The organism is Escherichia sp. E14V7, assembly GCF_004212225.1.
Lineage (GTDB): Bacteria > Pseudomonadota > Gammaproteobacteria > Enterobacterales > Enterobacteriaceae > Escherichia.
In genome coordinates this window covers 1-57,671 of record NZ_RHJJ01000005.1, presented here as the reverse complement: position 1 = coordinate 57,671, position 57,671 = coordinate 1, and the positions used below count along the sequence as shown (strand labels likewise).

Genomic DNA, 57,671 nt, shown 5'->3' with positions numbered 1-57,671 from the left:
AGCGCCACGGCTTGTCGTGTAGTCAAATCGGCACCAGCAATTCGTTCGCGTAGTTCATCATCATCGCTATTTATCAGTTCATCCACCACGGATGCTGGCGCCAGCCACGCGTAATCGTACTGGCTGACTAACGTCTTACGCACAATCGGAAACGGACTCTGACTTAATAGGGCAATGATTTCCGGAGAAAGATTATCCTGTCTGGCCTGCTCAAGTTGGACGCTCTCGACAGGAGTCGACATTAATTTTTCATTCACTTCTGGTGAAATATCGCTGTTTTTAATCAGTCCTTTCGCCACTGCCTGGTCTTTAATAAAAGGTGCGGTGAGTAAATGCATTTGCCTGGCGGGCCAACTCTGCGCCATATATTCTCGTGTCTGGTCATCAGGATGCTGTAGCAATTGCAGCATAACATCGGTTGGTAGACTCTCCATGCGAGTCAGAAAACGCGCCACCAGCGGATCTTCATGCTTAACGTTGCCAGCCGCAAATTTTTCGACCTTGCCCTGTTCAATCCACTGCAATTTTTCACTTAACCCCGATACAGGTTTATCGCGAAACAACGGCAATCCCTGGACAATACTGGCCGCTACGCTGTCATAATCAGGATAGGCATTTAAAACATTGTCGGTTTCAATTTCAGTAATCCCATAGAGATCGGGCTCAAACAGCGAATACGCTTTTCGAATATTCGCATCCCAGTCATAATTTTCATTGCTGGTATCTTCGTTGATATAAAACTCAGCGTTATTAACCTCAAATTGCGTCGCCTTGTCTGAAACAATAATTCCGCGAGCCGTAATACCTTTCATTACTTCAAAGTTATGATCATTATAATCAGCATAGACTAAACCTTTCGCTTGCATCTCACCTTTGACGTATGCGAAATCATGATTAATAAAGTTATCGACAATCACATTGCCCAACACAATGAGTTGACCATCACCTGCCGAATAATCATCATAATCACCATTAATGGTTAAATTCCCCTTGATTACCAGGGTATGCTTATTACTAAAATTGCTGGGTATTGATAAATCTCCATTATGATAATACCAACGAATGTTATTTTTAAGCATATAAGAGGCTTCCATACTATCACCGGTTTCCTCTTTCACTCCATTACGTTCTTCTGCAGTCATGATATGGAAATCTGACTTAATAAGATCATCGCTAGTGATCCACTCAGCAGCGTAAACATTTTCGGTGGCAATAAATACAACCATACAGATGATCAATATTTTTATTTTATTCATAATCTTCACTGATATTAATATCAACCTTGATAGATTATGAATATATCGAAAATAGAAAAATTAGCAGCAACGGAGATTTTATTATTCGTGAAATAAGGAATATTTCAGAAAAATGCCCTCCCATTCAGACGGGAAGGCGCGATATTACAGATAGCGGCACAAATAGGAGGTCGGTTCGGCAACTTGCAGATGGAACTCGCTGTGGCCGGGAACATTAAATACTTCACCAGCTTCATACACGCGCCAGTCGGTAGCGCCAGGCAGCAAAACATTCAGCGCCCCGCTGACCACCGTCATCTCTTCGGGTTCCGCAGTACTGAACGTGTATTCACCTTCAACCATCACACCGACGCTGGCGCGGCCAGTATCGCTGCTGGTAAAGCCGATCGATTTCACTTTTCCGGAAAAGTATTCGTTACTTTGAAGCATAAACTGGCCCTGTCAGGTGGTTTAACATCTTCTTCACTATAGGGGCCAAAGGTGCTAACTGTCACGTAAAATTACACCAGCAATTCCGCCGCCAGCCTTGCAATCAATACGTTAGAGAGCAAAACAGGTACATCGAGCTTTTTTTGCAGTAAATCGCGATGACGCTGATTAAATCCTAAACAATCCAGCATGATGACATCCGCCCCATTCGCCAGCAATTCTTTCCCGGCATCAACGATTTTCTGCTCAGAATCGTGAATGGGATTTCCCAGCGAAAATAGTGGTGTTCTCTGCAAAATTTGCCATTTTTGCGCCTGAACGGCCAAAAGCTCTTCTACTGGAACAATAACACCGACCTGGTGACCTTCAACAATGGAGGAAACCAGCGGTGGGAGAATGCGCAAAGGCTCGAGGAAGATCGTATTTCGCGCTGTCATATTGCTAATGTTGGCCGTACTCATTAGCAAAATAACGTCATAATCCTGATTATCGAGTACCTCAATCACGCTTTGTAGATCACGCTCCACTTTACGGCGTGAAACGTGGGCCAGCTGGTTGTCATTTAATAATGTAAGAATAGTTTCTTCGCCTGCTTCTGGCGCATACTCCGCCATCACCTCTTCGCGGCTTAATTTCCCCAGCAGGCTATGATGGGAAATATTGTTTTCGTCAATGTACTCCGTCAGAAGCGGCAAAACTTCATGCATTGGTACAATGCCGATGGTCAGAATCGCCAACGACGCGCTCATTGTCTTCCACCTTTCTTTTTCGTCGTTAATTACCGGGCAAATACTCAGCACCACTGCGGGCGCTTGCCGATGCTACAAATGCAAAAAAGCGTAGCAGCAGACGCGCACGGCATAATGTAAAGATTCCCAATAGTTCCAGTAATGGATTGTTATTGTTTAATATTCTAATTATTTGAAAAACATGAATTGTGAAAAGTGTGATGCAGGTCCGTTGCAATAGCACTCAGAGTCCCTTCCGAGCAGTCTGATGCGGTCACTCTTTATCAGGATCCTCATAGCGTTTTTTAGCATCCATCGCCTCCTGGGCCGTAGGATGTTCGCTGATCAAAGAGTCTGGTTTGGGATGATCGGCTCGCAGCTGATACCAGGTCACAGTCTGTCCTTGCTGGCCTTTTTCTACCGTAACAATTCTGGCTTCTCGGGGATAAGGCGGTTTCGTTGGCATTGTTCTTCCTTATTTCACGGGATGAACATTAAGTATAGGTGCCAGGATAATGACAGTTTGCCGTTTGTGCCAAAGCGGTTCGAATTTCAGAGATCACCTGACTGGGTTCGTTGTTAGCATCGACGATAATATGCGCAACTTCACGATATAATGCATCGCGTTCTTCCAGCACTTCCTGAACTTCTTCACTTAACGGTTTTCCTGTGAGTGTTGGCCGTAAATCCTCTTCTGGCGCTGCTTGCAGACGATTTACCAGCACTGACACCGGCGCGCACAAGTAAACCACAATCCCGTTATTACGCATGTAGTGGCGATTAAATTCCGTCAGAATAATACCGCCGCCCGTCGCGATAACGGTGGATGGTGCAGTTACTGCTTCCAGAGCGGCGCTCTCCCTGGCGCGAAATCCTGCCCACTCTTCCCTTTCGACGATCTCTGCTACCGTCATATTGAGTTGTGATTGCAACCATTGGTCGGTATCAACAAACCGACAGTTGAGCGAATCGGCAAGGGCCATTCCGACCGTTGTTTTACCACAGCCCCGAGGCCCGATCAGAAAAAGAGGTTGTGTCATCGTGGGTTTTCCCCAAAAGGTCGCAATGCGGCGAAAGCCGGTTTCGTAAGAATAACGATCATACCATCAAACTAGTACAATTTCGATTGTAAAGAAATAATTCCACTTAAGGAGCGAACTTCAATACATTCCTTACTATATCAAGAAATGAGCGAGAAAGAAGTGTAAATAATATATTACATTTACGAACAGTTACGTTGAACTTCCAGCCACCATTTTTCAAGTTCAGCCGCAAATGCCTGGCGGTCACGTTGCGAAAGACTATCTGGCCCTCCGGTCTGGATCCCGCTGGCTCTAAGGGTATCCATAAAATCGCGCATCGTCAGACGTTCACGAATAGTCGCAGGTGTGTACCGTTCGCCACGCGGATTAAGCGCTGCCGCACCTTTCTCGATGGCTTCAGCTGCCAAAGGGATATCTGCGGTTATCACCAAATCGCCCGCCTCACACTGACGTACAATTTCATTATCGGCCACGTCAAAACCTGCCGCGACGCGCAGCGTGCGAATAAACCGCGATGGCGGCACGCGTAAACTCTGGTTTGCCACCAACACCAGCGGCATCTGCATACGTTCTGCCGCGCGATACAGAATCTCTTTAATTACATTGGGACACGCATCGGCGTCCACCCATATTGTCATAAGGCTATCCTCTGTTGGGTAATCTTCTATTGTGTCGCGCTTTTGCCTTCCGGCATAGTTCTGTTTATGCTTCTGACCAGGCGCTTTTCAAAATAATGAATTCACGGCAGGAGTGTGCAATGGAAAAGAAAATCGGTTTTATTGGCTGCGGCAATATGGGAAAAGCCATTCTCGGCGGTCTGATTGCCAGCGGTCAGGTCCTTCCAGGGCAAATCTGGGTGTATACCCCCTCCCCGGATAAAGTTGCCGCCTTACATGAACAGTTTGGTATCAACGCCGCAGAATCGGCACAGGAAGTGGCGCAAATCACCGATATCGTCTTTGCTGCCGTCAAACCGGGCATCATGATTAAAGTCCTTAGCGAAATCACTTCCAGCCTGAATAAAGACTCTCTGGTGGTTTCTATCGCCGCGGGCGTTACGCTCGACCAACTTGCCCGGGCGCTGGGTCACGACCGGAAAATTATCCGCGCCATGCCGAATACCCCCGCGTTGGTCAACGCCGGGATGACATCCGTAACGCCAAACGCGTTGGTCACTCCTGAAGATACTGCCGATGTGCTGAATATTTTCCGCTGCTTTGGCGAGGCGGAAGTCATTGCTGAGCCGATGATCCACCCAGTGGTTGGCGTGAGTGGTTCTTCACCAGCCTATGTCTTTATGTTTATCGAAGCGATGGCCGACGCCGCCGTGCTGGGCGGGATGCCACGCGCGCAAGCTTATAAGTTTGCCGCCCAGGCGGTAATGGGCTCCGCGAAAATGGTGCTGGAAACCGGCGAACATCCGGGCGCCTTGAAAGATATGGTCTGCTCACCAGGAGGCACAACCATTGAAGCGGTACGCGTTCTGGAAGAGAAAGGATTCCGTGCCGCGGTGATCGAAGCGATGACGAAGTGTATGGAAAAATCAGAAAAACTCAGCAAGTCCTGATGACTCTCGCCGGACGTCAGGCCGCCACTTCGGTGCGGTTACGTCCGGCTTTCTTTGCTTTATAGAGCGCCATATCGGCCGATTTCAGCCACTCACGGTAGTGACTCATTTGCGGATTCAGCGGCGCGATACCGACACTTATCCGTAATATCACCTGCGGCGTATTTGGCAGGCGTAATGCATTTAATCCTTCATGCACACGTAACATGGCGGTAATGGCGTTTTCGGCTGGCGTACCTGACATAATTACCGCAAATTCATCACCACCAAAACGACCAATCACATCGCTGCCACGCAGGGTAATTTGTAACTGTCGGGTAAGGGCAACGATGGCTTCATCACCCACATCGTGACCCCATGTATCGTTGATACTCTTAAAATGGTCGATATCAATAATCAATAGCGTCGCATCGCGATTGTGTCGGCGACAGTTATCAAACTCATTACGTAGCATGATTTCCCAGTGACGCCGGTTGTAAACGCCCGTCATGCCGTCGCGGGTACTCATGACCTGCAATCTTCGTTTATGTTCAGCCAGTTTGGTCGCTGTCTGGTAGCTAACCCAGCCAAACAGCAGAGGATAAATGACGATAATGGGAAGGGAGAGCCACCATTCCAGCGGCGCACTCTTGAGCGACACAGTGATCCCCGTGAGTTCGAGTGTGACAAGGCAGGAAACGACCATCAACACCAAACCGGCGACAAACAGACGGGGGCCGCCTGCCCCCATCAAATTCAGGCACATAATCATCAGCATTGCGATCGAAGGCAGCACGTTTACGCCCATCACGCCTACCCACATACCGGCTAACACTGCATCAGTTTTTAAGTTGTATATTTCCCGGCCAAGCGGATCAACGGCCCTGCTCGCCAACTGCCAGGCTAAATGTGGCCAGACAAATGCCCAGCCAACCAACACCAGCCACCACCAGCCTGACAGCGGGTGCGAAACCAACGTCGAGGCGATTGGTAAGAACATCCCAGCCAGTCCTACCGCCCGCGGTAGTCTGACGCGACGGGCGAAGCGCAGCCCGGATCGCTGATGTTCGTTTTGAGGAGTTATTGGTGGTATCTCCCCGTGTGCCGCCGCTTTTTTGTAAAAATTTTCATCATTCATTATTTTTGGGAACATTCAGAAACAATTTTCCCAAATTATAGAGATGGGGCGAAAGGCGGGAGTATGATATTTCGGGTGAGCCATTTTCTTAACTCACCCGTTAGCACTATAGGTATTACGCGGCTTTCTTGAGGCAGGTACTCATAAACTTATTACGATCATCACCTTTCAGAGATTGCTGCGTCGCCTGACTATTACATTCGCGCATCTTCTGCTGCTGCGGTGTCAAACTCTTTTCACCGGGCGCAGATTTGCTGTTCTTCAGGCAATCACTCATGTATGTCTTACGGGCATCCCCTTTCAACGCCTGCGCTGTCGCCTGTTGATTACAGGAGGTCATACGCTGTTGTTGTGGGGTTAACGTTCTCTCGGCAGCGCCGACAGTGGTTAAAAAAACCAGGCCGAATAGCAGGGTAACCAGTAATGTTATTTTCATAGCACCATCCCTCTTCACATTTTAACCAGGAGCGTTTGCGCCCTTGATCTGCTTTTAAGTCTGGTTGCTAACAGCAAAAAAACCACCCGACAGCCAAAATTAGCCGCCGGGTTCGGTGTTATTTCAGCCCCAGTGCAGCTTTCATGGTGTAGAAGAGATCGGTCTGATCGGTCAAACCAACCACATTCGCAGCCTGCGGACCATATGCAGCAATACGCAACTGGCTACCGGTATGCTCTTGTGAATCCTCTTCGGAATTCCCGTAACTCATCACCATCACTGCGCCATCTTTGGTGTTTAACGCCTGAGTCAGACCCGGCGCTTTGGTATCTGGCGCGACAATCTGGCTGGCGTGGGCGTGGTCAGCGGTGACCACCACCAGTGTGTTGCCATCCTTTTTGGCAAATTCCAGCGCCCGCTGTACGGCTTCATCGAGATCGACCGTCTCGCCAATTTGGCCACAAGGATTCGCGGCGTGATCCTGTTTATCGATCGACGCACCTTCAACTTGCAGGAAGAATCCTTTCTCATTTTTGCTCAGTAGTTCAATGGCTTTATCGGTCATCTGCGCCAGCGTAGGCACACTGTCATTGCGTTGCGGATTCGGGGTACAGGTGACTGCGGGCTTATCGATATTACCGTGGTACGTTGCTTTCGGTCCTTGCCAGCGCACTGGCATATTGCCGTCAGCAAACAGTCCAAGCAGGGGTTTTTGCTGGTTCGCTTCCGTCACCGCATTCAGCGATGCGGTATCGCTGACTAACTGATAACCACGCGCCTGCGCCTGTTCACGCAGCGTTTTTCCCTGCCATTCACCGGCGGTAGCCGTTTCAGCAAAGGTTTTTGCGCCGCCGCCAAGCGTAACATCTGCACGGGCGTTAAGCAGTTGTTCAGTAATCGATCCTTTTCCACCTTTTTCCAGCGCGTTGCTCGGGCATTTTTCGCTGGTAACGCTCGGACCATAGCATTTGCGCGAGGTCACATGCGCCACAAGCGCAGCGGGAGTGGCATCCTGTATTTCAGCCGTTGAAACGTTGCCGGTCGCCAGCCCTGCGGCTTTTGCCAATTCCAGAATCGTTGGATGATCTTTTTCATGAATATCGACACCCAGCGCGCCGTTATACGTTTTGACGCCAGTTGACCAGGCCGTTGCTGACGCTGCGGAGTCGGTCACGTAGTCTGGTTTTCCGGTTTTTTTATCCAGCGCATAATGGGTGTATTGTCCGGTAAGCGGCAAGGCATCGATCCCTTTAAAAAAACCGCCCGCGCCTTCAGCATAATTGCGTGCGGCAGTGATTTCCGAATCCCCCATCCCATCACCAATCAATAAAATAATATTTTTCGCGGGTTTATCGCTAAGAGAATCGCGTAAGGCAGCGGTCTGATCGCTCGTTAATCGGCGAGCGCCGCCAGGCGCGGTAATATCCCCCTGTGCCGCCCGGTTTTCCAGAATTGGCATCTCTGGGGTCCGGGCTTTAGTAACAGGGGTAAACAGTAACGGCAAGAGAGCCAGCGCAATAGTGCTTTGTTTCACTTTATTTTCTCCATGTACAAATACATTAAAAAATAAAAACAAAGCGACTATAAGTCTCTGGCATGACAGCATTATGACAACTGTTGGAGGGCTTAACTTTTTACTGACGAGGATGCCTCAATAACTTCTTTACGTAATCGCGCAGCAGCTCCGTATCGTCATCAGGAATGCTGGCATCGGGCTTTACCGAGTATAGCGCCCCTTCAACCTGATCAATCAACCGCTGTTGGTCATTTTTCGCCATATTGCGAAGCATCGCAGTAACGATAATCTCTAGTGCTTCGACCTGCGCGCACAATTCTTTCGACTCCTCTTCCTTTTGGGCAAGCTTAAATAACAACTCAGCAATGAGATTTTTCATATCTGTATTTCCTTATCCAAAGTATGGAGAAGTTAACATTATGTTTCACAACTGCATAGAGTCTTGATGTAGTATTTTTATGACAGAGGAAATAGTTTTAGCAAATATTTTTTTCACATTTATCAGCGAAACGTTTCTCTATTTTTAAATAATTCCACACATAAAATATAGGTATACAATTATTAATGTTTTTTATAATAAAAAGTTATGGAATATATCCTCTTGGTTAACTTATTATTACGTATAATAACCATCCGGCCAGCAATTCACACCAGGAATAAATTAGTTTCCCGTTCATCATTTTTGTGATTTTGCGCACATAATTTAGCCAGCGATGAATCTTCCCCCGCAAGCTGCACGGTTTATCAGCAGAAGATTGCAACAAACTGTCAGAAGGCCGCGAATCCCCCGTTTTGTCGTGGTAATGTATGCTCTTTGTGTTCTACGGGATAGGTTTTTAAGATGGAAAAACTGCGGGTAGGAATCGTTTTTGGTGGAAAGTCAGCAGAACATGAAGTGTCTCTGCAATCGGCAAAAAACATTGTCGATGCCATTGATAAAAGTCGCTTTGACGTTGTGCTGCTGGGCATTGATAAACAAGGGCAATGGCACGTCAGCGATGCCAGCAATTATTTGCTGAACGCAGACGATCCTGCCCATATTGCGCTGCGCCCTTCGGCCACCAGTCTCGCGCAGGTGCCGGGTAAACATGAACAGCAACTTATTGATGCGCAGAACGGCCAGCCGTTGCCGACGGTGGATGTCATTTTCCCAATTGTCCACGGTACGTTGGGTGAAGATGGTTCCTTGCAGGGAATGCTGCGGGTCGCCAATCTACCGTTTGTCGGTTCCGATGTTCTGGCTTCTGCTGCATGCATGGATAAAGACGTCACCAAACGTCTGCTGCGTGACGCTGGATTGAACATCGCGCCATTTATTACCCTGACGCGCGCCAATCGCCACAAAATCAGCTTCGCCGAAGTGAAGTCTAAACTTGGGTTGCCGCTGTTTGTAAAACCAGCTAATCAGGGTTCCTCTGTTGGCGTCAGCAAAGTGACCAGCGAAGAGCAGTATGCCCTTGCTGTCGATCTGGCGTTCGAATTCGATCACAAAGTGATCGTTGAGCAAGGGATCAAAGGTCGTGAGATCGAATGTGCGGTTCTGGGTAATGACAATCCGCAAGCCAGTACTTGTGGCGAGATCGTACTGACCAGCGATTTCTACGCCTACGACACCAAGTACATTGACGAAGATGGCGCGAAAGTGGTGGTTCCTGCGGACATTGCGCCGGAAATCAACGATAAGATTCGGGCGATTGCCGTTCAGGCTTACCAGGCGTTGGGATGTGCTGGCATGGCGCGTGTAGACGTCTTTTTAACGCCGGAAAACGAGGTGGTGATCAACGAGATCAACACGCTGCCAGGCTTTACCAACATCAGTATGTATCCGAAGCTGTGGCAAGCCAGTGGCCTGGGCTACACCGACCTGATCACGCGTTTGATTGAGCTGGCTCTGGAGCGTCACGCAGCGGATAACGCATTGAAAACCACCATGTAATTTTTGGATGCCCAATAACTTTTTTGTTGGGTATTTCAGGCTGATGGCAAACGTAAGATTGCCTGATGCGCTTCGCTTACCAGGCCTACCAGGTGATTGCAATATACTGATATTGCACGATTTTGTAGACAGGGTAAAGCGTTTACGCCGCATCCAGCATAAACAACGAGCACTTTGCCAGAACGCCCAATCTTCTGTTATTGGGCGTTTTCAGTATCGTCATCGCGACGACGAATAATCAGCCCCGCCAGCCAGAAACTCATCACCCACGTCACCAGACCGACGGCATAGGTCTGCCAACCTTTAGCTTCAAACCCCAGCAACCCCACCACGCCATTAAGAATGAATATAAGGCCAATGGCGAACGCATAGTAATGCCAGTCGCGGCGGATTTTTACAGGCAGATTCATGGCAGCTCCGTTAACGAAAAACAACATCCTTGCATATTCTGCAACATCCGTCTGTGGTGTAGACAGCATTTCCAGAATCGTTAAGAAATTTAACTTAAGGTTGCAATTTTGTGACTCATAACGAAGATTCTCGCTTCGGGAATATTCCCAACATCAATTTACCATGATTCTGATATTGACAATCCCAATGACCTGTCAGACTTGCCATAAGCCGCTGGTATCACACCAGAAGAGAAGCAGATGACTTCCGGAGGTTTTTATGGCTGATTTCACCCTGTCAAAATCGCTGTTTAGCGGAAAATATCGCGATGCCTCTTCAACGCCTGGCAACATTGCCTATGCATTGTTTGTGCTGTTTTGCTTTTGGGCTGGAGCGCAATTGCTGAATTTGTTGGTGCATGCGCCAGGTGTCTATGAGCATTTAATGCAGGTCCAGGAGACAGGCCGCCCACGGGTAGAAATTGGTCTGGGAGTCGGCACCATTTTCGGGCTGATCCCGTTTTTGGTTGGCTGCTTCATCTTTGCGGTGGTTGCGGTGTGGCTGCACTGGCGACATCGCCGCCAGTAAGATTTATTTTGCCAGATGCGACGTAAACATCTGGCCTACGATTACCTATTGGTCACGGCTTCATACAACGCGCTCGTCTTTCATCGACGCGCTTCGCAAACCATGCGGTAGTAAGGTTACGGGTGATTTTCGGGCTTTCCAGTTGAATACCGGGCAACATTTCACGCGGTAGCGATTTACCCGTTTTCGCTTCGGCGAGTTGATAAACCTTCTTATACAACGCCGTCTCTTCAAAAGAGAAACTATCCCCTTTCTCGAGCTGACGACGAATTTCGCTGTCGCTCATTCCCAGTTTGCCCGCCAGCTTACGCGTCGCCAGTTCTGTTTTACCCGGCTCTTTACTGTCATAACGAATCAAATCACCATCCAGCGCCAGCTTCACGCCGCTGGCTTTGCTGACCGCATTCTGAAACGCGGCATTACGACTGGCGTACCAACCGGCATTAAAATCGGCGAAACGGAAAATCGGCGCGCTATAGCTGGCAGGATAATTGAGTAAATGGTAAGTCCCGAACCATAATCCGCCGCGACGACTGAAGACCTCCTGACGTACCGTACCGTCCATTTTCCACGGATACCCCCTGGTATGCTGTTCGGCAAAAGCAATGCTGACCTGCATCGGCCCACCGGTGCGCACCGGGTTAAGCGAACCAAACAGCGTCTGCCCCATCGGCACCATGCTGATCAGATCGTCAAAAATTGCACTCAGCTGCTTTTCCGTGCGCACGGAATCTAACCGTTCGCTGTAGCTTTTACCGTTTGGCGATTTGATTTTTAGCGCGGTATGAACCAGAAAAGCAGGAATGTGCATCCGTTCGGCGCGGCGATCAATCTCTTGCCAGGCGATTTTACTTAATCCAGGAACGACCGGATCTGCCTGATAATTTGACTCCTGCTGCGCCACCGCCAGCACCGAGCAGACGTTTTCCAGTGTCGGTGCCAGCCCCTGGCTTTCAAAAGTGGTGGCAAGATCTTTCGCCCAGGCATCGCGGTCTTTTACGCTGGCGGGTAACTTCTGCCGCACCACGCTCGCCACATCTATCGCTTTTTCGCCCTTTTTCAACGGCTGTGGCGCCTGACTGCTACACCCCGCTAAAACCAGAACCGCCAACAATGAAAGCGAAGACAGATGATTGACTCGCGACATTACCTCTCCTTTTTAACTCAATGTATGGGTTACTTCCTGAATTTTGTCATTATCCAGTTCATGTTCAAAGCTGCGCAGACGTTTGTAGATCGACATCAACTCGACCAGCGTGGTCCATGAGTTAATCAGATACTGGAAAGCGCCGCGAACCTGACCAAAAACGTTGGTTATTTGGGTCATCAGGCCGAGCGTAATCGTACCGGCAACAATCGACGGAAACAGCAAGAACAAACCGAAAACGTTATCGACCTGCAGGTAGAGAATGCGGGCGATGTTGAAATACATATAGTGAAAATAGAGGCGGAAATAGTTCTTCCGTACCGCGCTGAACAACTCGCGCACCGTTGGCGGTGTCGCACGCGTGGCGTCGTCTTCACCATAGACCAGCTCTTTACGGTAAGCTGCCTCTACTCGCTGGTTTTTAAACTCAAGTCCCGGAAGTTTGATCCCCACAACCGCCAGTAATCCGGTCCCCATCAGCGACCAGATAATCGCGGCAATCACCAAACCATACGGAATGTGCCCCACAATCGGCAACTCTGGCACGTGTGCGGAGAGCGTCACCAACACCGGCAAGAAGGCGATCAGCGTCATGATGGCGTTAATAAAGCTGACGCCCATATTCTCAAGCGTTGAAGCAAAACGCATGGTGTCTTCCTGCACACGCTGCGCGGCCCCTTCGATATGGCGCAGTTGCTGCCAGTTCGCCATGTAGTATTCGTTCATCGCCGTACGCCAGCGAAACACGTAGTGGCTGACAAAGAAATTGTTCAACACACTGATAACCACCGCGATCAGTGCTATCCCCAGAAAGACGCCCACCTCGCGATAAAACTGTTCGATGGTCACTTTATGCGGCGAACTGAGCGCGGTTTGAATCAGGTCATAAAACGGTGCATACCAGGCGTTGACTGCAACCCCAACTTCCACCAGAAACCAGGTCACGAAGATAATTAGCGCAGTGCCGAGTATTGACCAGTATTGCCAACGATGTGGGCTGTAGATAAACCAGAACAGCGCAAAAAGTCCTACGCAAACAATGTAATAAGCGTAAAAAACCAGGAAGTCTAACGACCAAAAACGGGCAGCGCTAATCGGTATCTGCCCGGAAGCCCCGGTGATGTGGGCAACCCAGTCACCGCCTCCCGCTTGCCAGAAGATGACGGCAATCAATGCCCAAACAAAGGCCGAGAGAAAAAAGGCTCCCGGTTTTGGGAAAAAAGACTTAAACATATGCTCTCCTGCTAGCTTCTTATCGTTTTAGCAACTGCTGTGTATTAACCGCATGGCCGCTTCAAAGAGTCAGCCAAATGAAACCGCCCATTGTGACCAACCGCGGGGCGCTTAGTTCGTCCTCCTGACTGGAAGAATTGTTTCGACGGATTTCACAAACAAAGGATTGTTTACATAAGCGTATTAACACGTACAGGATCACAAATGCAGACATTGGTGAGCAGGAAAAAGATCGTGTTTACGCGCCGTTACGTTTTTAACACTATTATTGCATTAATTTGCGCTTTGCAATCCATCAACGAGTAGTATAAATACGCTCAGTTACCTTCATTTAATTTATGGACACCACCGTTGAAACGTAGTCTGCTTTTTTCTGCCGTGCTGTGTGCGGCGTCATTGACCTCTGTCCACGCGGCGCAACCTATCGCCGAACCTGAATTCGCCTCTGATATTGTTGATCGCTATGCCGATCATATTTTTTACGGCAGCGGTGCCACCGGGATGGCGCTGGTCGTTATCGACGGTAATCAGCGTGTTTTTCGCAGTTATGGTGAAACTCGCCCTGGTAATAACGTTCGCCCGCAGTTGGATTCGGTAGTACGTATTGCTTCGCTCACCAAGTTGATGACTAGTGAGATGCTGGTGAAATTGCTGGACCAGGGGACAGTGAAGTTAAACGATCCACTGAGTAAATATGCCCCGCCAGGCGCACGCGTGCCAACTTACAACGGAGCCCCCATCACGTTGGTGAATCTGGCAACCCACACCAGCGCCCTGCCCCGTGAACAGCCCGGCGGCGCGGCAAATCGTCCGGTGTTTGTCTGGCCGACGCGAGAGCAACGCTGGAAATACCTTTCTACAGCGAAGCTAAAAGCCGCGCCAGGCAGCCAGGCCGCGTACTCCAACCTTGCGTTCGACCTGCTGGCGGATGCGCTGGCGAATGCGTCCGGTAAGCCTTATACCCAATTGTTTGAAGAGCAGATTACCCGTCCGCTGGGGATGAAAGACACCACCTACACACCATCACCGGACCAGTGCCGCCGTTTGATGGTTGCCGAGCGCGGTGCCAGTCCGTGTAACAATACGCTGGCGGCCATTGGCAGCGGCGGCGTTTATTCCACACCTGGCGATATGATGCGCTGGATGCAGCAATATTTGTCTTCTGATTTTTATCAGCGCAGTAACCAGGCGGATCGCATGCAGACGCTGATTTATCAGCGTGCACAGTTTACGAAAGTGATTGGCATGGATGTGCCAGGCAGAGCGGATGCTCTCGGTTTAGGCTGGGTGTATATGGCACCGAAGGATGGACGTCCGGGTATTATTCAGAAGACCGGTGGTGGCGGTGGTTTCATTACCTATATGGCGATGATCCCGCAAAAAAATATCGGTGCGTTTGTGGTCGTGACCCGCTCACCATTAACACGGTTTAAAAATATGAGCGATGGCATCAATGATTTGGTGACCGAACTTAGCGGGAATAAACCGATGGTCATTCCCGCGTCCTGATTAATACTCTGAAGGCAAACGGTTGATAGCGACCAGTTTGCCTTTATTCATTTCGATATAGCCGCCCTTGCGTAAAGCCGCAAGAACTTCTGCCACGACGGAACGTGATATGCGTGTACGTTGATGGATATAATTCATTACGCCAATGCGTGATCGTAATTCATCATTCCAATCAATCATTGATAATAACGTCGCACGGATTTGCTCGTAGGAATTATGCCCAATGAGTTGAACGTCGCGTAATTCCAGGATTTTATTTTGCCAGGCTAACCAGTAAAAAGCGTCGCGCCAGAGTTGATGTTGTTCAATAAGAGTAATGGTTTGTTTGGCTGGTAGATGATATCCCGTACAGTTTCCTTCTGATATTAATTTGTATGGTATATCGTTTTTCATTAAACCATCAGTCAGTCCCATAATATAGGGGGCCTGCGTAATACCGATAAGTACGTTTTCTTCTCTACGGAGAGAGATAACACCTTCTAAAATAACGAATGTGTCTTCGCTGTTTACATCACTGGAGAATATGACTTGTTTTTCATTATTAAACTCGAAGCGCGTGCCGTATCTGGACAAACATTTATCGAGCTTACCAAATTCCTGAAGAGGTTTAACTACAGATAACATTTGCGCGTCCTTTGCAGTAATGCCCGTCAAATCCTTGACGGGCATTATTTAGATTAAATTACCAGTATTTCTTCAGAGTGAAGAATATTACCAGGTATATTTAACACCCACGTTCGCGGACCAATCTTGATCTACGTCACCACCACCGAGGTAGCTAGCATCGGTATAGGCGCTGAAGTTCTTGGTGAAGCTGAACTGAGTACCCAGACCAACACGTACCGCAGACCCTTCAGTACCGTTATCGATGGAATCGCCGTTCACATCGTTATCGTTGTTAGAGTCGTCGTAGACGTAAGCCAGTTTGAAGTACGGAGTCAGAGCCTGGTCTTCGCTGTAAGTGAAGGTATAACCTGCATCTACACCCAGTTCATAACGCATGCTGTCGTAAGACTGACCGTCAACTTTCATGTCGTTGCTCAGCTGGTAGTCATCACCAGACTGGAACAGACCAGAAATGCTGCCGTAAGGAGTTACGTAACCAGCATCACCCAGTTTGAAGTCGTAACCGGCTTTCAAACCGAAGCCCCATGCGTCAGAGTTGGTGCTACCGTCAACGTAAGTACCGTTGCTCATGGTTGCAGACAGATCGTTGTTGAAGTGAGAGTAGCTCAAGCTACCATCAACAAAGATGTTGTTCGCGAAGCGAGCAGAAGAGTAGATGTAGGCAGACTGGCTGTCTTGATCCACCTGACCAGAACGGTCATTCATGTCGCCTTTACCGAAGCCTGCAGCTGCACCGACGATCCACTTAGCGTTGTTACCATCAATTTTGGTATCAACACCGACCATGATGCCGTTAACATCCTGATCGTAGTCAATGGTACCGTTGTTGCCGTTGAAGTTACCACCGAAGTAGCTTACCCATGCGCCGCCGTTATCAGCCAGACCATGACGAGAGTTGGTCAAACGAGTACCAACGGTGTCTTGTTCCAGGTTCCAGATATTGGTGTTTGCAGACGGGATGCTCAGCGCCATGTTAGCGTAGTCAGTCAACTCGGTCTGATGCAGAACAACGGTGTTACCTTCCTGACGAGCTTCGTAGGTGTAAGCACCCAGGTCAGCTTTGTTAGCAGCAGAGAAGGTAGCGTTGGTGTTGACGTCGTTTACATAGATAATTTCTTTATCTTTGTAATCAGCGATTGCGCCAGCGCCAGTTGCGTTGTCGATACGAACTTTGTAGTTACCGGTTGCCGCAACAACGTTGTCTACAGAGCTGTTATCCAGTTCAGTACCGTTGTCTACGTCGCCGTTACCGTTGATAGTCAGATGACCATCAGAGTTCATAGCAACAACACCGTAGCCGTAGTTAGCCTGAGCGGTATCCCAAGTACGGTCGTTCACCAGGTCAGCGTTCAGAACATAATCGCTGCTGTTGATATCGAACACACCAGAAACTACGTTGCCGTTGTGGTCAGCGATGTTGCCGCTAGTCAGTTCCAGTTTGTCAGTACGGAAAGCTTCAGTATCGAACTGATCAACATTCACATCCAGCACACCACCGTTAGTCACAGTGATAGTATTGGCATACAGATTAGAATAATTATTCCAACCAGTAGATTCGGTTAAATTAACGGTACTGTAGCTATCAACTGTCAGGTGGTCTGTAGCAACCAAACCATCTTCACCGATGTTCAGTGAGGAGCCGTTGGTTAAACCAATGGTATCTGATACCAGAGAGGAATCAGTAACATTTACCTGAGAGCCGTTATTTACAGCTAATGTATCAATTACTGAACTGTTAACGGTATTCCATTCTGAACCATTGTTCAGTGCTACGTTAAATACGCCGCTCTGGAATACTTTGTTGTCAATAATACGGTCCCAACCGTTAGCTTCGATGGTGGCACCAGGAGTCAGGCTGTTCGGCGCAACATCATACATAGCTGCCGGAGCAATTACTTCAGCACTCATGTTCGCTGAACCAACCCACTTACTACCGTTGTTCAGAGTAATGTTCAGTTCATCAACGTTCTGAGCGTCATCTACCCAACCGCCGTTGGTATCAAGAACACCGTCGCCGTTGCTGTCATGACCGGTGGAATAGAAGAATACGCCATCGTTATTCCAGTGACTTGTAAATTCGACATCACCCAACAGAGTTGAATGGTCAAAGTTTACATTGTTTTTCATGGAATAATTTGAGCCAGCATTGTCAGTGAATGACAGTGCTACGTCATTCTGACCACCATTACCAGCGTAATCACTTGGTTCAGCAGATTTACCGAAGAAGCCATTGCTTTCTTCCAGCGGAGTCTGTGATCCTGAAGTTACAGTGGAGTTAGACACATTAATGTTGTTGTCCCACTGATGATATTCGCTAGTATAAGTCGTGTTGCTTGTATTGCCTTCAGACAGCGCAATACCAGCTACACGGGAGTTGTTAGTAATATTGATATTGCTTTCAACATCAAGATTTACTGCAACACCCAGAGCGGTATAGAACGTTTCATTGGTTGACTTAGATTTATCACCATCAAGATATGTGTCAGTGAAGTAAAGTGCTTCATAGTCATCATCAATGGTGGAATTGGATACATTCAGAGTGAATACGTCACCATCGTACCAATTGTAGTCAAGATCAGTGGTAGTCCCATTATGGAAGTAATAGCCGTTATACTCTTCGGAGGTAACGTTACCAGCTAAGTCTCTTTCTGTTGTTATGCCATAATAACCAAATGGCAGTTCAGAAGTGATTGATCCATGAATTACTGAATTGCTGATATCTAACTGGTTAACAGAACCGCTAGCATAATCATGATTCAAGTAATAAGTAGAAATGGTACCGTTAACGGTATCGCCTTTAAAGACGGTATCGAAATCACCATTGGCATTGTTATAATAAACAAAACCGCTGTAGGTTACATAGTTACCATCTGAACCCATCGGGTCCATTCCGCCAGCATCAGCAATTCCATCACCGTCAGTATCATATGGCCATACTAAATCGGTCGTGGTGTTATCGTGATACCCCCAGGTATCATAGGTAGTTGCATTAGCCTGAGAGGTGATAGCCAGAGTGCAAGCCAATGCTAATTGTGATACTACAAGTTTCTTTTTCCAGGAGTGCATTTGTCATCCCTCCTCAGGGACGTAATAAGTTGATCCATCAATTATCAATGCATAGAAAACATCTTATGTTTCGCGTTTACGATTATGCGGCGTTATAGAGGAATGGTTCAATTATTCTTTCCCCTAAGTCCGATTGTGGACATATATAAAAAACATCTACACACGCAAAGAAAAAACTGACAAAAACACAGTTTTTCAACACGTTAATGAAAGCGTTAATTTTTAATTATAGCTTCTAAAAATATCAAACCAACAAATCAGATAAATAATTTATCAATAAACAATGAACTTTAAGCCATTCAATTTTTGACAGCTCAACCAAATCAACAAAAACAATAATTGAAGATTATAAATAAAAATTAAAAATATTTACAGTGAATATAAAATCATTGCTATTTCTATTACAAAGATGTCCTGGCCTCTCTTTCATTCTCTTCTTATCAACATCGCGACAACTTTCGTAAAACACTCCTGCCCAGCATCAGGTATACTGTGCACCTTAATTCCACAAACATCAGGCAGACCATGACAGATTTAATCCAACGCCCTCGTCGCCTGCGCAAATCTCCTGCGCTGCGCGCTATGTTTGAAGAGACAACACTTAGCCTTAACGACCTGGTGTTGCCGATCTTTGTTGAAGAAGAAATTGACGACTACAAAGCCGTTGAAGCCATGCCTGGCGTGATGCGCATTCCAGAGAAACATCTGGCACGCGAAATTGAACGCATCGCCAACGCCGGTATTCGTTCGGTGATGACTTTCGGCATCTCTCACCATACTGATGAAACCGGCAGTGATGCCTGGCGGGAAGATGGTCTGGTGGCGCGTATGTCGCGCATCTGCAAGCAGACCGTGCCTGAAATGATCGTCATGTCAGACACCTGTTTCTGTGAATACACTTCTCACGGACACTGCGGCGTGCTGTGCGAGCATGGCGTCGACAACGACGCGACTCTGGAAAATTTAGGCAAGCAAGCCGTGGTTGCTGCTGCTGCAGGCGCAGACTTCATCGCCCCTTCCGCCGCGATGGACGGCCAGGTACAGGCGATTCGCCAGGCGCTGGACGCTGCGGGCTTTAAAGATACGGCGATTATGTCGTATTCGACCAAATTCGCCTCTTCCTTTTATGGCCCGTTCCGTGAAGCTGCCGGAAGCGCATTAAAAGGCGATCGCAAAAGCTATCAGATGAACCCAATGAACCGTCGTGAGGCGATTCGTGAGTCACTGCTGGATGAAGCCCAGGGCGCAGACTGCCTGATGGTTAAACCAGCTGGTGCGTACCTCGACATCGTGCGTGAGCTGCGTGAACGTACTGAATTGCCGATTGGCGCGTATCAGGTGAGCGGTGAGTACGCGATGATTAAATTCGCCGCGTTGGCAGGTGCTATAGATGAAGAGAAAGTGGTGCTAGAAAGCTTAGGTTCGATTAAGCGTGCGGGTGCGGATCTGATTTTCAGCTACTTTGCGCTGGATCTGGCTGAGAAGAAGATTCTGCGTTAATGATCATTATGCCGGGTTATCCCAACCCGGCATTTACCCTTCACCCCGCCCGATAAAATGGTTTATCCCCGAGAATCGTCGCGCGATGCATAATCCGCCGCTGTGGCAAATAATCGGCATTAGCATAGTGCTGAGTCACGCGGTTATCCCAAATCGCAATATCATTCGGTTGCCAGCGCCAGCGCACCTGAAACTCCGGTTTGGTGATATGGGCAAACAAAAAGCCTAACAAGGCTCCGCTCTCTTTCTCGCTGACATCGACAATTCGCGTAGTAAAGCCTTCATTCACAAACAGCGCCTCTTTGCCGCTCACCGGATGAGTACGCACCACTGGATGTAACAACGGCGGATTCTTCGCGGCCGCCTCACGCCAACGTTGATGTTCCTCTTCGGTTTTGCGGTACTTGTATTCCGGGAACGATTTACGGAAATCATGCTCCGCACGCAGCCCGCTCAAAAGCTGGCGGAAAGGAACAGAAAGCGCCTCATAGGCGGCAATACCGCTGGTCCAGAGCGTATCGCCACCGGTCGATGGCAACTCTTTCGCTGCGAGAATCGCCCCTGCTGGCGGCGTCTCAATAAATGTCACATCGGTGTGCCAGTTGTCGTTATCCGGCGGATTATCGTTATGGGTGTCCAGTACGATGATCTCGTCAACCCCTTCGGCATGAGGATAAACAGGATGAATATGCAGTTCGCCAAAACGCTGAGCCAGCGCGCGTTGCTGCTGTGGCGTTATCGCCTGTTCACGCAGAAAAACCACCTGATGACGCAGCACCGCATGGTAAAGCTGTTCAAATTGATTATCGCTTAACGGGCGCGTCAGGTCGGCACCCGAAATTTGTGCGCCAATATACGGCCCCAGCGGGGTAATGCTCAGACGTTCACTCATTGTACTTCTCCATGCCAGGGCGTCAGGCGGCGTTGTAACGCACGCAGACCCAGTTCTAAAAGAAAGGCGATAATCGCAATCACCGCGATCCCCGCCAGCACCACGTCAGTCGCAAGGAATTCACCTGCTGACTGGACCATAAAACCTAAGCCTCGCGTTGCGGCAATCAGCTCCGCCGCCACCAACGTAGACCAGCCCACACCCAGACCAATGCGTAATCCGGTGAGGATTTCCGGCAGCGCGCCAGGCAAAATGACAAACCACAGCACCTGTATACGGCTGGCCCCCAGCGACTGCGCGGCACGAATGCGAACCTGCTGCACGCTTTTCACCCCCGCCAGCGCCGACATCGCCACCGGTGCAAAAATCGCTAAATAGATCAGTAAGATCTTCGACGTTTCGCCAATACCAAACCAGATCACCATCAGCGGCAAATAGGCCAGCGGCGGCACCGGACGATAAAGCTCGATTACCGGATCCAGAATGCCGCGCACCGTTGGGCTTATCCCCATCGCGATCCCGACCGGAATACCTATCAACACCGCTGCAAATAGCGCCAGCATAATGCGCGTCAGGCTGGCTGCCAGATGCTGCCACAGCGTGGCGTCCATAAAGCCTTGCGGTCCGGCAATGGTGAGCAGTTTTTCCAGTACCTGTTGCGGCGGCGGCAAAAACAGCGGGCTAATCAGTTGCAGCGCCGCCACCGTCCACCATACGGTGAGTAAAACCGCTAACGTGCCAATGCTTAAGGTCACCTGACGCGAGAGCGGCCAGCGCCATTTCAACCGACTCGAATGCAGTTTTTCGTTAATGAGCACACTCATGAGAACGCCTCCCGTTGCTCAAATACGCGGCTTAAAACATATTCGCGAATGGCAATAAACTGTGGATCGGACTTGATGCTGCGACTCGATTCTCCCGCAACAAAGCGGCGAGCGAAGTCGAGCGGAAGACGCTCCAGCACACGCCCTGGCCCTGGCGAAAGCAGAACCAACTCGGTCGCCATAAACACCGCTTCCTCTATATCGTGAGTAATCAACAGCACCTGCTTGCCCGTCTCCTGCCAGAGTTTCAGCAACAAGGTTTGCATCTGGTCGCGGGTAAAGGCGTCCAGCGCACCAAACGGTTCGTCGAGTAATAACAGTTGGGGATTTGCCGCCAGCGCGCGGGCAATCCCCACTCGCTGACGCTGGCCTCCAGAAAGCTGCCAGATGAAGCGTTTTTCTGCGCCTTCCAGACCTACTTTTTTCAGCATCTGGAGAGCAATTTCCAGACGCTGCATTTTCTCCATCCCCGCCAGTTGCAGACCGAACGCCACGTTATCCTGCACATTGCGCCACGGTAGCAATCCTTCATTCTGAAAAACCACGCCGCGTTCTGCTCCCGGTCCCTGAATGTGTTTGCCCGCCAGTTGAATGCTGCCGTGCTGATAAGGCACAAAACCAGCAATTAAATTCAGCAACGTGGTTTTGCCGCAGCCGGACGGTCCCAGCACAACCAGCAGCTCGCTGCTTTCCAGCGTCAGGTTGATATCTTCCAGTGCTGGTTTGCCGCCATAATCGGCGTAAAGATGAGAGATTTGCAGCATCTGCGCCTCCTTTTATTGCACGAATCGAGAGGTAACGTACTGGCTGTAATCATTCGCTACAGCCGGGACTTTGCCCTGCTCTTTCAAAAACTGCGCGGTGTCGATGATCGCTTTGTTCACCGGTCCGGTCAGTTCTACCGTTTGCTGCTGCGGCGTCAGATAGGTGTTTCCCTTCACCAGCCCCGGCACATTGCCTTCCGGCACGCCGCTTAAGCGCGCCAGTTTGCTGATGTTTTCCGGCTGTTTCAGCCACGCGTCTGGGTTAGCAATATACGGTTGCTGAGCATTGATGGCGCTTTTGGCGAACGCTTTCACTACCTCTGGATGTTTCTCGGCAAAATCTTTCCGCACTACCCAGACGTCCAGCGTTGGCGCCCCCCACTGCCCGACCTGTTCAGAATCGGTCAGCACCTTGCCGTCTTTTTCCAGGGCGTTAACCGCCGGTGCCCAGACATAAGCGCCATCGATATCTCCCCGTTGCCAGGCGGCGATAATCGCGGGCGGCTGCAGGTTCACTATCTCCACTTGCCCAGGTTTAATGCCCCAGTGTTTCAGCGCCGCCAGCAGGCTGTAGTGTGTCGTGGAGATAAACGGCACGGCGATACGTTTACCAATCAAGTCTTCCGGTTTGCTGATGGTTTTCTTCACCACCAACGCCTCAGAGTTGCCCAGTTTTGACGCCAGCAAGAAGACTTCAATCGGCACCTGTTGGCTGGCAGCTACCGCTAACGGACTGGAGCCGAGGTTGCCGATTTGCACATCGCCCGAGGCCAATGCCCGCACGATGCTGGCCCCGCTGTCAAACTTGCGCCAGTCCACCGTCGCCCCGCTCTCTTTGGCAAAGGTGTTATCAGCTTGAGCGACTTTCGCCGGTTCGGCGGAGGTTTGATAGGCCACGGTGACGTTCACCGCCTGCGCCTGAAAAGCGATGAATGCCAGTGCGGCAAGAAGTGTGTTACGCGATGAAATTGCCATGATTGTCTGCTCCCCTGTCTTGTTATGGGAGCAGTATTCGCGGACAAAGACATTTGATAAAAGAATTAGTCGTTATGGTACAGATGATTTTATTCTTAGCAAAAAAACAGCAAAGGAAAGGTTAATTATGCAATTGGCATCATCTCACAACTCGGGGAAATTGCTGCACTGCATTTTATTGATGCATAAAAAGTCAGATTACGAGATTTACTATCTTCTTATTTTTATTAAAACCAAAATATATGATAAAGTTATTATATTCGCATTAAATATACTACTGTATTGTTTTTCGCCCACTGCATATTACATTCACAACATTTATATAAACAATATCCGTTCATTGAACATATTTTTTAAATGCAATTAATTGACAAACTAATTCACATCTAAATACAATGCGCAAAAGAAAATAACTATACATAGCAAACACACAAAAACCTAACATATGAACTACGTAAAAAAAACTTTACCCTGTCGATTTTCAGCCCCTCATAGCATCCTGGCACTAAGTTATTAGCAACTTTCATTACGTATAAATTTTAACGTCTGCTTGCGCCAGAGATTACCTCTCTGCGCGTATCGCTGCGCTTGCAGTATAATAATTAAAATGGAGTGTCATTAAGTGGATAAGGTTTTAAATTCTGCTCTCCTTTCTTCAAAAAATAAAAAGAAAGGTATTCTTGCTATTGGCGCACACCCTGACGATATAGAATTAGGCTGCGGCGCATCGCTCGCTCGTCTTGCGCAAAAAGGAATTTATATTGCTGCCGTAGTTATGACTACCGGCAATTCTGGCACCGATGGAATAATCGATCGCCACGCAGAGTCACGCGAAGCCCTAAAGATATTAGGATGCCAGCAGACTATTCATCTTAATTTTGCTGATACCCGTGCTCATTTACAGCTCAATGATATGATTACCGCCCTGGAAAATATCATTAAGTCTCAAATTCCGTCTGATGTTGAAATCATTCGTGTCTATACCATGCATGATGCCGACCGCCATCAGGATCATCTGGCCGTTTATCAGGCGTCAATGGTGGCCTGTCGGGCAATTCCTCAAATTCTCGGCTACGAAACGCCAAGTACCTGGCTCTCATTTATGCCACAGGTTTTTGAATCCGTGGAAGAGAAATATTTTTCTATAAAACTAAACGCGTTACAAAAACATAAAAGTCAGAGTCTGCGTGATTATATGCGCCCGGAACGTTTGCGTGCTGTCGCACAATTTCGCGGACAACAGGTCAATAGCGACCTGGGTGAAGGCTTTGTTATTCATAAAATGATTCTTTGAGCAGATTGCATGAAAACCTGGATCTTTATATGTATGGCCGTAGCAATATTACTATGGTTCCTGAGTACGTTAAGGCGTAAGCCCAGCCAAAAAAAAGGCTGTATTGACGCAATTATTCCTGCCTATAACGAAGGCCCTTGTCTGGCTCAGTCGCTGGAAAATCTGCTACGCAACCCTTATTTTTGCCGGGTAATTTGCGTTAACGACGGTTCCACTGATAATACCGAAGCAGTCATGGCAGAAGTAAAACGTAAATGGGGCGACCGCTTTGTTGCCGTCACGCAAAAAAATACCGGTAAAGGTGGTGCGCTAATGAATGGCCTCAACTACGCCACCTGCGACCAGGTTTTTTTAAGCGATGCCGATACTTACGTCCCGCCCGATAAAAACGGCATGGGCTATATGTTGGCGGAAATTGAGCGCGGCGCTGACGCCGTAGGCGGCATTCCCTCCACCGCGTTAAAAGGCGCTGGCCTGCTGCCGCACATCCGCGCGACGGTGAAGTTGCCAATGATCGTTATGAAGCGCACGCTACAGCAACTATTGGGTGGTGCGCCGTTTATTGTCAGCGGAGCCTGCGGAATGTTTCGCACCGATGTGCTGCGTAAATTTGGTTTCTCTGATCGTACCAAAGTCGAAGACCTCGACCTCACCTGGACGTTGGTGGCTAATGGCTACCGTATTCGTCAGGCGAATCGCTGCATTGTTTATCCGCAGGAATGCAATAGTCCGCTTGATGAATGGCGACGCTGGCGGCGCTGGATTGTGGGCTACGCGGTATGTATGCGCCTACATAAAAAACTTTTATTTAGCCGCTTTGGCATATTCAGTATTTTCCCCATGCTGCTGGTTGTGCTTTATGGCGTTGGGATTTATCTCACTACCTGGTTTAATGAATTCATCGCCACCGGGCCACATGGCGTAATATTGGCAATGTTTCCGCTTATCTGGGTCGGCGTAGTTTGTGTTATTGGTGCTTTTAGCGCCTGGTTTCATCGTTGCTGGTTATTGGTGCCTTTAGCGCCTTTTTCCGTTGTGTATGTATTATTAGCTTATGCCATCTGGATTATTTATGGACTTATTGCCTTTTTTACTGGACGCGAACCTCAGCGCGACAAACCCACCCGTTATTCCGCACTGGTGGAAGCGCCAACCGCTTATTCCAACTCTTCTGTCGCAGGAACTGAAAAGCTATCTGAAGCTTAATGTTAAAGAGAAAAATATTCAGATTGCAGACCAGGTAATTATTGATGAGAGTGCTGGTGAAGTTATTATTGGCACCAATACCCGTATTTGCCACGGTGCAGTGATTCAAGGACCGGTAGTGATTGGCGCAAATTGCCTGATTGGCAATTATGCTTTTATTCGCCCCAACACGGTAATCAGTAATGGTGTAAAAATTGGTTTTGCCACAGAAATAAAAAATGCGGTTATTGAAGCGGAAGCAACGATTGGCCCGCAATGTTTTATTGCCGACTCGGTGGTAGCAAGCGGGGCATATTTAGGCGCGCTGGTGCGTACCAGTAATCATCGCCTGGATAAACAGCCAGTATCGGTTCGCACCGCGGAAGGTACTATCGCTACTGGATGCGATAAATTAGGTTGTTATATTGGTCGGCGTTCACGACTTGGCGTGCAGGTTATTATTTTACCGGGGCGAATTATTTCTCCGAATACACAGCTTGGTCCACACGTTATTGTAGAACGTAATTTACCTACCGGAAATTACTCACTCCGGCAAGAACTTATCCGTACAGGAGAATAAAATGATAAAACGGACGTTATTAGCGGCAGTAGTCTTTAGCGCATTGCCCGCTTATGCCGGATTAACATCTATTACCGCAGGCTACGATTTTACCGATTATTCTGGCGATCATGGTAACCGTAATTTAGCGTATGCCGAACTGGTCGCAAAAGTTGAAAACGCAACACTGCTTTTCAATCTTTCCCAGGGACGTCGAGATTACGAGACTGAAAGTTTCAATGCCACACGCGGCCAGGGTGCGGTCTGGTATAAATGGAATAACTGGCTGACGACCCGAACGGGTATTGCATTTGCGGATAATACGCCGGTCTTTGCCCGCCAGGATTTTCGTCAGGATATTAACCTGGCCCTGCTGCCAAAAACGGCGTTCACGACCGGTTATCGCTACACCAAATATTACGATGACGTTGACGTTAATGCCTGGCAGGGTGGCGTTTCGCTTTATACCGGCCCGGTGATCACCAGCTATCGCTATACCCATTATGACTCAAGCGATGCGGGCGGCAGTTACAGCAATATGATTTCCCTGCGCCTGAACGATACGCGCGGCGGTGGTTATACCCAGCTTTGGCTAACTCGCGGGACCGGAGCTTACACTTATGACTGGTCGCCAGAGACACGACACGGCAGTATGAAGAGCGTCAGTTTACAGCGTATTCAGCCTTTAACAGAGCAACTTAATTTGGGGCTGACGGCAGGTAAAGTGTGGTACGACACCCCAACCGATGATTATGACGGCTTGCAACTCGCAGCCCATCTGACCTGGAAATTTTGATTCCTTCTGCCGCCCGCTATCCAGGGCGGCCTTCCCTGCCGATTAGCGCCCAAACACTTTCCTTTTCGTTTTCCGCCCACATTCACCGGATAAATTTTATTCTCCAGTGTTATATACTATAGGGGGGTATGCATTGACATATAGCATACCCCCCTATAGTATATTGCGTGCAGATGATGAGGTGCGAAATGCCCAGTACTCCGGAAGAGAAGAAAAAGGTCCTTACTCGAGTTCGTCGTATTCGGGGGCAGATTGATGCTCTGGAACGGTCGCTGGAGGGTGATGCCGAATGCCGTGCCATACTCCAACAGATAGCCGCCGTTCGGGGCGCGGCTAACGGGCTGATGGCAGAAGTGCTTGAAAGCCATATCCGGGAAACGTTTGACCGAAATGACTGCTACAGCCGTGAAGTCAGCCAATCCGTTGACGACACTATTGAACTGGTTCGAGCCTATCTTAAATAGCTGAATCTATTACCATATTGAGGAAGAGCGAAAGATGAAATCACGTGCTGCCGTTGCATTTGCTCCCGGTAAACCGCTGGAAATCGTTGAAATTGACGTTGCACCACCGAAAAAAGGTGAAGTGCTGATCAAAGTTACCCATACCGGCGTTTGCCATACCGACGCATTTACCCTCTCCGGCGATGACCCGGAAGGTGTGTTCCCGGTGGTTCTTGGTCACGAAGGGGCTGGCGTTGTGGTTGAAGTCGGTGAAGGCGTAACCAGCGTCAAACCTGGCGACCATGTGATCCCACTTTATACCGCAGAGTGCGGCGAGTGTGAGTTCTGTCGTTCCGGCAAAACCAACCTCTGTGTCGCGGTTCGCGAAACCCAGGGCAAAGGCCTGATGCCAGACGGCACCACCCGTTTTTCTTACAACGGGCAGCCGCTTTATCACTACATGGGCTGTTCCACATTCAGTGAATACACCGTGGTTGCGGAAGTGTCTCTGGCCAAAATTAATCCAGAAGCAAACCATGAACACGTCTGCCTGCTGGGCTGTGGCGTGACCACCGGCATTGGCGCGGTGCATAATACTGCTAAAGTCCAGCCAGGTGATTCTGTTGCCGTGTTTGGTCTTGGCGCGATTGGTCTGGCAGTGGTTCAGGGCGCTCGTCAGGCGAAAGCGGGACGGATTATCGCTATTGATACGAACCCGAAGAAATTCGATTTGGCGCGTCGCTTCGGTGCCACCGACTGCATTAACCCGAATGACTACGACAAACCGATTAAAGATGTCCTGCTGGATATCAACAAATGGGGTATCGACCATACCTTCGAGTGCATCGGTAACGTCAATGTGATGCGTGCGGCGCTGGAAAGTGCGCACCGCGGCTGGGGTCAGTCGGTAATCATCGGGGTAGCAGGTTCCGGTCAAGAAATTTCAACGCGCCCATTCCAGTTGGTCACCGGTCGCGTATGGAAAGGTTCCGCGTTTGGCGGCGTGAAAGGTCGTTCCCAGTTACCGGGTATGGTTGAAGATGCGATGAAAGGTGATATCGACCTGGAACCGTTTGTTACGCATACCATGAGCCTGGATGAAATTAATGACGCCTTCGACCTGATGCATGAAGGCAAATCCATTCGAACCGTAATTCGTTACTAATTTCCCGCAGGTTTGCCCCGTCCAGTTCAGACGAGGAGCTTAATACCGTCCCCGGGCAGCCGTCCGGGGAATTAACCGTGAGATAATGACTGATGGAACTCATTGAAAAACATGCCAGCTTTGGCGGCTGGCAAAATGTGTATCGGCATTATTCCCAATCACTGAATTGTGAAATGAATGTCGGCGTCTATCTCCCACCAAAAGCCGCGAGTGAAAAATTGCCGGTGCTGTACTGGCTTTCGGGCCTGACCTGCAACGAGCAGAATTTCATTACCAAATCGGGGATGCAACGTTACGCGGCTGAACACAACATTATTGTTGTTGCGCCGGACACCAGTCCGCGAGGCAGTCATGTCGCAGATGCCGACCGTTACGATCTCGGGCAAGGTGCCGGGTTTTACCTGAACGCGACGCAAGCGCCGTGGAATGAAAATTTCAAAATGTATGACTATATCCGCAACGAGCTGCCGGATTTAGTGATGCAACATTTTCCGGCAACGGCCAGAAAGTCTATTTCAGGTCATTCTATGGGCGGGCTGGGCGCGCTAGTGCTGGCGTTACGTAATCCAGATGAATATGTCAGCGTCTCGGCGTTTTCGCCCATTGTCTCCCCATCGCAAGTACCGTGGGGACAGCAAGCCTTTGCCGCATATCTTGGTGAAAATAAAGATGCCTGGTTGGATTACGATCCGGTGAGCCTTATTTCACAAGGTCAACGCGTTGCGGAAATCATGGTTGATCAGGGGTTGAGTGATGATTTTTACGCGGAACAGTTGCGGACTCAAAATCTTGAAAAGGTCTGTCAGGAGATGAATATCAAGGCGTTAATCCGTTATCACGAAGGTTACGACCACAGCTATTATTTTGTCTCCAGTTTTATTGGCGAGCATATTGCCTACCACGCCAATAAATTGAATATGCGTTGATCATTTGCGCACGCCTGCCGGATGCGGCGTAAACGCCTTATCCACCTACATTTCGCCCGTAAACCGTAGGCCTGATAAGACGCGCAAGCGTCGCATCAGGCATGGCGCACGGCTGATCTATGTTTACCACATCAAATCATCAGGCACTTTGAAGTCGGCATACGGATCATCTTCATTCTGCTCTTCGGCGCTGAGTGCACTATGCAACACAATACTGCTGGCATCACGCTGAGCAATTTTATCGGCAACGCTGGCGGGAATAATGGCGTATTCACCTTCGCTATTGTTATCGACCAACAAGCGAGCAATCGCCAGACGACCATTAATCAACTGCGTTTGCGTGAGCTTATCAACAAAAATCTTCTTAATCAGATTACCATCGGTAAAGTTAAAACCAATATCGCCATTGGCAATGGTGATTCGGTTCATTTCAATAAGCTGCTTCACCTGGGCTTTATATTCTTTCGCCAACGCCGCTTGTTTTTGTTGCTCGCTAAGCTGTTTATCACGCTCAAGCTGTGCCTTTTTATTTTCTTCTACCGCCGCCCGAGCTTCACGCGCCTGAACGCGCGATTTTTTCGCCGTTCTCTCGACCTTCGCCGCTTTTTTGCTGGTGACTAATCCTGCTTTGAGCAACTGCTCTTGTAAGGTAAGTTTTGCCATCTTTGTTTCCAAACCCGCTGAATAATTTTTAGCGAGTATACCTGTAAACGCCGTAGGTGTATTGAGGGCAAGTCCCTTTCGCCCCTGCTTAATAAGGCGCGTCAGGCATCGGCGCACGCCTGCATTCTTGATTTCCGACTCATCAAAATAAACACCGCCAACCCAGCAACAAGAATACCCGGCGCAGAAGCGGCCATTACGCCAACCGTGCCAGTGCCTAATGCCAGCATTTTCCCGGCCAGCAACGGGCCGCTCATAGCCCCCAGACGCCCTACCGCCACGGCTGTTCCCACACCTGTTGCGCGGATCTGCGAGCTGTAAAACAACGGTGCCAGGGCATACAAAACGCTTTGCCCACCTGTCGCAAACAACCCCGCGACAAATCCCGCCAGCAACATCCCGTTAAATGACGACACCGTTCCCAGCGCCAGCAGCGAAGCTAACATGCCGCTATAAATCAGTAGCGACATGGTTACTGGACGCAGCTTATCCATCAATGCACCCAACATTAACGTCCCACTTGCCGCCCCCATTTGCAGTGCAAACATCACCCCAGCCGCCTGTGATGGCTGGAATCCTTGCTCCACCAAAAGCAGCGGCAGCCAGTTGATCAACATGTAGACCACCAGCAGAGTGAAGAAATAACACAACCACAGCAGCAGCGTCGCGGTGGCCGTTTCTGGCGCAAATAACGCACGCAGTGGTGGCGCGTCCTGTTTTTCGCCAGCGAAAACCGCCGACTCCGGCAGCCAGCGCATTAATAGCGGCACCAGAATCAACGGCACCACACCACCGACCCAAAACACCGTTTGCCAGGCTAAGTTTGCCCCCGCGAAACCCAGCGTCGCCGCCAGCGCCGCGCCAATGGGGACACCGCAATACATCAGGCTCACTGCCGTCCCACGAAAACGTGGACCCGCGGCTTCAGACGTCAGGGCGATAAGATTCGGCAACGCCGCCCCCAGTCCGACACCGGTCATCAGCCGTGCAAAGACCAGCGATGGGAAATCCCAGGCAATCGCCGTTGCCAGCGAGAACAAACCAAACAGCGCAACTGAGCTAATCAAAATACGCTTACGACCATAACGGTCCGCCAGCATTCCGCCAACCAGCGCGCCGGGTAGCAAACCGAGTATTCCGGCGCTGAATATCCAGCCCATTTGCATTTTATCGAGTGCGAAAGCCTGGGCGATGCCACCCGCCGCAATGCCAGCCGCCTGAAGATCCAGTCCTTCCATCAGAGCGACCAAAAAACAAAGCCCGATGGTCAGCATCAGGCGGGATGAAGATGATGAAGGGGTACGAGTCGACATAAGATGAACCTCGTTGTGAGTGCAGGTGAATCGCGGCTGATACATTGCCAGCCGCGTAATCAGAACCATTTAATGACAGCCTGCAGGCGAAATGTAGGCCGGATAAGGCGTTTACGCCGCATCCGGCAGTCGTGCACCATGCCTGATGCGACGCTAACGCGTCTTATCAGGCCTACAAATTCTCACGCCATCCGTAGGGCGGATAAGGCGTTTACGCCGCATCCGGCAGGCGTGCACAGATGCCTGATGCGACGCTGACGTGTCTTATCATGCCTACAGCCTGCGGGCGAAATGTAGGCCGGATAAGGCGTTTACGCCGCATCCGGCAGTCGTGCGCAGATGCCTGATGCGACGCTTGCGCGTCTTATCATGCCTGGGATGGGCATACAAAATGCACGTTCTCGGCAGTCATCATTATTTGTTGTTGCGCAGATCCAACGCCACGTCGACGATCATATCCTCCTGGCCGCCAACCATCCGGCGTTTGCCCAGCTCAACGAGAATATCCACCGCGCTTAAGCCATAACGCGCCGCCGCCGTTTCGCAGTGACGCAGGAAGCTGGAGTAAACGCCAGCGTATCCCAGCGCCAGCGTTTCGCGATCGACTCGTACCGGACGATCCTGCAACGGACGCACCAGGTCATCAGCGGCATCCATTAACGCATAGAGATCGGTCCCATGCTGCCAGCCCAGTTTATCCGCGGCGGCAATAAATACTTCCAGCGGCGCGTTACCTGCGCCCGCGCCCATTCCCGCGAGGCTGGCGTCGATTCGGTCACAGCCCTCTTCCACCGCCGCAATAGAATTCGCCACGCCAAGACTCAGGTTATGGTGAGCGTGCATGCCGGTTTGCGTTTCCGGTTTCAGCACTGCTTTCAGGGCGCGGAAACGGTCACGGATATCGCTCATGTTCATCGCACCGCCAGAATCCACCACATAAATACAGGTCGCACCGTAGCCTTCCATCAGCTTTGCCTGCTTCGCGAGATTTTCCGGCGTGGTCATATGGCTCATCATCAGAAAACCAACGGTGTCCATTCCGAGCTCACGGGCATACTGAATATGCTGGGCGGAAACATCAGCTTCGGTACAGTGCGTTGCCACACGAACCACCCGCGCGCCAGCCTGCCAGGCATTTTTCAGATCGTGAATAGTGCCGATGCCTGGCAGCAACAACGTCGCGATTTTGGCGTGCTTCACCACATCCGCCGCCGCTTCAATCCATTCAAGGTCGCTATGTGCGCCGAAACCATAGTTAAAGCTGGAACCCTGCAAACCGTCGCCATGGGCCACTTCAATCGAATCCACGCGAGCATCATCCAGTGCTTTGGCAATCTGGCGAACGTTTTCCAGCGAATACTGATGACGAATGGCGTGCATACCGTCACGCAACGTGACGTCCGAGATATAAAGTTTTTTACCGTTCATGCCGCTTCTCCTGCCTTGCGCGCCAGTGACTGGGCCATTTTTTCCGCTGTCGCCAGCGCACTGGAAGTCATAATGTCGAGGTTGCCCGCATAGGCAGGCAGATAATGCGCTGCGCCTTCGACTTCCAGCCAGACCGCCGTTTTCAGTCCGGAGAACTGCCCCACGCCCGGCAAATTAACCGGTTTATCCTGCGGGATAACTTCAAACTGCACGCGCTGTTTCAGGCGATATCCCGGTACGTAAGCCTGCACCGCCTCAGCCATTTCATTGATTGAGGCTTCGATATCATCTTGTGAAGCTTCGTCGCTCAATACATACACCGTGTCACGCATCATCAACGGTGGCTCTGCTGGGTTAAGCACGATAATCGCCTTCCCTTTTGCCGCGCCGCCCACCACTTCAATGGCGCGCGAAGTGGTTTCCGTAAATTCATCGATATTGGCACGCGTGCCAGGTCCGGCAGATTTACTGGCGATAGAAGCGATAATTTCGGCGTAATGAACACGCGCCACGCGTGAAACTGCCGCCACCATTGGAATAGTGGCCTGGCCGCCGCAGGTGACCATGTTGACGTTCAGTTGTTCGACATTCGCATCAAGGTTAACCACCGGCACGCAGTAAGGGCCGATGGCAGCAGGCGTCAGGTCGATTAAGCGAATATCCGGTTTCGCTTCGCGCAAAGCGGCATCGTTTTTCACATGCGCGCCCGCGCTGGTCGCATCAAATACAATGTCGATATCAGCAAATTCAGGCATGTTCATCAGCCCGATAACCCCTTCATGGGTAGTGGCGACGCCCATACGTCTGGCACGCGCCAGACCGTCGGACTGAGGATCAATGCCGACCATCACCGCCATCTCCAGATGCTGACCGTGACGCAAAATTTTAATCATCAAATCGGTGCCAATGTTGCCAGAACCGATAATGGCGACTTTACGCTTACTCATGACAGACTTCCTTTTGGGACTGCGCTTGAAAATGTCGCAGCAACTGAACCTATGCCTTCAATATGGGCTTCAAAACGATCGCCCGCATTTACCGCCACCATCGGACCTAATGCCCCGGTAAGAATGATATCTCCGGCGCGCAGCGGTTGACCCAGGCTGGCCATTTTGCGTGCCAGCCAGACAGCGGCATTAAGCGGATGTCCCAGGCATTCGCTGCCGCGCCCGCTGGAAACCTCTTCGTTATTACGCGTCATCTTCATGGCGCAGTTTTTCAGATCTAACCCCGCCAGACGTTGCGCCGGACCGCCGATGACATACACCCCGCAGGAGGCGTTATCTGCCACGGTATCGACAAACTGAATCGACCAGTCGCGGATGCGGCTACCCACCACTTCCAGCGCCGGAAGTACCCATTCAATGGCGTTATACAGTTCGTTAAACGTGGTATCGGTCGCGGGCAAATCGCGGTTCAAAACCAGTGCGATCTCCGCTTCAATGCGGGGTTGCAAGACGCGGGAAAAAGGAATGGTTTCATTATCGCCATAACACATGTCGGCAAATAACGTCCCATAATCCGGTTGATCAACGCCCAGTTGTTGTTGCACTTTCGGATGCGTCAGTCCCACTTTGCGCCCCACCACTCGCCGTCCCTGAGCGACGTCATGTTGCACATTGATGCGCTGAATGGCGTAGGCGGCTTTCGCGTTTTCAATACCAATCAGATCGCGCAGCGGCGCAATCGCTTCGCCCTGCTCTGCGGCGCGGCGTAAATCCGCCGCCAGTTGCTCAAGAGTATGCTTCGTCATGACCATTCCTTAAGGGCGTGCGAGGAAATTCAGCACCAGTTGATTGAAAGCGTCGGCATGTTCCCACTGCGCCCAGTGACCACAGTCGCGGAAGATATGCAGTTCAGAACCGGCAATGCCGGACAGCAGACGCAGACCCGCATCCATCGGCACAAAACGGTCGTTGCGCCCCCAGACAATCAGGGTTTGTGCTTTGATTTCCGCCAGACGTGGGCCAAAATCCGGGAACTGTTTCGGATTGGCTTCCAGGCTCTTAACGAAGTTTTCCAGGTGATCGCGACGCGACAGCATATTATTCAGGCGCGCTTCAAACAGGGCGTCGGTCAAATCGCTGGTATCAAAAACGAAGATATCCATCATCAGCTTCAGGTTTTCGATAGTAGGCTGGCAATAAAGCTGATTCAGTCGCTTAATACCTTCGGTTGGCATCGGCGTAAACAAACTCATGCCGCCCGTACCGCCGCCCATCAGCACCAGTTTGCCGACGCGCTCCGGCCAGTTAAGAGTGAACGCCACAGAACTGTGGCCGCCCATCGAGTTGCCCAGCAAGTGGATTTTGGCGATATCCAGTTGATCCACCACGCTTTTCAGGATTCGTGCATTAAGATCCGATCGCGAACCACTATTAACGATCGCATCGCTCTTACCCCAGCCCGGACAATCCAACAGGATCACCCGATAGCCCGCCTCTACCAGCGGATCGATATTGCGGCTGAAGTTCGCCCAGCCAGTAGCACCGGGGCCGGAACCATGCAGCAGGACAACAGTTTCGTCGCCTTGTCCGCAGTCATTAAAATGGATGCGCAGCGTTTTACCCGCTTCTTCTACATTCAGAAAACGGCTGGTGGCGGCTTCGGTTTGTGGCTGATAACTCATCATCTTCTCCTGCATATTCAGTTCTCTGTTCTGGCGCTTAACGAGCCAAATCCGGCAATCCACTCCGGGATTGGGCGGTAATAACGCCCTTCGCTACGCCAGTTGCCAAACGCAGAAATAGCGGCAAAAGCGGCGACCCAGGTTTTGATTTCATGTGTCGACTTTCCGGCAATGGCGGAAAGCTCTTCGTTACTGACGGCATCCAGTTCCTGTATGCGACCCTGCTCCAGCAAAGTCATGAACTGGTTATCCCAAATCGGGTTGAGCGGATGCAGAGTTCTCTGATCCTCAACAAACTTCTCAGCGGCGCTGATCACCCGTTGCTGACGCAATTCACGCTCACTGGCGGGTAAATCTTTCCCGCTCCCCAACAAACGGTCGCGCATATGGGCATCGGCTTTCGCCAGTTCTGGCACCGGCGGCTGATGGGAAAGCCCACCGGACCCAAGGAACAGCACGCGTTTATTGAGAGTGCTGGTGAAACGTCCAATGGCTTCACCCAACAAACGGGTACGCTGGAAACCAGGCAAAGGCGTGGCGACGCCGTTGATGAAAACAGGCAGAACTGGCACCTTATCCAGCCCGCCGAGCAGGAACTCCAGCGGCTGGGCGAACCCGTGGTCTACCTGCATACAGTAAGAAACGGCAAGATCGATCCCGCTCTTCATGACGGCATGCGCACAGGCCTCCGCCAGCTCCACAGGCACGGGCAGCTCTCCTGCTGCACTGCCGAAATCACCAATTGCCGTCGCCCCAACGCCTAAACAGAACGGCGGCATCACGTCATAGAAAAAACCGTTGTAGTGATCTGGTGCAAACAGCACCACCAGTTCAGGGGAGAAAGCCGCAATACGCTCGCGGGCGCTGGCAATCACGCCATTGACCTCATCGAGTACCTCTTGCGCCGGGTCGACATACCCCACCAGCGGCGAATGGGAAAGACAGTGAAGATAAGCGTGCATATCAGGCTACCTTTTCGACAGAAACGTCGGCATCAGGGCGAGTCAGCGTCATCACCGACGCCAGTTTATTCAGCGTATTGCCCAGAGTTTGCGGAATGGCGGTGGCGGCAACAAAGCGATCCGGGCGCATCACCACCAGCGAAGCATTGTGTTGTGCGAACCAGCTACGCAGGCGACCTTGCGTATCGCCCACGCGTAGCACGCCGTCGTGGTTATCCTGTGCGGTATGTATTTGCACTTCCGGCACCACCTGAATGAAGCGTGTGCCCAACGCGCGCCACTGCTGGATTTGCTCGTCGCTCATCCCCCACAGTGGATTGCATCCCCAGCCAATTACCGCGAAGTTCGCGCCGATCGCGTTATCGAGCAGCGTCACGTCGCCGTTTTCCAGCGTGACTTTCGGCTGAATAAACATCTTGCCGACCGGAGAGTGCTTCGCTTCGCCCTCACGCACCAGCGCACCGCCGTAATATTGCGGCATCGGCTTGAAGCGCATTTCGAGGAAGTAGCGTTTTACTGGCGGCAGATAATTCAGTAGCCAGGAAACGCCATCACGTAACGTACCCTGCCAGCGTTTCGGCGGAGCCAGCACGTTGCCCGCCGTCACGGACAGGTCAATCATCGCTTTGGCGTGATCGCGACGTTCTTGTTGATAGGTATCGAGCAGCGCATCACGGGCTTTCCCCTGGATAACCAACGCCAGTTTCCAGGCGAGGTTAAAGGCGTCGCGCATACCGCTGTTATAGCCCTGCCCCTGCCACACCGGCATGATGTGCGCGGCATCGCCCGCCAGCAGTACGCGATCGATACGAAAACGTTGCGCCAGTCGCGCGTTGTGGGTGTAGACACGCTGGCGAACCAATTCAACATTGTCCGGATTAGGCAGCACTTTGCTTAACAGCTTGCGCATATTTTGCGGCTCACGCAGCTGTTCTTCGGTTTCTCCCGGCATCACCATAAATTCAAAGCGACGTACCGCATGAGGCAACGCGGCAGAAACATACGGGCGCACTGGATCGCAACACAAATAGATATGCGGCGTACTTAACGGATCGTTGGCGATATCTACCACAATCCACTGATTTGGCGCGGTTTTACCTTCAAACGGCACATTCAGGGTGCGGCGAACAAAACTTGCCCCACCATCACAGGCCACCAGCCACTGGGCTTTGACCGTTTCCCGCTGCCCTTCAGCCGTTTTCAGGTGCAAGGTCACTTCGTCATCTTGCTGGCTGAAGGCCTCCAGCTCGCGGGAAAACAAGCAGCGCACATTCGGAAAACGCGACAACCCTTCCAGCATCACCGCATCGACCTGCGGCTGAATAAAAGCGTTACGGCGCGGCCAGCCAAATTCATCGGTCATTGGCTGAATATCAGCAAAACAGCGGCCTTTTGGGGTGAGAAAACGCATCGCATGCCACGGCGTAGTGTGCGGCAGAACATTATCGACCAGGCCAACCGACTGCATGGTGCGCAGCGCCTCGTCATCAATACCAATCGCACGGGGGTAGTCGATCAACTTATCGAGTTTCTCCACCACCAGCACGTCAATGCCCATCTGGCCGAGATAGTTCGCCATCATCAGCCCGACCGGACCGGCACCAGCGATCGCCACCTGAACGTTATGGTTAACAGCAGGCTGGATGTCAGGGTGTTGTATTGCCATTTCAGTACCTCACGACTCGGACAAAATGCCGTTGCGCGCACAGTACGGCGCAACTTATTTTGTTAAAAACATGTAAATGATTTTTTATTGTTCGCTCAGTATAGGAAGGGTGTTTTCGGCTACAATCAAAACATGCCCGAATGTGCACCAGGTGCACAACGTTGTTTTAACTATAGAAATGTCAATTAATATGCAGAACGATGAGCAGGCGGAATACAAAACCGTGCGCGGATTAACCCGCGGTCTAATGTTATTAAATATGTTAAATAAACTTGACGGCGGTGCCAGCGTCGGGCTGCTGGCGGAACTCAGCGGTCTGCATCGCACCACTGTGCGGCGACTGCTGGAGACGTTACTGGAAGAGGGATATGTCCGGCGCAGTATCTCCGATGACAGTTTTCGTCTGACCATCAAAGTGCGGCAATTAAGCGAAGGGTTTCGTGACGAACAGTGGATTTCTGCACTGGCGGCCCCGCTGCTGGGCGAGCTGTTGCGCGAAGTGGTATGGCCGACAGATGTGTCCACGCTGGATGTTGATGCAATGGTGGTACGCGAAACCACTCACCGTTTCAGTCGATTATCCTTTCACCGGGCAATGGTCGGGCGGCGTTTACCGCTCCTGAAAACCGCCTCGGGCCTGACCTGGCTGGCCTTTTGCCCGGAACAAGAACGCAAGGAATTAATCGAAATGTTAGCCGCCCGCCCCGGTGATGACTATCAACTGGCACGGGAACCGTTAAAGCTGGAAGCCATTCTGGCGCGCGCGCGCAAAGAGGGGTACGGACAGAACTACCGCGGCTGGGATCAGGAGGAGAAGATCGCCTCTATCGCCGTACCGCTGCGCAGTGAACAACGGGTGATTGGCTGTCTGAATCTGGTGTATATGGCGAGCGCAATGACCATCGAACAGGCGGCAGAAAAACATCTTCCGGCGCTGCAACGGGTAGCAAAACAGATCGAAGAAGGGGTTGAATCGCAGGCTATTCTGGTGGCCGGACGGCGAAGTGGCGTGCATTTGCGTTAACGCCGCCGAATGGCGAAAAACCTTCCGTGGTATGGCATGATAGCATTCGGAAGAAAGTGAATTCAGGGTGGTGAATGTGAAACCAGTAACGCTATACGATGTCGCAGAGTATGCCGGAGTCTCTTATCAGACCGTTTCCCGCGTGGTGAATCAGGCCAGCCACGTTTCTGCGAAAACGCGGGAAAAAGTGGAAGCGGCAATGGCGGAGCTGAATTACATTCCCAACCGCGTGGCACAACAACTGGCGGGCAAACAGTCGTTGCTGATTGGCGTTGCCACCTCCAGTCTGGCCCTGCACGCGCCGTCACAAATTGTCGCGGCGATTAAATCCCGCGCTGACCAACTGGGTGCCAGCGTGGTGGTGTCGATGGTAGAACGAAGCGGCGTCGATGCCTGTAAAGCGGCGGTACACAACCTTCTCGCGCAACGCGTTAGCGGTCTGATCATCAACTATCCGCTGGATGAACAAGATGCCATTGCGGTGGAAGCCGCCTGTGGTAACGTGCCAGCGTTATTCCTTGATGTCTCCGACCAGGCCCCCATCAACAGTATTATTTTTTCCCATGAAGACGGTACGCGGCTTGGCGTGGAGCATTTGGTCGCATTAGGTCACCAGCAAATCGCGCTGTTAGCGGGCCCATTAAGTTCTGTCTCGGCGCGTCTGCGTCTGGCGGGCTGGCACAAATATCTCACACGCAATCAAATTCAGCCGATAGCAGAACGGGAAGGCGACTGGAGCGCCATGTCCGGTTTTCAACAAACCATGCAGATGCTGAATGAGGGGATCATTCCCACCGCGATGCTGGTTGCCAACGATCAGATGGCGTTGGGCGCAATGCGCGCCATTACCGAGTTCGGGCTGCGCGTCGGCGCGGATATCTCGGTAGTGGGATACGACGATACCGAAGACAGCTCATGTTATATCCCGCCGTTAACCACCATCAAACAGGATTTTCGTCTGCTGGGGAAAACCAGCGTAGACCGCTTGCTGCAACTTTCTCAGGGGCAGGCGGTGAAGGGAAATCAGCTACTGCCCGTCTCACTGGTGAAAAGAAAAACCACCCTGCCACCCAATACGCAAACCGCCTCTCCCCGCGCGTTGGCCGATTCATTAATGCAGCTGGCAAGGCAAATTTCCCGTCTGGAAAGCGGACAGTGAGCGCAACGCAATTAATGTGAGTCAGCTCACTCATTAGGCCCCCAAGGCTTTACACTCTATGCGTCAGGCTCGTATGTTGTGTGAAATTGTGAGCGGATAACAATTTCACACAGGATACAGCTATGACCATGATTACGGATTCACTGGCCGTCGTATTACAACGTCGTGACTGGGAAAACCCTGGCGTTACCCAACTTAATCGCCTTGCGGCACATCCCCCTTTCGCCAGCTGGCGTAATAGCGAAGAGGCCCGCACCGATCGCCCTTCCCGGCAGTTGCGCAGCCTGAATGGTGAGTGGCAATTTGCCTGGTTTCCGGCACCAGAAGCGGTGCCGGAAAGCTGGCTCGAGTGCGATCTTCCTGATGCCGATTGCGTATCAGTGCCATCAAACTGGCAGATGCACGGTTACGACGCGCCCATCTACACCAACGTGACCTATCCCATTGCGGTCAATCCGCCATTTGTTCCCACGGAGAATCCGACAGGCTGTTACTCGCTCACATTTAATGTTGATGAAAGCTGGCTACAGGAAGGCCAGACGCGAATTATTTTTGATGGCGTTAACTCGGCGTTTCATCTGTGGTGCAACGGTCGCTGGGTCGGTTACGGCCAGGACAGCCGTTTGCCGTCTGAATTTGACCTGAGCGCCTTTTTACACGCCGGAGAAAACCGCCTCGCCGTTATGGTGCTGCGCTGGAGTGACGGTAGTTATCTGGAAGATCAGGATATGTGGCGAATGAGCGGCATTTTCCGTGACGTCTCGTTGCTGCATAAACCGACCACACAAATCAGCGATTTCCATGTTGCCACTCGCTTTAATGATGATTTCAGCCGCGCTGTACTGGAGGCTGAAGTTCAGATGTGCGGCGAGTTGCGCGATGAGCTACGGGTGACGGTTTCTTTGTGGCAGGGTGAAACGCAGGTCGCCAGCGGCACCGCGCCTTTCGGCGGTGAAATTATCGATGAACGTGGTGGTTATGCCGATCGCGTCACCCTACGTCTGAACGTCGAAAACCCGGCGCTGTGGAGCGCCGAAATCCCGAATCTCTATCGTGCGGTGGTTGAACTGCACACCACCGACGGCAAGCTGATTGAAGCAGAAGCCTGCGATGTCGGTTTCCGCGAGGTGCGGATTGAAAATGGCCTGCTGCTGCTGAATGGCAAGCCGTTGCTGATTCGCGGCGTTAACCGTCACGAGCATCATCCTCTGCATGGTCAGGTCATGGATGAGCAGACGATGGTGCAGGATATCCTGCTGATGAAGCAGAACAACTTTAACGCCGTGCGCTGTTCGCATTATCCGAACCATCCGCTGTGGTACACGCTGTGCGACCGCTACGGCCTGTACGTGGTGGATGAAGCCAACATTGAAACCCACGGCATGGTGCCAATGAATCGTCTGACCGATGATCCGCGCTGGTTACCCGCGATGAGCGAACGCGTAACGCGAATGGTGCAGCGCGATCGTAATCACCCGAGTGTGATCATCTGGTCGCTGGGGAATGAATCAGGCCACGGCGCTAATCACGACGCACTCTATCGCTGGATTAAATCTGTCGATCCTTCCCGCCCGGTGCAGTATGAAGGCGGCGGAGCCGACACCACGGCAACCGATATTATTTGCCCGATGTACGCGCGCGTGGATGATGACCAGCCCTTCCCGGCTGTGCCGAAATGGTCCATCAAAAAATGGCTTTCGCAGCCTGGAGAAATGCGCCCACTGATCCTTTGCGAATACGCCCACGCGATGGGTAACAGTCTTGGCGGCTTCGCTAAATACTGGCAGGCGTTTCGTCAGTACCCCCGTTTACAGGGCGGCTTCGTCTGGGACTGGGTGGATCAGTCGCTGATTAAATATGATGAAAACGGTAATCCTTGGTCGGCTTACGGCGGTGATTTTGGCGATACGCCAAACGATCGCCAGTTCTGCATGAACGGTCTGGTCTTTGCCGACCGCACGCCGCATCCAGCGCTGACAGAAGCAAAACACCAGCAGCAGTTTTTCCAGTTCCGTTTATCCGGGCAAACCATCGAAGTGACCAGCGAATACCTGTTCCGTCATAGCGATAACGAGCTCCTGCACTGGATGGTGGCGCTGGATGGCAAGCCGCTGGCAAGCGGTGAAGTGCCTCTGGATGTCGCTCCACAAGGTAAACAGGTGATTGAACTGCCTGAACTACCGCAGCCGGAGAGCGCCGGGCAACTCTGGCTCACAGTACGCGTAGTACAACCGAACGCGACCGCATGGTCAGAAGCCGGACACATCAGCGCCTGGCAACAGTGGCGACTGGCGGTAAACCTCAGCGTGACACTCCCCTCCGCGCCCCACGCCATCCCGCAACTGACCACCAGCGAAACGGATTTTTGCATCGAGCTGGATAATAAGCGTTGGCAATTTAACCGCCAGTCAGGCTTTCTTTCACAGATGTGGATTGGCGATGAAAAACAACTGCTGACGCCGCTGCGCGATCAGTTCACCCGTGCACCGCTGGATAACGACATTGGCGTAAGTGAAGCGACCCGCATTGACCCTAACGCCTGGGTCGAACGCTGGAAGGCGGCGGGCCATTACCAGGCCGAAGCGGCGTTGTTGCAGTGCACGGCAGATACACTTGCCGACGCGGTGCTGATTACCACTGTCCACGCCTGGCAGCATCAGGGGAAAACCTTATTTATCAGCCGGAAAACCTACCGTATCGATGGACACGGTGAGATGGTCGTCAGTGTGGATGTTGAAGTAGCGAGCGATACACCTCATCCGGCGCGGATTGGCCTGACCTGCCAGCTGGCGCAGGTCGCAGGGCGGGTAAACTGGCTCGGATTAGGGCCGCAAGAAAACTATCCCGACCGCCTTACTGCGGCCTGTTTTGACCGCTGGGATCTGCCATTGTCAGACATGTATACCCCGTACGTCTTCCCGAGCGAAAACGGTCTGCGCTGCGGGACGCGCGAATTGAATTATGGCCCACACCAGTGGCGCGGCGACTTCCAGTTCAACATCAGCCGCTACAGCCAACAACAACTGATGGAAACCAGCCATCGCCATCTGCTGCACGCGGAAGAAGGCACATGGCTGAATATCGACGGTTTCCATATGGGGATTGGTGGCGACGACTCCTGGAGCCCGTCAGTGTCGGCAGAATTTCAACTGAGCGCAGGTCGCTATCATTACCAGTTGATCTGGTGCCAAAAATAATAATAACCGGGCAGGCTATGCCTGCCCGTATTTCGCGTAAGGAAATCCATTATGTTCTATTTAAAAAACACAAACTTTTGGATGTTCGGCTTATTCTTTTTCTTTTACTTTTTTATCATGGGAGCCTACTTCCCGTTTTTCCCGATTTGGCTACATGACATCAACCATATCAACAAAAGTGATACGGGTATTATTTTTGCCGCTATTTCTCTGTTCTCGCTATTATTCCAACCGCTGTTTGGTCTGCTTTCTGACAAACTCGGGCTGCGTAAATACCTGCTGTGGATTATTACCGGCATGTTAGTGATGTTTGCGCCGTTCTTTATTTTTATCTTCGGGCCACTGTTACAATACAACATTTTAGTAGGATCGATTGTTGGTGGTATTTATCTTGGCTTTTGTTTTAACGCCGGTGCGCCAGCAGTAGAGGCATTTATCGAGAAAGTCAGCCGTCGCAGTAATTTCGAATTTGGTCGCGCGCGGATGTTTGGCTGTGTTGGCTGGGCGCTGTGTGCCTCGATTGTCGGCATCATGTTCACCATCAATAACCAGTTTGTTTTCTGGCTGGGTTCTGGCTGTGCGCTCATCCTCGCCGTTTTGCTCTTTTTTGCCAGAACGGATGCCCCTTCTTCCGCCACGGTTGCCAATGCGGTAGGTGCCAACCATTCGGCTTTTAGCCTTAAGCTGGCGCTGGAATTGTTCAGACAGCCCAAACTGTGGTTTTTGTCGCTCTATGTTATTGGCGTTTCCTGTACCTACGATGTTTTTGACCAACAGTTTGCTAATTTCTTTACTTCGTTTTTTACCTCCAGTGAACAGGGTACGCGGGTATTTGGCTACGTAACGACAATGGGCGAATTACTTAACGCCTCGATTATGTTCTTTGCGCCGCTGATTATTAATCGCATCGGTGGGAAAAACGCCCTGCTGCTGGCTGGCACTATAATGTCTGTACGCATTATTGGCTCATCGTTCGCCACCTCAGCGCTGGAAGTGGTTATTCTGAAAACGCTGCATATGTTTGAAGTACCGTTCCTGCTGGTGGGCTGCTTTAAATATATTACCAGCCAGTTTGAAGTGCGTTTTTCAGCGACGATTTATCTGGTCTGTTTCTGCTTCTTTAAGCAACTGGCGATGATTTTTATGTCTGTACTGGCGGGCAATATGTATGAAAGCATCGGTTTCCAGGGCGCTTATCTGGTGCTGGGTCTGGTGGCACTGGGCTTCACCTTGATTTCCGTGTTCACACTTAGCGGCCCCGGCCCGCTTTCTCTGCTGCGTCGCCAGGTGAATGAAGTCGCTTAAGCAATTAATGTCGGATGCGGCGCGAGCGCCTTATCCGACCAACACATCAGGACGGAATGATCGAAATGAACATGCCAATGACCGAAAGAATAAAAGCAGGCAAGCTATTTACCGATATGTGCGAAGGCTTACCTGAAAAAAGACTTCGTGGGAAAACATTAATGTATGAGTTTAATCACTCGCATCCATCAGAAGTTGAAAAAAGGGAAAGCCTGATTAAAGAAATGTTTGCCACGGTAGGGGAAAACGCCTGGATAGAACCACCCGTCTATTTCTCTTACGGTTCCAACATCCATATAGGCCGCAATTTTTACGCAAATTTCAATTTAACCATTGTCGACGACTACACGGTAACGATCGGTGATAACGTACTGATTGCACCCAATGTTACTCTTTCCGTTACGGGACACCCGGTACACCATGAATTAAGAAAAAACGGTGAGATGTTCTCTTTTCCGATAACGATTGGCAATAACGTCTGGATCGGAAGTCATGTGGTTATTAATCCAGGCGTCACCATCGGGGATAATTCTGTTATTGGCGCGGGTAGTGTCGTCACAAAAGACATTCCACCAAACGTCGTGGCTGCTGGCGTTCCTTGTCGGGTTATTCGCGAAATAAACGACCGGGATAAGCAATATTATTTCAAAGATTACAAAGTTGAATCGTCAGTTTAAATTATAAAAATTGCCTGATGCGCTACGCTTATCAGGCCTACGAGTTCAGTGATCTACATTGGCCGCATCCGGCATGAACAAAGCGCAGGAACAAGCGTCGCATCATGCCTCTTTGACCCACAGCTGCGGAAAACGTGCTGGTGCAAAACGCAGGGTTATGATCATCAGCCCAACGACGCATAGCGCATGAAACGCCCAGTCCATTAGGTAATTGCCACTGATACTACGCAGCACGCCAGAAAACCAGGGGGCAAGCCCGGCAATGACAAAACCAATCCCCTGCATAAACGCCACTAACTTGCCAGCAATAGTCGGTTGCGGAGAGTGGTCGAGCGCCAGCAGCAAACAGAGCGGAAACGCGCCGCCCAGACCTAAACCACACACCATCGCCCACAAGACCGGCAATTGCAGCGGCAGCCAGATAAAGCCGCAGAAACCCACCAGTTGTAACGCCAGCGCCAACAGCAAAAGTTTGCGCCGATCCTGATGGCGAGCCATAGCAGGCATCAGTAACGCCCCTGTGGCTTGCCCAAGCGTCATCAATGCCAGCAAGGAACCGCTGTACTGCGCGCTGGCACCAATCTCAATATAGAAAGCGGGTAACCAGGCAATCAGGCTAGCGTAACCACCGTTAATCAGACCGAAGTAAAGGCCCAGCGTCCACGCGCGGGGAGTGAATACCACGCGAACCGGAGTGGTTGTTGTCCTGTGGGAAGAGGCGGTCTGGCGGGCGTTTTGCCACCACCAGGCGAAGAACGCAACAACGGCAGGCAGCGCCCACCAGGCGAGTGTTTGATACCAGGTTTCGCTATGTTGAACTAACCAGGGCGTCACGGCGGCGCCAAGTCCCCCACCTCCCATTAGTGCTGCGGACCACAGCCCCATCACCAGTGGCGTTCGCTGCTGAAACCGCCGTTTAATCACCGAAGGCATCACCGCCTGAATGATGCCGATCCCCACCCCACCAAGCAGTGCGCTGCTAAGCAGCAGCGCACTTTGGGGGTAAAGCTCACGCATCAATGCACCGACGGCAATCAGCAACAAACTGATGGCGACGCTGCGACGTTCACTGACATGCTGATGAAGCCAGCTTCCGGCCAGTGCCAGCCCGCCCATGGTGACCACCGGCAGAGCGGTCAACAGGGCAGCCACGCTAAAGCTCATTCCGCTCGCCTGGCGCAATTGCGGTAGCAGTGGCCCGACGGAGGTGAGCAGTGGTCGCATATTAAGACCAATCAGCACCAGAACCAGCAGCATCGTGAACGTCTTTTGATGGTTGCGCATGGCTGTCAGAACGGTTTGGTCGGCAGATATTTACCATCTAAGGTGATGACCGCACGTTCGCCACCTTCCGGGTCCGCCACTTTCTTAACGTCGAGTTTGAAGTTAATCGCGCTGATAATGCCATCGCCAAACTTCTCATGAACCAACGCTTTCAGGGTTGTGCCGTACACCTGCAACATTTCATAGAAACGATACATCGTTGGGTCGGTTGGAATACGGTCATCAATGCAGCCACGCAGTGGCACAGTTTGTAATAACAGAATGGCGTCTTCGTCGAGATCCAGTTTCGCCCCGACCAGGCGGGCGGCGTCGGCAGGAAGCGCCTGCTGCCCCAGCAAAGCCGCGGTTACAAAGGCTTCTGCCAGACCGGTGCCGTTGGCAATCTCGGCAAATGAGAGATCTTTTTTAGCTTTGCTGAGCAAAATGGCATCGGCAAGATCAAGACGAATATTGCGGTTAATTTGCGACTGAATCATGGTGGATCTCCTGATGGTTTAAAAATAAGGTTACGCTGCGGTCGGCTGGCGTAGCGGTATGGCACAAACGCGAGGATTCGCTGCCAGTGGCACAAACTGGCGGGTTGCGCCGTCAAAAGCTGCGATGCTGCCGCTTTCAATGTCGTAGACCCAGCCGTGCAGGGCGATCCGCCCCTCTTCGAGCGCCAGGCGCACCGATGGATGAGTTTGCAAATTAGCCAACTGAGCAATGACGTTTTCACGTACCATCGCCGCAGCTTTTGACGGTAAATCGGGATGCGGGCGCGCCTCATTAACGACGCGGGCTGAATCGGCATAACGCAGCCAGTGGGAGACGGCAGGCATATGGTCCATGCACTGACAGCTGGCAATGGCAGTCATCGCCCCACAGTTGGAATGACCACAAATCACAATGTCAGAGACCCGAAGCGCAGCGACGGCATACTCCACCGAAGCAGAAACGCCACCGGGTTCCGGCCCGTAGGAAGGGACGATATTGCCTGCGTTGCGAATAACGAACAGATCGCCAGGCTCACGTTGCGTCACCAGCTCAGGGACCAGACGGCTATCAGAGCATGAGATAAAAAGGGTGCGCGGGCTTTGCTGTGTCGCCAGCTGTTTAAACAAGGCTTCCCGCTTCGGAAATGCCTCGCGCTGGAATTTAAGGAATCCATCAATAATCTCTTTCACCGTTAACCTCTGTCTGTCTCTGGAATGAGAGGCAGACTACTCGCCGATTGTCATAAGGTAAAAGACTCATTTATGATGAGTTCTATTGGATTTACTTATAGGTTGGCGAATGCTCTCTCGACATATCAATTACTTTCTTGCCGTGGCTGAACATGGCAGCTTCACCCGTGCAGCCAGTGCGTTGCACGTCTCCCAGCCTGCGCTTTCCCAGCAGATTCGCCAGTTAGAGGAAAGTTTGGGCGTGCCGCTGTTTGACCGTAGCGGGCGAACGATTCGTCTCACTGATGCGGGGGAAGTCTGGCGACAGTACGCCAGCCGGGCGTTACAGGAACTGGGGGCGGGTAAACGGGCGATTCATGATGTTGCCGATCTGACGCGAGGATCGCTGCGTATCGCCGTCACCCCCACCTTTACGAGCTACTTTATCGGCCCCTTAATGGCGGATTTCTATGCGCGCTACCCCGGCATCACGCTCCAGCTACAGGAAATGTCGCAGGAGAAAATCGAAGATATGCTTTGCCGCGACGAGCTGGACGTTGGGATTGCCTTCGAGCCTGTGCATTCGCCGGAGCTGGAGGCAATTCCTTTACTGACAGAAAGTTTAGCGTTGGTGGTGGCGAAACATCATCCGCTGGCTGACCAGGAACAGGTGGCATTGCGTCGCTTGCATGATGAAAAACTGGTCCTGCTCAGCGCGGAATTTGCCACCAGAGAGCAAATTGACCACTACTGCGAGAAAGCGGGGCTGCATCCACAGGTGGTGATAGAGGCGAACTCAATTAGCGCGGTTCTGGAGCTGATTCGCCGCGCTTCCCTTTCCACATTGTTACCAGCAGCGATTGCCACACAACATGATGGGCTTAAAGCGATTTCTCTTGCCCCGCCACTACTGGAGAGAACGGCGGTTTTGTTGCGGCGGAAAAATAGCTGGCAGACAGCCGCCGCGAAGGCATTTTTGCACATGGCGTTGGAAGAATGTGCGGATGTTGGCGGGAATGAATCACGGTAGCCACTGACACAGGTCAGCGGCTGGAATTGCCTGATGCGCTACGCTTATCAGGCCTACGAGTTCAGTGCAAGGCGTTCACGCCGCATCCGGCATAAACTACAGCTGGCAGACAGCCGCCGCGAAGGCATTTTTGCACATGGCATTGGAAGAATGCGCGGATGTTGGCGGGAATGAATCGCGGTAGCCGCTGACACAGATCAGCGGCTGGAATTGCCTGATGCGCTACGCTTATCAGGCCTACGAGTTCAGTGCTCTACGTAGGCCGGATAAGGCGTTCACGCCGCATCCGGCATAAACTACGCTCGCTGTAACCCAGCCGATCAACGTTTGTAATCGATGGCTTCTGGCTGCTCCAGATACACCGTTGTTTGTGCCGGTTGTGTGCTGGCAATCACTTTACCGCCACGTACCGAATAACGTACCGGAACCTGACGGCGCAGCGCATCAAATCCATTTTCAGCCGGCAGGATAATCAGGTTGGCGCTGTTTCCGGCGGCAATGCCGTAATCCTGCAAATTCAACGTCCTGGCGCTGTGGTGGGTGATTAAATTCAGGCCATCGTTAATCTGCCCATAGCCCATCAGCTGGCAAACATGCAGCCCCATATGCAGCACTTGCAGCATATTCGCCGTTCCCAGCGGATACCACGGATCGAAGACATCATCGTGACCAAAGCAGACGTTAATGCCAGACTCCAGCATCTCTTTAACGCGCGTGATGCCGCGACGTTTTGGATACGTATCGAAACGTCCTTGCAGATGAATATTGACCAGCGGGTTGGCGACAATGTTAATACCGGACATTTTCAGCAAGCGGAACAGGCGTGAGGTATACGCCCCATTATAGGAGTGCATTGCCGTGGTGTGGCTGGCGGTGACTCGCGCGCCCATGCCTTCACGGTGCGCCAGGGCAGCAACGGTTTCGACAAAGCGTGACTGTTCATCATCGATCTCATCACAGTGAACGTCGATGAGACGGTCGTATTTTTGCGCCAGGGCGAAGGTTTTATGCAGCGACTCCACGCCGTATTCACGGGTAAATTCAAAATGCGGAATCGCCCCCACTACGTCCGCCCCTAAGCGTAACGCCTCTTCCAGTAACGCTTCACCGTTGGGATACGACAAAATCCCTTCCTGCGGGAAGGCGACGATTTGTAGATCAATCCACGGCGCGACTTCCTGCTTCACTTCCAGCATTGCTTTCAGCGCAGTCAGCGTTGCATCCGAAACATCGACATGGGTACGCACATGCTGAATGCCGTTGGCAATCTGCCATTTCAGCGTTTGCCAGGCGCGTTGTTTCACATCGTCATGGGTTAATAACGCTTTGCGCTCGGCCCAGCGTTCAATGCCTTCAAACAGCGTGCCGGACTGATTCCAGTTCGGTTGCCCGGCGGTTTGCGTGGTGTCCAGGTGAATATGCGGCTCCACAAACGGCGGTAAAACTAAACCTTGTTCGGCATCCAGGCTGTTTTCAGTTATGGGCATCACACCGGATTGCGCGTCAATAGCGCTGATTTTTCCGTCCTGCAGATGAATCTGCCACAGCCCCTCTTTGCCGGGTAACCGGGCGTTACTAATTGTTTGTAAAGCGTTATTCGACACTGTTAGCCTCCACATGCGTCATTGCAGCTGTCGTTTTACGATTCAAAATCGGGTTAAGGATCAGATAGCTCAGCGCGCCACCTAATACCGCGTTGACCGGAACAATACCCGGTAACCAGTGGCCTGCGGCAATCCCCAGCGCGACCGCCAGAATCGCCACCCAATTGACACTCATCATACGCGTGGTCGCAAAGTGCTCATAGCGGCGACGGTTCATCAGATAGTCGGCGATGATCACGCCGCCCACCGGAGGAATAGCTGCCGAAAGGAAGGTCAGCCAGCCGACAAAATTGTTATACAGCCATAGTGCGCAGACCGTACCGATAATACCGTTAATCACCGAAAGGGTTTTGCTCGACATACCGGTAATGTTGGCGAAACCTAAACCCGACGCATAGAGCGCGTTATCGTTGGTGGTCCAGATATTCAGCCCCAGCACCACAATCGCAGGCAGCAGCAGGCCCTGAGCAATCATCACATCAGAGATATCCGCCATCCCCAGTGCCGCAGCGCCCGCTGCACCGAAAATAAACATCAACGAGTTGCCGAGGAAAAAGGCCACCATCGCCACCAGCACCGCCAGTTTGGCATTGCGACCAAACCGGACAAAGTCAGCGGTGAGCGTACCCGCGCTGATAAATGACCCCACAACCAGCGCCAGTGCGACATTGAAATCTAACGGTTGTGCGGGGACGACCGCTTTTAATGCGTCCAGGCCGCCCATGCCGTTAACGGCCAGCCACACGGAATAACCGCCAAGGCAGGCGATAGCCGGAACCGCAATCACCGAAAGAACCGTCAGCGCCGAAATGCCAAAGAAGACGGTGACGGTCATCAGTAAACCGGAGACGGCAATCAGCAAATTAATATCCAGCCCGGTTGCCTTGCCCACCGGAATGGCAAACATCGCCACGCCAACGCCAAACCAGCCAACCTGGGTGCCTCCCAGCAGCAGTGAAGGCAGCCATGAGCCTTTAACACCAAACGAGAAACGAGCAAGAAGATGAGTGGTCAGGCCGGTTTTTGCGCCAATGTAACCAAGAAATGAAGTGTAAATACCGAGGAGAAGATTACCGATGAGAACTGCGAGGAAGAAATCATGATAGCTAAGACCGGTTCCGAGAGTGCCGCCGGTCCACATACTGGCGGAAAAGAAGGTTAATCCCAGCATGACGAACGTCAATGCCAATACCCCTTTCCGCGCCGACTGCGGGACTGGCCCCTGGCTAAAGTTGTTATCTTGCGACACGAAATTCCCCCTTTTTGCTGTTTGAAACCCAAAAAATCCGCCGCATTCTATTCATCTGAAGATAAAAAGCAATCGTTTTCGTGGGGAAATATATTTTTTATATGAATGAGTGCAAAAAGGTGAGGGAAAAATTATCGGTGTAAAAACAGTGGGTAGGCATAATAAGACGCGGTAAGCGTCGCATCAGGCATCGGCGCATGGTGTCGGATGCGGCGCGAGCGCCTTATCCGACCTACGGTTCAGACCTGTAGGCATGATAAGACGCGCCTGCGTCGCATCTGGCGTCTGCGCACGGTGTCGGATGCGGCGCGAGCGCCTTATCCGACCTACGGTTCAGACCTGTAGGCATGATAAGACGCGTCTGCGTCGCATCAGGCATCGGCGCACGGTGTCGGATGCGCCGCGAGCGCCTTATCCGACCTACGGTTCAGGCCTGTAGGCATGATAAGACGCGCCAACGTCGCATCAGGCATCTGCGCACGGTGTCGGATGCGGCGCAAGCGCCTTATCCGACCTACGGTTCAGACCTGTAGGCATGATAAGACGCGTCTGCGTCGCATCAGGCATCGGCGCACGGTGTCGGATGCGCCGCGAGCCTTATCCGACAATACCTTACTCTTCCATCGCCTGGCGGATTTGATCCAACGACGAAGGATCATCAATGGTCGTCAGATCCCCTGGATCGCGTCCTTCACAAATCGCCTGGATCGTGCGGCGCAGCATTTTTCCGGATCGCGTTTTTGGCAATTGCGAGACAAACCAGACGTGCGCCGGGCGGCCAAAGTTGCCAATCTGGCTATCCACCAGCGCCATAATCGCCTTCTCTTGCGAGTGCGCCACCTCACGATCTTCCAGACTGTCGCTCTCTTTCGGAATGACAAACGCCACCGCCACCTGCCCTTTCAGCGCATCTTTCACCCCAACTACCGCCACTTCGGCAACGCCCGGATGACTGGAGATACTCTCTTCAATCTCGCGCGTCCCCAGCCGATGTCCGGCAACGTTAATCACATCGTCAGTGCGCCCGAGAATAAAGTGATAACCGTCAGCATCGCGGATGCCCCAGTCAAAGGTGGCGTACACCGGACGGGAAAACAGCGACCAGTAAGTCTTCACAAAGCGGTCGTCGTCGCCCCAGATAGTCTGAATACACCCCGGCGGCAATGGCCCTTCCACCACCAGCATCCCTTTCTCATTGACGCCACACGGTTCGCCGGTGACTTCATTGAGCAACTGCACGTTATAGCCATACATCGGCACGCCGGGGCTTCCCAGACGCGTCGGCCTGTCGTCCAGACCGCGAGCAATCGCCATAATCGGCCAGCCGGATTCGGTCTGCCAGTAGTTGTCGATGACCGGCACATCCAGCGTATTGCTCACCCAACTGGCGGTCGGCTCGTCCAGCGGTTCTCCAGCCAGATAGAGCACTTCCAGCGACGAGAGATCGTGTTTGCGAATTTCAGCGGTAGGGAATTTTTTCAGCACGCGAATGGCGGTCGGCGCTGAGAACATCCGGCTAACCTGATATTTCTCGACGATTTTCCACCACACGCCGCAGTCCGGCCAGGTCGGTAATCCTTCGTAAACGATAGTCGCCATCCCCGCCAGCAGCGGCGCGTAGACGATATACGAATGCCCCACCACCCAGCCGATATCCGAAGCACAAAAGAACACACCGCCCGCTTTGCCGCCAAAAATGGTGTCCATCGAGGTCGCCAGCGCCACCGCATATCCGCCGACGTCACGCTGCACGCCTTTAGGTTTGCCGGTGGTGCCGGAGGTGTAGAGAATGCAGGAGGTTTCGTTGGATTCCAGCCACGCCACCGGCACCCGCGCGCCGATGTGTTGATGGCGCAACGACGCGAAATCGACATCCCGCCCGCTAACGCGCGCCATTTTCGCCAGCCCGCGATCCACCAGCAAAACGTGGCGCGGCTGGTGCTGCGCCTGACTTATCGCATCGTCGAGCAATTTTTTATAGGGAATGATTTTGCCACCGCGCGCTCCGGCATCTGCCGAGACAATCAGCACCGGTTTAGCGTCATCAATTCGCGCCGCCACGCTGTGCGAGGCAAAACCACCAAATACCACCGAATGAATAGCGCCAATGCGCGCGCAGGCCAGCAGGATAATATGCGCTTCGGCAATCATCGGCATATACACCAGCACCCGATCGCCACGCTGCACGCCCAGTGAGCGCAGCATTGACGCCACCGCGTTCACTTCGTCATGCAGCTGGCGAAAGGTAAAGGTGCGCTCTTCTTCTGTTTCCGAAGAGACGGCAATCAGCGCCAGCGCCTCTGGCTGTTTCTCCAGCCAGCGGTCGATGGCGTTGTGGCACAAGTTGGTTCGGCCTTCACAAAACCAACGGGCAAACGGCGGATTGCTGTGATCGAGCGTTTGCGTAAAGGGCGTCTGCCAGTCAATACGCCGGGCCTGCTCGGCCCAGAACTGCTCCGGTTCGTTAATCGAACGCTGATAAAATTCGCTAAAAGACATAATGCTCTCCTGTTGAACTTACGCCTTACCGCTGTTTGCTTAAATGACGTACAGGTCGAGATACTCATTGACCGGCATCTGTTCCAGGCGAGTTCTGTCGAGAGAAACCTCCAGAATGCGCTGCTGTTGGCGAGTCGGGAACTGGCGCGCGAGATTGATTTTGAATTTATCGACCAGTTTCGGAATACCATCCTGACGGCGGCGAGCATGACCAATTGGGTACTCCACCACCACTTCTTCAAATCGTGTGCCGTCGGTGAACTCAAGGGTAATGGCATTGGCGATGGCGCGTTTTTCCGGGTCGTGGTAGTCAGCGGTAAATGCCGGATCTTCAAAGCAATTGATCTTCTCGCGCAGGGCGTCAATGCGTTTATCTTGCGCAACGTTGTCCTCGTAATCTGCCGCCGTTAAGCGCCCGAATAGCAGCGGGATCGCCACCATGTACTGAATGCAGTGATCGCGGTCTGCCGGGTTATTGAGCGGCCCTTTTTTGTCGATGATGCGAATACAGGCTTCGTGGGTGCGAATGGTCACTTTTTCGATATCCGCCGCCGTTTTGCCTGCTGCCTGCATCTGTTCATAGAGCGTCATCGCTGCTTCAACGGCCGTCTGGGAGTGGAACTCCGCCGGGAAGGAGATTTTGAACAGCACATTTTCCATCACGTAAGAACCGTACGGACGCTGGAAGCGGAACGACTCACCTTTAAAGGAGACGTCGTAGAAACCCCACACTGGCGCAGTCAGGGCTGACGGGTAACCCATTTCGCCCGTTTTCGCCATCAGTGCCAGACGTACCGCGCGGGAAGTGGCATCGCCCGCCGCCCAGGATTTACGCGTGCCGGTGTTCGGCGCATGGCGATAAGTGCGCAGCGACTGACCGTCCACCCACGCCAGCGAAACAGCGTTGAGAATTTCCTCGCGGGTCAGGCCGAGCATTTCGGCGACCACGGCGGTGGAAGCCACTTTCACTAACAGAACGTGGTCGAGACCGACGCGGTTAAAGGAGTTTTCCAGCGCGATGCAGCCCTGAATTTCATGGGCTTTGATCATTGCGGTCAGCACCTGTTTCATGGTCAACGGCGCTTTGCCGCTGGCGACCGCATTGCGCGAAAGCCAGTCCGCCGTTGCCAGAATGCCACCGAGGTTGTCGGAAGGATGGCCCCACTCCGCCGCCAGCCAGGTATCGTTGAAATCGAGCCAGCGGATCATCGCGCCGATGTTAAATGCCGCCTGGACGGGGTCGAGCTGGAACTGAGTTCCGGGGACGCGCACGCCGTTGGGTACGACGGTGCCGGGGACAATTGGCCCCAACAGTTTTTTACAGGCCGGGTATTCGAGAGCTTCCAGACCGCAGCCGAGCGTGTCGAGCAGGCAGTAATGGGCGGTGTCGTAGGCTACTTTGGAGCTGATTTCGTAGTTCATCACGTAATCGACGATATCAACGATTTCACGGTCGAATTCCGGGCGAATGTTGTTGATTTGAGCTGACATTGGGTACGTTTCCTTATTGTTATTCGTAGAGGTTTACTGGCGCTTATCCAGCGCGACAAACTGGCGGTCTTCCGGTCCAACGTAATTGGCGGAAGGACGGATAATTTTGTTGTCCTGACGTTGTTCAATAATGTGCGCCGCCCAGCCGGTGACGCGGGCGATAACAAACAGTGGTGTGAACATCTCGGTGGGAACGCCCATCATGTTGTAGGAAACAGCGGAGAACCAGTCGAGATTGGGGAACATCTTTTTGCTCTCCCACATCACCGTTTCCAGGCGATCGGCGATGTTGTACATCTTCAGCGAGCCGCCTTCCTGCGAGAGCTGCTTCGCCACGTGTTTGATCACCTGATGACGCGGGTCGGCGATGGTATAAACCGGATGACCAAAACCAATGACCACTTCTTTGTTTTCCACCCGCTTGCGGATATCGACTTCGGCTTCGTCCGGCGTTTCGTAGCGTTGCTGGATCTCCAGCGACACTTCATTCGCCCCGCCGTGTTTTGGCCCGCGCAGTGCGCCAATCGCGCCAATAATCGCGGAATACATGTCAGAGCCAGTGCCCGCAATCACCCGGCTGGTAAAGGTGGAGGCGTTAAACTCGTGTTCGGCATACAGCACCAGCGAAATATGCATCGCCTTTTCCCAGCTTTGCGACGGCTTTTCGCCGTGCAGCAGATGCAGGAAGTGACCGCCGATGGAGTCGTCATCGGTTTCCGGCTGGATGCGTTCGCCGTTGTGGCTGTAGTGATACCAGTAGAGAAGAATCGAGCTAAGCGACGCCAGCAGTTTGTCGGCAATATCCCGCGCGCCGGAGACGGTATGCCCCTCTTTTTCCGGCAGTGTGCAGCCGAGCGCGGAAACCCCGGTGCGCATAACATCCATCGGGTGCGACGCCGCCGGTAAGGCTTCCAGCACGGTACGCACGTTAGCCGGTAAGCCACGCAGGGCTTTCAGTTTCGTTTTGTAAGCGGCGAGTTCGTCACGGGTCGGCAGTTTGCCGTGGATCAGCAGGTGCGCCACTTCTTCAAATTCGCAATGTTCCGCCAGATCAAGAATATCGTAGCCACGGTAATGCAAGTCATTGCCGCTTTTACCCACGGTGCAGAGCGCCGTATTGCCCGCCGGAACGCCGGAAAGTGCCACAGATTTTTTCGGTTTAATGACATGGGTACTGTTTTGCAGGATCGTTGTGTCGCTCATGTTGTCCTCGTCATTGTTATCATTTGTAGGGTCGGGATTGTTGTCGGATGCGACGCCATGCGTCTTATCCGACCTACAGTTCAGTTCACCTCGTAGGCCTGATAAGTCGCGTCAGCGGCGCATCAGGCATCGGTTGTCGGATGCGACGCCATGCGTCTTATCCGACCTACAGTTCAGTACACCCCGTAGGCCTGATAAGTCGCGTCAGCGGCGCATCAGGCATCGGTTGTCG

Annotated in this window: 54 protein-coding genes (1 of these 54 running past the window's edge); 19 read left to right on the top strand and 35 right to left on the bottom strand. The window is 51.8% G+C overall.

The genetic code is table 11. The features are described from left to right. The 6 genes from D9741_RS06175 to D9741_RS06150 form a co-directional block, all read right to left on the bottom strand. Positions 1-1,256, bottom strand: the 5' portion of a protein-coding gene (locus tag D9741_RS06175; RefSeq protein ID WP_130215410.1) for a DUF2773 domain-containing protein. 1,024 nt of this gene lie to the left of the window's left edge; 1,256 of the gene's 2,280 nt are visible here — the first part of the coding sequence; the start codon lies at positions 1,254-1,256; the stop codon falls past the left edge of the window. 144 nt (positions 1,257-1,400) lie between these two features. After that, positions 1,401-1,685: a pyrimidine/purine nucleoside phosphorylase gene (ppnP, locus tag D9741_RS06170; protein WP_064527100.1), complete on the bottom strand. Its 285-nt coding sequence runs from the start codon at positions 1,683-1,685 to the stop codon at positions 1,401-1,403. A gap of 71 nt (positions 1,686-1,756) precedes the next feature. After that, the gene (locus D9741_RS06165; protein WP_130206197.1) at positions 1,757-2,434 is read right to left on the bottom strand and encodes an AroM family protein; all 678 of its coding nucleotides are present in this window, start codon (positions 2,432-2,434) and stop codon (positions 1,757-1,759) included. A gap of 253 nt (positions 2,435-2,687) precedes the next feature. Then, a complete protein-coding gene (gene yaiA, locus D9741_RS06160) occupies positions 2,688-2,879 on the bottom strand; it encodes a protein YaiA (protein ID WP_130206195.1) in 192 nt (63 codons plus the stop codon). Positions 2,880-2,907: 28 nt separating this feature from the next. After that, a complete protein-coding gene (gene aroL, locus D9741_RS06155; protein ID WP_130215408.1) occupies positions 2,908-3,453 on the bottom strand; it encodes a shikimate kinase AroL in 546 nt (181 codons plus the stop codon). Between the two features lie 182 nt (positions 3,454-3,635). Then, on the bottom strand, positions 3,636-4,094 hold the full coding sequence (locus D9741_RS06150; RefSeq protein WP_130215406.1) for a YaiI/YqxD family protein: 459 nt from the start codon (positions 4,092-4,094) through the stop codon (positions 3,636-3,638). A gap of 119 nt (positions 4,095-4,213) precedes the next feature. Between D9741_RS06150 and proC the strand changes: the two genes are divergently transcribed. Then, a complete protein-coding gene (gene proC, locus D9741_RS06145; protein ID WP_130215404.1) occupies positions 4,214-5,023 on the top strand; it encodes a pyrroline-5-carboxylate reductase in 810 nt (269 codons plus the stop codon). A gap of 16 nt (positions 5,024-5,039) precedes the next feature. Here the strand turns inward: proC and adrA are convergent, their stop codons facing one another. The 4 genes from adrA to iraP form a co-directional block, all read right to left on the bottom strand. Beyond that, positions 5,040-6,155, bottom strand: coding sequence for a diguanylate cyclase AdrA (adrA, locus tag D9741_RS06140; RefSeq protein WP_130215402.1), 1,116 nt, complete (start codon positions 6,153-6,155; stop codon positions 5,040-5,042). A 100-nt stretch (positions 6,156-6,255) separates the two neighbouring features. Next, positions 6,256-6,576, bottom strand: coding sequence for a phosphate starvation-inducible protein PsiF (psiF, locus tag D9741_RS06135; RefSeq protein ID WP_130206185.1), 321 nt, complete (start codon positions 6,574-6,576; stop codon positions 6,256-6,258). A 118-nt stretch (positions 6,577-6,694) separates the two neighbouring features. Next, the gene (gene phoA, locus D9741_RS06130; protein WP_130215400.1) at positions 6,695-8,110 is read right to left on the bottom strand and encodes an alkaline phosphatase; all 1,416 of its coding nucleotides are present in this window, start codon (positions 8,108-8,110) and stop codon (positions 6,695-6,697) included. 100 nt (positions 8,111-8,210) lie between these two features. Further along, entirely contained in the window at positions 8,211-8,471 is a 261-nt protein-coding gene (gene iraP / locus D9741_RS06125; protein ID WP_130215398.1) for an anti-adapter protein IraP, read from the bottom strand. A gap of 462 nt (positions 8,472-8,933) precedes the next feature. Here iraP and ddlA point away from each other — a divergent pair, with 462 nt between their 5' ends. Next, complete coding sequence (ddlA, locus tag D9741_RS06120) at positions 8,934-10,028, top strand: D-alanine--D-alanine ligase (protein ID WP_130215396.1); 1,095 nt, start codon at positions 8,934-8,936, stop codon at positions 10,026-10,028. A 197-nt stretch (positions 10,029-10,225) separates the two neighbouring features. Here the strand turns inward: ddlA and D9741_RS06115 are convergent, their stop codons facing one another. Next, on the bottom strand, positions 10,226-10,438 hold the full coding sequence (locus tag D9741_RS06115) for a DUF2754 domain-containing protein (RefSeq protein ID WP_130206179.1): 213 nt from the start codon (positions 10,436-10,438) through the stop codon (positions 10,226-10,228). Between the two features lie 259 nt (positions 10,439-10,697). Here D9741_RS06115 and D9741_RS06110 point away from each other — a divergent pair, with 259 nt between their 5' ends. Further along, a complete protein-coding gene (locus tag D9741_RS06110) occupies positions 10,698-11,006 on the top strand; it encodes a YaiY family protein (RefSeq protein ID WP_130215394.1) in 309 nt (102 codons plus the stop codon). A 52-nt stretch (positions 11,007-11,058) separates the two neighbouring features. Here D9741_RS06110 and yaiW read toward each other — a convergent pair whose 3' ends face one another. After that, positions 11,059-12,153: a surface-exposed outer membrane lipoprotein YaiW gene (gene yaiW / locus D9741_RS06105; RefSeq protein WP_130215392.1), complete on the bottom strand. Its 1,095-nt coding sequence runs from the start codon at positions 12,151-12,153 to the stop codon at positions 11,059-11,061. 12 nt (positions 12,154-12,165) lie between these two features. After that, positions 12,166-13,386, bottom strand: a complete 1,221-nt coding sequence (gene sbmA / locus D9741_RS06100) for a peptide antibiotic transporter SbmA (protein WP_130215390.1) — start codon at positions 13,384-13,386, stop codon at positions 12,166-12,168. Between the two features lie 351 nt (positions 13,387-13,737). Between sbmA and ampH the strand changes: the two genes are divergently transcribed. After that, positions 13,738-14,895, top strand: coding sequence for a D-alanyl-D-alanine-carboxypeptidase/endopeptidase AmpH (ampH, locus tag D9741_RS06095; protein WP_130215388.1), 1,158 nt, complete (start codon positions 13,738-13,740; stop codon positions 14,893-14,895). Here the strand turns inward: ampH and iprA are convergent, their stop codons facing one another. Together iprA and D9741_RS06085 are read right to left on the bottom strand one after the other, a co-directional pair. After that, the gene (gene iprA / locus D9741_RS06090) at positions 14,896-15,519 is read right to left on the bottom strand and encodes a hydrogen peroxide resistance inhibitor IprA (protein ID WP_130215386.1); all 624 of its coding nucleotides are present in this window, start codon (positions 15,517-15,519) and stop codon (positions 14,896-14,898) included. 87 nt (positions 15,520-15,606) lie between these two features. Further along, positions 15,607-18,588 (bottom strand): autotransporter outer membrane beta-barrel domain-containing protein, encoded by a 2,982-nt coding sequence (locus tag D9741_RS06085; RefSeq protein WP_130215384.1) that lies wholly within the window; start codon positions 18,586-18,588, stop codon positions 15,607-15,609. A gap of 525 nt (positions 18,589-19,113) precedes the next feature. On the opposite strand from D9741_RS06085, the gene hemB reads away from it, so the two are divergent. Continuing rightward, positions 19,114-20,088, top strand: a complete 975-nt coding sequence (gene hemB, locus D9741_RS06080; RefSeq protein WP_001295337.1) for a porphobilinogen synthase — start codon at positions 19,114-19,116, stop codon at positions 20,086-20,088. A gap of 40 nt (positions 20,089-20,128) precedes the next feature. Here the strand turns inward: hemB and tauD are convergent, their stop codons facing one another. From tauD to tauA, 4 genes are read right to left on the bottom strand one after another with little or no spacing between them, the layout of a single operon-like run. Continuing rightward, on the bottom strand, positions 20,129-20,980 hold the full coding sequence (tauD, locus tag D9741_RS06075) for a taurine dioxygenase (protein WP_130215382.1): 852 nt from the start codon (positions 20,978-20,980) through the stop codon (positions 20,129-20,131). Further along, the gene (tauC, locus tag D9741_RS06070; protein WP_130215380.1) at positions 20,977-21,804 is read right to left on the bottom strand and encodes a taurine ABC transporter permease TauC; all 828 of its coding nucleotides are present in this window, start codon (positions 21,802-21,804) and stop codon (positions 20,977-20,979) included. Before tauC ends, tauD begins: the two co-directional genes overlap by 4 nt. Next, positions 21,801-22,568, bottom strand: a complete 768-nt coding sequence (gene tauB, locus D9741_RS06065; RefSeq protein WP_130215378.1) for a taurine ABC transporter ATP-binding subunit — start codon at positions 22,566-22,568, stop codon at positions 21,801-21,803. The genes tauC and tauB overlap by 4 nt, the downstream gene beginning before the upstream one ends. Positions 22,569-22,580: 12 nt before the next feature. Next, positions 22,581-23,543 carry a taurine ABC transporter substrate-binding protein gene (tauA, locus tag D9741_RS06060; protein WP_130215376.1) on the bottom strand — a complete coding sequence of 321 codons (963 nt, stop codon included), beginning with the start codon at positions 23,541-23,543 and terminating at the stop codon, positions 22,581-22,583. Between the two features lie 622 nt (positions 23,544-24,165). Between tauA and D9741_RS06055 the strand changes: the two genes are divergently transcribed. From D9741_RS06055 to fghA, 7 genes are all read left to right on the top strand, one after another. Continuing rightward, entirely contained in the window at positions 24,166-24,837 is a 672-nt protein-coding gene (locus D9741_RS06055) for a PIG-L deacetylase family protein (protein WP_130215374.1), read from the top strand. A 9-nt stretch (positions 24,838-24,846) separates the two neighbouring features. Further along, the gene (locus D9741_RS06050; protein WP_130215372.1) at positions 24,847-26,043 is read left to right on the top strand and encodes a glycosyltransferase family 2 protein; all 1,197 of its coding nucleotides are present in this window, start codon (positions 24,847-24,849) and stop codon (positions 26,041-26,043) included. Beyond that, a complete protein-coding gene (locus tag D9741_RS06045; protein ID WP_240725552.1) occupies positions 26,009-26,602 on the top strand; it encodes an acetyltransferase in 594 nt (197 codons plus the stop codon). The genes D9741_RS06050 and D9741_RS06045 overlap by 35 nt, the downstream gene beginning before the upstream one ends. 1 nt (position 26,603) lies before the next feature. Next, positions 26,604-27,377, top strand: a complete 774-nt coding sequence (locus D9741_RS06040; protein ID WP_130215370.1) for a YaiO family outer membrane beta-barrel protein — start codon at positions 26,604-26,606, stop codon at positions 27,375-27,377. A 188-nt stretch (positions 27,378-27,565) separates the two neighbouring features. Further along, complete coding sequence (gene frmR, locus D9741_RS06035) at positions 27,566-27,841, top strand: formaldehyde-responsive transcriptional repressor FrmR (RefSeq protein ID WP_001141271.1); 276 nt, start codon at positions 27,566-27,568, stop codon at positions 27,839-27,841. 34 nt (positions 27,842-27,875) lie between these two features. Next, positions 27,876-28,985, top strand: coding sequence for an S-(hydroxymethyl)glutathione dehydrogenase (gene frmA / locus D9741_RS06030; RefSeq protein WP_000842102.1), 1,110 nt, complete (start codon positions 27,876-27,878; stop codon positions 28,983-28,985). A gap of 92 nt (positions 28,986-29,077) precedes the next feature. Further along, positions 29,078-29,911: an S-formylglutathione hydrolase gene (fghA, locus tag D9741_RS06025; protein WP_130215368.1), complete on the top strand. Its 834-nt coding sequence runs from the start codon at positions 29,078-29,080 to the stop codon at positions 29,909-29,911. Positions 29,912-30,034: 123 nt separating this feature from the next. On the opposite strand, the gene D9741_RS06020 is transcribed toward fghA, so the two are convergent. The 8 genes from D9741_RS06020 to D9741_RS05985 form a co-directional block, all read right to left on the bottom strand. After that, complete coding sequence (locus D9741_RS06020; protein ID WP_001096711.1) at positions 30,035-30,574, bottom strand: DUF2058 domain-containing protein; 540 nt, start codon at positions 30,572-30,574, stop codon at positions 30,035-30,037. A gap of 101 nt (positions 30,575-30,675) precedes the next feature. Continuing rightward, complete coding sequence (gene mhpT / locus D9741_RS06015; RefSeq protein WP_130215366.1) at positions 30,676-31,887, bottom strand: 3-(3-hydroxy-phenyl)propionate transporter MhpT; 1,212 nt, start codon at positions 31,885-31,887, stop codon at positions 30,676-30,678. Between the two features lie 414 nt (positions 31,888-32,301). Further along, positions 32,302-33,315, bottom strand: a complete 1,014-nt coding sequence (mhpE, locus tag D9741_RS06010; protein ID WP_001013507.1) for a 4-hydroxy-2-oxovalerate aldolase — start codon at positions 33,313-33,315, stop codon at positions 32,302-32,304. After that, on the bottom strand, positions 33,312-34,262 hold the full coding sequence (gene mhpF / locus D9741_RS06005) for an acetaldehyde dehydrogenase (RefSeq protein WP_000044308.1): 951 nt from the start codon (positions 34,260-34,262) through the stop codon (positions 33,312-33,314). Before mhpF ends, mhpE begins: the two co-directional genes overlap by 4 nt. After that, the gene (gene mhpD, locus D9741_RS06000) at positions 34,259-35,068 is read right to left on the bottom strand and encodes a 2-keto-4-pentenoate hydratase (protein WP_130215364.1); all 810 of its coding nucleotides are present in this window, start codon (positions 35,066-35,068) and stop codon (positions 34,259-34,261) included. Before mhpD ends, mhpF begins: the two co-directional genes overlap by 4 nt. Before the next feature lie 9 nt (positions 35,069-35,077). After that, positions 35,078-35,944: a 2-hydroxy-6-oxonona-2,4-dienedioate hydrolase gene (gene mhpC, locus D9741_RS05995; protein ID WP_130215607.1), complete on the bottom strand. Its 867-nt coding sequence runs from the start codon at positions 35,942-35,944 to the stop codon at positions 35,078-35,080. 17 nt (positions 35,945-35,961) lie between these two features. Then, a complete protein-coding gene (gene mhpB, locus D9741_RS05990) occupies positions 35,962-36,906 on the bottom strand; it encodes a 2,3-dihydroxyphenylpropionate/2,3-dihydroxicinnamic acid 1,2-dioxygenase (RefSeq protein WP_130215362.1) in 945 nt (314 codons plus the stop codon). Position 36,907: 1 nt separating this feature from the next. Continuing rightward, positions 36,908-38,572, bottom strand: coding sequence for a bifunctional 3-(3-hydroxy-phenyl)propionate/3-hydroxycinnamic acid hydroxylase (locus D9741_RS05985; RefSeq protein WP_130215360.1), 1,665 nt, complete (start codon positions 38,570-38,572; stop codon positions 36,908-36,910). Positions 38,573-38,762: 190 nt separating this feature from the next. On the opposite strand from D9741_RS05985, the gene D9741_RS05980 reads away from it, so the two are divergent. From D9741_RS05980 to lacA, 5 genes are all read left to right on the top strand, one after another. Next, a complete protein-coding gene (locus D9741_RS05980) occupies positions 38,763-39,596 on the top strand; it encodes a DNA-binding transcriptional regulator (protein WP_240725551.1) in 834 nt (277 codons plus the stop codon). 76 nt (positions 39,597-39,672) lie between these two features. After that, entirely contained in the window at positions 39,673-40,755 is a 1,083-nt protein-coding gene (gene lacI / locus D9741_RS05975; protein ID WP_130215356.1) for a DNA-binding transcriptional repressor LacI, read from the top strand. 122 nt (positions 40,756-40,877) lie between these two features. Beyond that, positions 40,878-43,952 carry a beta-galactosidase gene (gene lacZ, locus D9741_RS05970; protein ID WP_130215354.1) on the top strand — a complete coding sequence of 1,025 codons (3,075 nt, stop codon included), beginning with the start codon at positions 40,878-40,880 and terminating at the stop codon, positions 43,950-43,952. A 51-nt stretch (positions 43,953-44,003) separates the two neighbouring features. Continuing rightward, the gene (gene lacY, locus D9741_RS05965) at positions 44,004-45,257 is read left to right on the top strand and encodes a lactose permease (RefSeq protein WP_130215352.1); all 1,254 of its coding nucleotides are present in this window, start codon (positions 44,004-44,006) and stop codon (positions 45,255-45,257) included. A gap of 65 nt (positions 45,258-45,322) precedes the next feature. Continuing rightward, a complete protein-coding gene (lacA, locus tag D9741_RS05960; RefSeq protein ID WP_130215605.1) occupies positions 45,323-45,934 on the top strand; it encodes a galactoside O-acetyltransferase in 612 nt (203 codons plus the stop codon). Positions 45,935-46,036: 102 nt separating this feature from the next. On the opposite strand, the gene cynX is transcribed toward lacA, so the two are convergent. From cynX to cynT, 3 genes are read right to left on the bottom strand one after another with little or no spacing between them, the layout of a single operon-like run. Next, positions 46,037-47,218: a cyanate transporter CynX gene (cynX, locus tag D9741_RS05955; protein ID WP_130215350.1), complete on the bottom strand. Its 1,182-nt coding sequence runs from the start codon at positions 47,216-47,218 to the stop codon at positions 46,037-46,039. A gap of 5 nt (positions 47,219-47,223) precedes the next feature. Then, a complete protein-coding gene (gene cynS, locus D9741_RS05950) occupies positions 47,224-47,694 on the bottom strand; it encodes a cyanase (RefSeq protein ID WP_130215348.1) in 471 nt (156 codons plus the stop codon). Between the two features lie 30 nt (positions 47,695-47,724). Beyond that, complete coding sequence (gene cynT / locus D9741_RS05945; RefSeq protein ID WP_000658642.1) at positions 47,725-48,384, bottom strand: carbonic anhydrase CynT; 660 nt, start codon at positions 48,382-48,384, stop codon at positions 47,725-47,727. 109 nt (positions 48,385-48,493) lie between these two features. Here cynT and cynR point away from each other — a divergent pair, with 109 nt between their 5' ends. After that, positions 48,494-49,393: a transcriptional regulator CynR gene (gene cynR / locus D9741_RS05940; RefSeq protein ID WP_130215603.1), complete on the top strand. Its 900-nt coding sequence runs from the start codon at positions 48,494-48,496 to the stop codon at positions 49,391-49,393. A gap of 320 nt (positions 49,394-49,713) precedes the next feature. Here the strand turns inward: cynR and codA are convergent, their stop codons facing one another. From codA to prpC, 5 genes are all read right to left on the bottom strand, one after another. Next, complete coding sequence (gene codA, locus D9741_RS05935) at positions 49,714-50,997, bottom strand: cytosine/isoguanine deaminase (protein ID WP_130215346.1); 1,284 nt, start codon at positions 50,995-50,997, stop codon at positions 49,714-49,716. Beyond that, positions 50,987-52,246, bottom strand: coding sequence for a cytosine permease (gene codB / locus D9741_RS05930; protein ID WP_000076233.1), 1,260 nt, complete (start codon positions 52,244-52,246; stop codon positions 50,987-50,989). The genes codA and codB overlap by 11 nt, the downstream gene beginning before the upstream one ends. Before the next feature lie 612 nt (positions 52,247-52,858). After that, a complete protein-coding gene (prpE, locus tag D9741_RS05925; protein WP_130215344.1) occupies positions 52,859-54,745 on the bottom strand; it encodes a propionate--CoA ligase in 1,887 nt (628 codons plus the stop codon). A 39-nt stretch (positions 54,746-54,784) separates the two neighbouring features. Beyond that, entirely contained in the window at positions 54,785-56,236 is a 1,452-nt protein-coding gene (gene prpD / locus D9741_RS05920; RefSeq protein WP_001275861.1) for a 2-methylcitrate dehydratase, read from the bottom strand. 33 nt (positions 56,237-56,269) lie between these two features. Further along, positions 56,270-57,439, bottom strand: coding sequence for a 2-methylcitrate synthase (gene prpC / locus D9741_RS05915; RefSeq protein WP_130215342.1), 1,170 nt, complete (start codon positions 57,437-57,439; stop codon positions 56,270-56,272). Positions 57,440-57,486: 47 nt separating this feature from the next. Between prpC and D9741_RS23465 the strand changes: the two genes are divergently transcribed. After that, the coding region (locus tag D9741_RS23465; RefSeq protein ID WP_205714101.1) for a hypothetical protein at positions 57,487-57,671 on the top strand (185 nt) is incomplete at its 3' end.

What these genes read in the sequence shown, in the direction of transcription:
- mhpF (WP_000044308.1), bottom strand. Translation starts at nt 34,262, where the DNA reads ATGAGTAAGCGTAAAGTCGCCATTATCGGTTCTGGCAACATTGGCACC.
- mhpD (WP_130215364.1), bottom strand. Translation starts at nt 35,068, where the DNA reads ATGACGAAGCATACTCTTGAGCAACTGGCGGCGGATTTACGCCGCGCC.
- mhpB (WP_130215362.1), bottom strand. Translation starts at nt 36,906, where the DNA reads ATGCACGCTTATCTTCACTGTCTTTCCCATTCGCCGCTGGTGGGGTAT.
- proC (WP_130215404.1), top strand. Translation starts at nt 4,214, where the DNA reads ATGGAAAAGAAAATCGGTTTTATTGGCTGCGGCAATATGGGAAAAGCC.
- prpC (WP_130215342.1), bottom strand. Translation starts at nt 57,439, where the DNA reads ATGAGCGACACAACGATCCTGCAAAACAGTACCCATGTCATTAAACCG.
- iprA (WP_130215386.1), bottom strand. Translation starts at nt 15,519, where the DNA reads ATGTTATCTGTAGTTAAACCTCTTCAGGAATTTGGTAAGCTCGATAAA.
- hemB (WP_001295337.1), top strand. Translation starts at nt 19,114, where the DNA reads ATGACAGATTTAATCCAACGCCCTCGTCGCCTGCGCAAATCTCCTGCG.
- D9741_RS06110 (WP_130215394.1), top strand. Translation starts at nt 10,698, where the DNA reads ATGGCTGATTTCACCCTGTCAAAATCGCTGTTTAGCGGAAAATATCGC.
- tauB (WP_130215378.1), bottom strand. Translation starts at nt 22,568, where the DNA reads ATGCTGCAAATCTCTCATCTTTACGCCGATTATGGCGGCAAACCAGCA.
- D9741_RS06115 (WP_130206179.1), bottom strand. Translation starts at nt 10,438, where the DNA reads ATGAATCTGCCTGTAAAAATCCGCCGCGACTGGCATTACTATGCGTTC.
- psiF (WP_130206185.1), bottom strand. Translation starts at nt 6,576, where the DNA reads ATGAAAATAACATTACTGGTTACCCTGCTATTCGGCCTGGTTTTTTTA.
- tauA (WP_130215376.1), bottom strand. Translation starts at nt 23,543, where the DNA reads ATGGCAATTTCATCGCGTAACACACTTCTTGCCGCACTGGCATTCATC.
- cynS (WP_130215348.1), bottom strand. Translation starts at nt 47,694, where the DNA reads ATGATTCAGTCGCAAATTAACCGCAATATTCGTCTTGATCTTGCCGAT.
- ddlA (WP_130215396.1), top strand. Translation starts at nt 8,934, where the DNA reads ATGGAAAAACTGCGGGTAGGAATCGTTTTTGGTGGAAAGTCAGCAGAA.
- mhpE (WP_001013507.1), bottom strand. Translation starts at nt 33,315, where the DNA reads ATGAACGGTAAAAAACTTTATATCTCGGACGTCACGTTGCGTGACGGT.
- mhpT (WP_130215366.1), bottom strand. Translation starts at nt 31,887, where the DNA reads ATGTCGACTCGTACCCCTTCATCATCTTCATCCCGCCTGATGCTGACC.
- aroL (WP_130215408.1), bottom strand. Translation starts at nt 3,453, where the DNA reads ATGACACAACCTCTTTTTCTGATCGGGCCTCGGGGCTGTGGTAAAACA.
- D9741_RS06050 (WP_130215372.1), top strand. Translation starts at nt 24,847, where the DNA reads ATGAAAACCTGGATCTTTATATGTATGGCCGTAGCAATATTACTATGG.
- lacZ (WP_130215354.1), top strand. Translation starts at nt 40,878, where the DNA reads ATGACCATGATTACGGATTCACTGGCCGTCGTATTACAACGTCGTGAC.
- D9741_RS06020 (WP_001096711.1), bottom strand. Translation starts at nt 30,574, where the DNA reads ATGGCAAAACTTACCTTACAAGAGCAGTTGCTCAAAGCAGGATTAGTC.
- D9741_RS06150 (WP_130215406.1), bottom strand. Translation starts at nt 4,094, where the DNA reads ATGACAATATGGGTGGACGCCGATGCGTGTCCCAATGTAATTAAAGAG.
- mhpC (WP_130215607.1), bottom strand. Translation starts at nt 35,944, where the DNA reads ATGAGTTATCAGCCACAAACCGAAGCCGCCACCAGCCGTTTTCTGAAT.
- cynR (WP_130215603.1), top strand. Translation starts at nt 48,494, where the DNA reads ATGCTCTCTCGACATATCAATTACTTTCTTGCCGTGGCTGAACATGGC.
- ppnP (WP_064527100.1), bottom strand. Translation starts at nt 1,685, where the DNA reads ATGCTTCAAAGTAACGAATACTTTTCCGGAAAAGTGAAATCGATCGGC.
- frmA (WP_000842102.1), top strand. Translation starts at nt 27,876, where the DNA reads ATGAAATCACGTGCTGCCGTTGCATTTGCTCCCGGTAAACCGCTGGAA.
- tauC (WP_130215380.1), bottom strand. Translation starts at nt 21,804, where the DNA reads ATGAGTGTGCTCATTAACGAAAAACTGCATTCGAGTCGGTTGAAATGG.
- yaiW (WP_130215392.1), bottom strand. Translation starts at nt 12,153, where the DNA reads ATGTCGCGAGTCAATCATCTGTCTTCGCTTTCATTGTTGGCGGTTCTG.
- D9741_RS05985 (WP_130215360.1), bottom strand. Translation starts at nt 38,572, where the DNA reads ATGGCAATACAACACCCTGACATCCAGCCTGCTGTTAACCATAACGTT.
- lacA (WP_130215605.1), top strand. Translation starts at nt 45,323, where the DNA reads ATGAACATGCCAATGACCGAAAGAATAAAAGCAGGCAAGCTATTTACC.
- D9741_RS05980 (WP_240725551.1), top strand. Translation starts at nt 38,763, where the DNA reads ATGCAGAACGATGAGCAGGCGGAATACAAAACCGTGCGCGGATTAACC.
- fghA (WP_130215368.1), top strand. Translation starts at nt 29,078, where the DNA reads ATGGAACTCATTGAAAAACATGCCAGCTTTGGCGGCTGGCAAAATGTG.
- prpE (WP_130215344.1), bottom strand. Translation starts at nt 54,745, where the DNA reads ATGTCTTTTAGCGAATTTTATCAGCGTTCGATTAACGAACCGGAGCAG.
- prpD (WP_001275861.1), bottom strand. Translation starts at nt 56,236, where the DNA reads ATGTCAGCTCAAATCAACAACATTCGCCCGGAATTCGACCGTGAAATC.
- tauD (WP_130215382.1), bottom strand. Translation starts at nt 20,980, where the DNA reads ATGAGTGAACGTCTGAGCATTACCCCGCTGGGGCCGTATATTGGCGCA.
- iraP (WP_130215398.1), bottom strand. Translation starts at nt 8,471, where the DNA reads ATGAAAAATCTCATTGCTGAGTTGTTATTTAAGCTTGCCCAAAAGGAA.
- D9741_RS06165 (WP_130206197.1), bottom strand. Translation starts at nt 2,434, where the DNA reads ATGAGCGCGTCGTTGGCGATTCTGACCATCGGCATTGTACCAATGCAT.
- cynX (WP_130215350.1), bottom strand. Translation starts at nt 47,218, where the DNA reads ATGCGCAACCATCAAAAGACGTTCACGATGCTGCTGGTTCTGGTGCTG.
- lacY (WP_130215352.1), top strand. Translation starts at nt 44,004, where the DNA reads ATGTTCTATTTAAAAAACACAAACTTTTGGATGTTCGGCTTATTCTTT.
- D9741_RS06040 (WP_130215370.1), top strand. Translation starts at nt 26,604, where the DNA reads ATGATAAAACGGACGTTATTAGCGGCAGTAGTCTTTAGCGCATTGCCC.
- sbmA (WP_130215390.1), bottom strand. Translation starts at nt 13,386, where the DNA reads ATGTTTAAGTCTTTTTTCCCAAAACCGGGAGCCTTTTTTCTCTCGGCC.
- yaiA (WP_130206195.1), bottom strand. Translation starts at nt 2,879, where the DNA reads ATGCCAACGAAACCGCCTTATCCCCGAGAAGCCAGAATTGTTACGGTA.
- adrA (WP_130215402.1), bottom strand. Translation starts at nt 6,155, where the DNA reads ATGTTCCCAAAAATAATGAATGATGAAAATTTTTACAAAAAAGCGGCG.
- D9741_RS06085 (WP_130215384.1), bottom strand. Translation starts at nt 18,588, where the DNA reads ATGCACTCCTGGAAAAAGAAACTTGTAGTATCACAATTAGCATTGGCT.
- frmR (WP_001141271.1), top strand. Translation starts at nt 27,566, where the DNA reads ATGCCCAGTACTCCGGAAGAGAAGAAAAAGGTCCTTACTCGAGTTCGT.